The sequence below is a fragment of the Lepagella muris genome, from assembly GCF_004793975.1.
Classification (GTDB): Bacteria; Bacteroidota; Bacteroidia; order Bacteroidales; family Muribaculaceae; genus Lepagella; species Lepagella muris.
Genome location: NZ_SRYB01000041.1, coordinates 1 through 43432, shown reverse-complemented (window position 1 = coordinate 43432; position 43432 = coordinate 1). Strand labels below are relative to the sequence as shown.

The 43432-nt window shown below is 47.3% G+C and carries 33 protein-coding genes; 15 read left to right on the top strand and 18 right to left on the bottom strand.

Annotated elements, in window-relative coordinates:
- The 5 genes from E5331_RS18380 to E5331_RS18360 all read left to right on the top strand — a co-directional run.
- Nucleotides 1-705: GLPGLI family protein (locus tag E5331_RS18380; protein ID WP_135986125.1), on the top strand; the 705-nt coding region annotated here is incomplete at its 5' end.
- A gap of 44 nt (nt 706-749) precedes the next feature.
- Nucleotides 750-1592 carry a GLPGLI family protein gene (locus E5331_RS18375; protein WP_123480980.1) on the top strand — a complete coding sequence of 281 codons (843 nt, stop codon included), beginning with the start codon at nt 750-752 and terminating at the stop codon, nt 1590-1592.
- 56 nt (nt 1593-1648) lie between these two features.
- Nucleotides 1649-4243 carry a TonB-dependent receptor gene (locus E5331_RS18370; RefSeq protein ID WP_135986123.1) on the top strand — a complete coding sequence of 865 codons (2595 nt, stop codon included), beginning with the start codon at nt 1649-1651 and terminating at the stop codon, nt 4241-4243.
- 252 nt (nt 4244-4495) lie between these two features.
- Nucleotides 4496-4900, top strand: coding sequence for a BlaI/MecI/CopY family transcriptional regulator (locus E5331_RS18365; RefSeq protein WP_123481200.1), 405 nt, complete (start codon nt 4496-4498; stop codon nt 4898-4900).
- Nucleotides 4901-4923: 23 nt separating this feature from the next.
- Nucleotides 4924-6315: a M56 family metallopeptidase gene (locus E5331_RS18360; protein ID WP_123480982.1), complete on the top strand. Its 1392-nt coding sequence runs from the start codon at nt 4924-4926 to the stop codon at nt 6313-6315.
- 109 nt (nt 6316-6424) lie between these two features.
- Here E5331_RS18360 and E5331_RS18355 read toward each other — a convergent pair whose 3' ends face one another.
- The 4 genes from E5331_RS18355 to E5331_RS18345 all read right to left on the bottom strand — a co-directional run bounded on the left by E5331_RS18355 (nt 6425) and on the right by E5331_RS18345 (nt 10249).
- Nucleotides 6425-7375 carry a hypothetical protein gene (locus E5331_RS18355; RefSeq protein ID WP_123480983.1) on the bottom strand — a complete coding sequence of 317 codons (951 nt, stop codon included), beginning with the start codon at nt 7373-7375 and terminating at the stop codon, nt 6425-6427.
- A 68-nt stretch (nt 7376-7443) separates the two neighbouring features.
- The gene (locus tag E5331_RS18350) at nt 7444-8790 is read right to left on the bottom strand and encodes an ATP-binding protein (RefSeq protein ID WP_123480984.1); all 1347 of its coding nucleotides are present in this window, start codon (nt 8788-8790) and stop codon (nt 7444-7446) included.
- A gap of 312 nt (nt 8791-9102) precedes the next feature.
- The gene (locus tag E5331_RS20490) at nt 9103-9267 is read right to left on the bottom strand and encodes a type II toxin-antitoxin system antitoxin (protein WP_168355299.1); all 165 of its coding nucleotides are present in this window, start codon (nt 9265-9267) and stop codon (nt 9103-9105) included.
- 7 nt (nt 9268-9274) lie between these two features.
- On the bottom strand, nt 9275-10249 hold the full coding sequence (locus tag E5331_RS18345; RefSeq protein ID WP_275441297.1) for an SPFH domain-containing protein: 975 nt from the start codon (nt 10247-10249) through the stop codon (nt 9275-9277).
- Nucleotides 10250-10485: 236 nt separating this feature from the next.
- On the opposite strand from E5331_RS18345, the gene E5331_RS18340 reads away from it, so the two are divergent.
- Complete coding sequence (locus tag E5331_RS18340) at nt 10486-10755, top strand: helix-turn-helix domain-containing protein (protein ID WP_123480985.1); 270 nt, start codon at nt 10486-10488, stop codon at nt 10753-10755.
- Nucleotide 10756: 1 nt separating this feature from the next.
- Here E5331_RS18340 and E5331_RS18335 read toward each other — a convergent pair whose 3' ends face one another.
- A complete protein-coding gene (locus E5331_RS18335) occupies nt 10757-11014 on the bottom strand; it encodes a ribbon-helix-helix protein, CopG family (protein ID WP_123480986.1) in 258 nt (85 codons plus the stop codon).
- Nucleotides 11015-11212: 198 nt separating this feature from the next.
- On the opposite strand from E5331_RS18335, the gene E5331_RS18330 reads away from it, so the two are divergent.
- From E5331_RS18330 to E5331_RS18320, 3 genes are all read left to right on the top strand, one after another.
- Nucleotides 11213-12172, top strand: coding sequence for a glycoside hydrolase family 5 protein (locus tag E5331_RS18330; RefSeq protein ID WP_123480987.1), 960 nt, complete (start codon nt 11213-11215; stop codon nt 12170-12172).
- 62 nt (nt 12173-12234) lie between these two features.
- Nucleotides 12235-13482, top strand: a complete 1248-nt coding sequence (locus E5331_RS18325) for an acetylxylan esterase (RefSeq protein ID WP_168355298.1) — start codon at nt 12235-12237, stop codon at nt 13480-13482.
- 201 nt (nt 13483-13683) lie between these two features.
- Nucleotides 13684-14511 (top strand): M48 family metallopeptidase, encoded by an 828-nt coding sequence (locus E5331_RS18320; protein WP_420813857.1) that lies wholly within the window; start codon nt 13684-13686, stop codon nt 14509-14511.
- Between the two features lie 73 nt (nt 14512-14584).
- On the opposite strand, the gene E5331_RS18315 is transcribed toward E5331_RS18320, so the two are convergent.
- The 11 genes from E5331_RS18315 to E5331_RS18265 form a co-directional block, all read right to left on the bottom strand.
- Nucleotides 14585-15670, bottom strand: coding sequence for a phosphotransferase enzyme family protein (locus E5331_RS18315; RefSeq protein WP_135986120.1), 1086 nt, complete (start codon nt 15668-15670; stop codon nt 14585-14587).
- A gap of 67 nt (nt 15671-15737) precedes the next feature.
- Nucleotides 15738-17996, bottom strand: coding sequence for a S9 family peptidase (locus E5331_RS18310; RefSeq protein WP_420813856.1), 2259 nt, complete (start codon nt 17994-17996; stop codon nt 15738-15740).
- An 8-nt stretch (nt 17997-18004) separates the two neighbouring features.
- Complete coding sequence (locus E5331_RS18305; protein WP_123480991.1) at nt 18005-18907, bottom strand: DMT family transporter; 903 nt, start codon at nt 18905-18907, stop codon at nt 18005-18007.
- 138 nt (nt 18908-19045) lie between these two features.
- Nucleotides 19046-21190, bottom strand: coding sequence for a Tex family protein (locus E5331_RS18300; protein WP_135986117.1), 2145 nt, complete (start codon nt 21188-21190; stop codon nt 19046-19048).
- Between the two features lie 226 nt (nt 21191-21416).
- A complete protein-coding gene (locus tag E5331_RS18295) occupies nt 21417-22277 on the bottom strand; it encodes a GLPGLI family protein (RefSeq protein ID WP_123480993.1) in 861 nt (286 codons plus the stop codon).
- A 281-nt stretch (nt 22278-22558) separates the two neighbouring features.
- On the bottom strand, nt 22559-23773 hold the full coding sequence (locus E5331_RS18290; protein WP_275441298.1) for a glycoside hydrolase family 5 protein: 1215 nt from the start codon (nt 23771-23773) through the stop codon (nt 22559-22561).
- A gap of 200 nt (nt 23774-23973) precedes the next feature.
- Nucleotides 23974-25890, bottom strand: a complete 1917-nt coding sequence (locus tag E5331_RS18285; RefSeq protein WP_123480995.1) for a hypothetical protein — start codon at nt 25888-25890, stop codon at nt 23974-23976.
- An 18-nt stretch (nt 25891-25908) separates the two neighbouring features.
- Nucleotides 25909-27429 carry a RagB/SusD family nutrient uptake outer membrane protein gene (locus E5331_RS18280; protein WP_123480996.1) on the bottom strand — a complete coding sequence of 507 codons (1521 nt, stop codon included), beginning with the start codon at nt 27427-27429 and terminating at the stop codon, nt 25909-25911.
- A gap of 32 nt (nt 27430-27461) precedes the next feature.
- Nucleotides 27462-30644, bottom strand: coding sequence for a SusC/RagA family TonB-linked outer membrane protein (locus E5331_RS18275; protein WP_123480997.1), 3183 nt, complete (start codon nt 30642-30644; stop codon nt 27462-27464).
- Nucleotides 30645-30732: 88 nt separating this feature from the next.
- Entirely contained in the window at nt 30733-32124 is a 1392-nt protein-coding gene (locus tag E5331_RS18270; protein ID WP_168355297.1) for a BACON domain-containing protein, read from the bottom strand.
- Between the two features lie 330 nt (nt 32125-32454).
- Nucleotides 32455-35382: a helix-turn-helix and ligand-binding sensor domain-containing protein gene (locus tag E5331_RS18265; protein ID WP_123480999.1), complete on the bottom strand. Its 2928-nt coding sequence runs from the start codon at nt 35380-35382 to the stop codon at nt 32455-32457.
- A gap of 689 nt (nt 35383-36071) precedes the next feature.
- Between E5331_RS18265 and E5331_RS18260 the strand changes: the two genes are divergently transcribed.
- The 3 genes from E5331_RS18260 to E5331_RS18250 all read left to right on the top strand — a co-directional run bounded on the left by E5331_RS18260 (nt 36072) and on the right by E5331_RS18250 (nt 38679).
- On the top strand, nt 36072-37091 hold the full coding sequence (locus E5331_RS18260) for a homoserine O-acetyltransferase family protein (RefSeq protein WP_123481000.1): 1020 nt from the start codon (nt 36072-36074) through the stop codon (nt 37089-37091).
- 137 nt (nt 37092-37228) lie between these two features.
- Nucleotides 37229-38089 carry an OmpA/MotB family protein gene (locus E5331_RS18255; protein ID WP_123481001.1) on the top strand — a complete coding sequence of 287 codons (861 nt, stop codon included), beginning with the start codon at nt 37229-37231 and terminating at the stop codon, nt 38087-38089.
- Nucleotides 38090-38169: 80 nt separating this feature from the next.
- A complete protein-coding gene (locus tag E5331_RS18250) occupies nt 38170-38679 on the top strand; it encodes a TlpA family protein disulfide reductase (protein ID WP_168355296.1) in 510 nt (169 codons plus the stop codon).
- Here E5331_RS18250 and E5331_RS18245 read toward each other — a convergent pair.
- The gene (locus tag E5331_RS18245) at nt 38660-39553 is read right to left on the bottom strand and encodes a serine O-acetyltransferase (RefSeq protein WP_123481003.1); all 894 of its coding nucleotides are present in this window, start codon (nt 39551-39553) and stop codon (nt 38660-38662) included. The genes E5331_RS18250 and E5331_RS18245 overlap by 20 nt on opposite strands.
- Before the next feature lie 124 nt (nt 39554-39677).
- Between E5331_RS18245 and E5331_RS18240 the strand changes: the two genes are divergently transcribed.
- The 3 genes from E5331_RS18240 (at nt 39678) to E5331_RS18230 (ending at nt 42653) form a co-directional block, all read left to right on the top strand.
- Nucleotides 39678-40529, top strand: a complete 852-nt coding sequence (locus tag E5331_RS18240) for an SDR family NAD(P)-dependent oxidoreductase (RefSeq protein ID WP_135986116.1) — start codon at nt 39678-39680, stop codon at nt 40527-40529.
- A gap of 367 nt (nt 40530-40896) precedes the next feature.
- Entirely contained in the window at nt 40897-41355 is a 459-nt protein-coding gene (locus E5331_RS18235; RefSeq protein WP_123481005.1) for a DIP1984 family protein, read from the top strand.
- 329 nt (nt 41356-41684) lie between these two features.
- Nucleotides 41685-42653 carry a YitT family protein gene (locus tag E5331_RS18230; RefSeq protein ID WP_123481006.1) on the top strand — a complete coding sequence of 323 codons (969 nt, stop codon included), beginning with the start codon at nt 41685-41687 and terminating at the stop codon, nt 42651-42653.
- Nucleotides 42654-43239: 586 nt separating this feature from the next.
- Here E5331_RS18230 and E5331_RS20485 read toward each other — a convergent pair.
- On the bottom strand, nt 43240-43432 hold a 193-nt coding region (locus E5331_RS20485; RefSeq protein WP_168355295.1), incomplete at its 5' end, for a hypothetical protein.

The window sequence follows — 43432 nt, the reverse complement described above, 5'->3', positions numbered from 1 at the left end:
CATATTGCTGTGGATCCATATAAGAAGAATCCACGAGTCACATACGAGATGCTCTCCATAGGTAAACGTTTCCATAAATATGGAGGTTATGACGATTATCAGATGGATTCCACGTTTATGAGTGACCCGGATTTCAATCCTAATCATGAGGAGTATGTGGAATGGGGACGACAGTTTGAAGACACGCGTCAGGATGTCGTAATAAATCTTGAGACCAATACCATTGATTATTATTATAATAAATTTTGGTACTGCAACCGTTATTCTGAGCCGATTCCTGAATTTGCATGGGAACTGGAAGATGGCGAGGAGGATGTCATAGGCTATCGTTGCCGGAAGGCGAGGGTAAAATGGCGCGGACGGGAATGGACTGCATGGTATTCCGATATACCGGTTGATGCCGGACCATGGAAATTCCGCAGACTGCCGGGGCTGATACTGAAGATGGAGGATGCTACGGGTCAGCACAAGATAGAGGCAATCGGCACGAAGGATGACGTCTATCCGATGGGGTATGTAGATTCACTGTATAGCCGCCGAACGAGGGAGTTCGCGCAGAAGGCGGAGAAGGATTATTGTGAGAATTTCGGAAAGATCATTGCAGACTCCGGTATGCTTCTTGAACCGGCTGAAGAGCTGGAACGCCTGCGCAGGAGCAAGAAGAGGCGGTTCTATGCCCCTATCGAAATCGTGGGTGCAGAATAGCATCCGTACATCTGGCGTGTGCCAATATTTTCTATTTTTAATCCATGGGATATATGAAAAATCGGTTGTTCATATTGGTAATAATATTTTTCTCTGTATTAATATGCAGGGGAGAGTTACTTAAATTACACCATACAAGCATCAATGTGGTTGATACGGCATATAATGAGGTGGTGTATGTTCATATTGCTGTGGATCCATATAAGAAGAATCCACGAGTCACATACGAGATGCTCTCTATTGGCAGGCGCTTCCATAAGTATGGTGGCTATGACGATTATCAATGTGATTCCACATTTATGAGTAATCCGGATTTCAAGCCTAATCATGAGGAGTATGTGGAATGGGCACGGCAGTTTGAAGAAACACTTCAGGATGTCATAATAAATCTTGAAACAAATACCCTTGATTACTATTATAATAAATTTTGGTATTGCAACCGTTATTCAGAGCCTGTTCCGGAATTTGCATGGGAATTGGAGGATGGCGAGGAGGATGTCATAGGCTATCGTTGCCGGAAGGCAAGGGTAAAATGGCGCGGACGGGAATGGACTGCATGGTATTCCGATATACCTGTTGATGCCGGACCATGGAAATTCCGCGGATTGCCGGGGCTGATACTGAAAATGGAGGATGCGTCGGGTCAGCACAAGATAGAGGCAATCGGCACGAAGGATGATGTCTATCCGATGGGGTATGTAGATTCACTGTACAGCCGCCGAACGAGGGAGTTCGCGCAGAAGGCGGAGAAGGATTACTGTGAGAATTTCGGAAAAATCATTGCGGACTCCGGTATGCTTCTTGAGCCGGAGGAGGAACTGAAGCGATTGCGCAGGAGCAATAAGAGGCGTTTCTATGCCCCTATCGAAATCGTGGGGGCAGAATAATTAGGTATGCTTTTGCTATGCTTGTTGTCATAACCAATTATGCCTGTGTAAATATTATGAAGATACTAAGGAATATATTGTCGGCAATGGTGCTGCTGTTGGCGTTTCTGTTGCCGACGGTAAATGCCGGTGTGATTGTAAAAGGGAGAGTGACCGACACGGAGGGTAATCCGCTTGCCGGAATAATAATACGCCTTTATCAGGATACGAAGGTAAAGGGTTTTGCCAATTCCAAAAGAGATGGATCGTTCGCCGTAAAGGCGGACACGATCACACTGCCTGCTCTGCTGACTTTCGCTTCCAAAAGTTTCGGACATAAAGAGATCACAGTCGAGTCGCTGACGGATTCAATATATGCGGTGCTTACTCCGGAGCATTACCAGATAAAGGAGGTGGTGGTAAAGGCTCCGCGTGTCAGAGTAAAGGGTGACACCATCACATACGATGTGGCGGCACACACCGGTAAGGGTGACCGCAGCATTGAGGATGTCATAAAGAAGCTACCGGGCATTGAGGTGAGCGAGACCGGAGTCATTTCGTACGATGGGGAACCGATCAACAATTTCTATATAGAGGGTCTGAATCTGATGGGGGGCAACTACGCCGTGGCATCGCAGAACATAAAGCCGCAGGATGTGGCGGCAGTCAGCGTGTATGAGCGTCACCAGCCGAAGAAAGCCCTGAAGAACGTGGTGGAGTCAAAGAGTGCGGCATTGAACCTGAAACTGAAAAAAGGGAGTATGCTGAAGCCGGTCGGATATGTGTCTGCCACGGGCGGGTATGGCGATGAGACACTATGGGGCGCGAATCTCTACACCATGTTTATCTCTCCGAAAAATCAGACGATTGTGTCGGCAAAAGGGAATAATTGGGGTAATGACTATGTTGCCGACAAGAAGTCGGGCGACAATGCATTCACCTCATTCCCTGTGAAGCCTTTTGGTGCGCCTTCAATAAAAGGATCGCGCTACATACTTAACAAATCTGCTTACGCCACTACCAATACCCTCTTCAAATTGAGGGAAGAGCTGACACTGACCCTCAATGCGTCATACGGTCAGGATGACGACGGCTACGACAGCTATTCATCCACTGAATATCTTGCCACCGACATGGCCAACCCGATATATTCTGAGAGTGTAGACAATGGAATCAAGAAACATTCGGTCAATGCGGGCGTGAAGATAGAGAAGAATTCCAACGGTCTGTATCTGATGGATCATTTTACTTTCAAGGGGAGGTTTGACAACAATGACTATGACATAATCAATACATCCGGAATCAACCAGAGAATGAAGGGGGATAATTATGCGTTTAACAACAATCTGTCGGTCATAGCCAACCGCAACAGGAAAGTGTATAAACTGGATTCCCGGACGTCGTTCAGCAACACCCCGATGAATCATATCTCGGCGTATGATGCCGCGACCGGGGGGATGACGTTGCGTCAGGACGTGACAGGACGCAGTTTCCATAATATGGAGACAACAGGATTCTCTTGGGAGACGTCGCGCAGGTCGCAGGTGGGCACAGATGCCACATTCAATATCGATTACGACAGTTTCCTCTCCAATGCGGTCAATGGTAGGGAGTCTGCCGGCAGGAATGATATTTCCGGTCATAACCTATCGTTGGGGTTGGCTCCATATTACAAGTATGTGATACGCGGAAAGATTGTCTTACAGGCGACATTGCCGTTGGAATGGCGGAATATCAGATATACGGATATCGTGTCGGAGAAATCTCACAGATTCAATAAATTCTACCTGAATCTTGATCTTGACCTGTTTTATAAATTCTTAAGAAACAACGAAATCACGTTTAATGCCGGATGGCGGCACGACACAGGCGACATACGCAACTTCATTGAGAATCCCATCTACACCACGTTCCGCAACAGGACGACCCTCGGCACGGGCAGCCTCATAGAGTCGCTCAACAAGTCGGCAACGTTGAGATATTCGTATAAGGACCAGATGCGTGGATTTATCATGCGCGGGTCGGTGTCTTATTCCTACAAGACCGTCAATTCCACATCCGTGTATGATGTCAGTCAGGATGGCACATCGAGTTCATCAGTCAATCTTGACTCTCATTCCGATATGACTAATTTCATGGCGACTGCCATAAAGCATGTGTATTCATGGCACAGCCGTCTCTCGTTGAACGTCACCGGGATGTCGATAGGCAGGGAGAGTATGCGTTCGGGAAATGTAATCAAGACCCGTAATGACATATATACCACCTCATTGTCGGCGGAATCGGATCTGCTGAACGATATGCTGACGCTTACCGGTAATTTCTCATATTCCTACACACGTAATTCGTTCCATGGCTTCATGCCCGACAATAATCTTTCAGAGATTATGGTTAATGGTAAGGTGTCGGTGTTCCCGGTAAAAGGATTGGAGATATATGGCAATCTGTCGTTCAACAGGTCGCAGCTTGCAGAGGATAACTACAAGTCGAATCTCTTCGTGGATGCCGGGATAAAGTATAAACTTCGTAAGTTTGATTTCACCCTGTCGGGCAGGAATCTCACCAACCTCAGGAATTATGGCTACACCCTTTACAACACTCTCGACATAACGACATATTCCTACAGTCTTCGCCCGATAGAGTGTGTCGCCACCGTCAGATTCAATTTCTGATAACATTACTGAAGTTTCGCAAGCTGCACTTCAGAGGTTTACAGTTTATAGTTTAAGGTTTAAGATTCACGGAAATCTACGAATCTTTTAATTATAAATAATTTAATGACAATAAACCATAAACTTTAAACCTTAAACCATTTATGGTTAATTATTGTTAATTGAGGGTTTTCATATTGCAAAACTACAAGGATAGTTATTATCTTTGCAACATAAAACTACAAAAGTAGTTAACGCAAGGATATGACGATTATGAAGAATGACAATCAGAAGAAACGCCTCACGGATAAGGAGGAGGAATTGATGCAGTTGCTTTGGGAACATGGTCCGATGCCGGTCAGCCAACTCTTGGAACTGTATCCTGAGCCACGTCCGCATTTCAACACGGTCTCTACCGTGATACGGCGTCTTGAAGCTAAGGGATTCGTGAATCATGAGGTGGCGGGGGGCGCCTATAGATATTATGCCGTAGCGAAAATGGAGGATTTCCGCAAATCAAGTTTCAGCAGATTCATCAAAAGCTATTTCAAAGGGAGCTACTATGGCGCGGTATCAGCTTTAGTGGCGGATGACAAGATTTCTGCCGATGAACTGCGCGAACTTCTTGATCTGGTAGAGAGAAAGTCGTCTGTACGGAAAAACGGACAGACAGATTGAATCATCATGTAATCAGGACTATTATGGGAAGTTTCCTTACATATTCTTTGGTAAGCGGATTGATACTCGCAATTCTGTTATGCGCCTATCGGCTGTTTCTCGCAGGTGAGAAGCAGCTCGCTTTCAACCGGGGTGTGATATTGTCAATATATATCATATCTTTCTCTACCTATCCGTTGATGCAGCTTGCGGATAAGATGTCAAGCGTAGCGGTAACGACTACATTTACTGAAATCGCTAACCACCCCATCTCATTAACTAATTCGGGAAATTATCCCTCTCAACCGATATGGGGCACAATACTGATATGGATATTTGTCATCGGCATGTCGATATGTGCGCTACACTCAATCATTACTTGGACAAGAATCATCCACGTCATAGCGAAAGGGAGAAAATATCGCAAGGATGGGTTTATATTGGTATTGACCGATAACTTTTCGCTTGCTCCATTCAGCTGGATGCGGTATATGGTGATGAATCGTGCAGACTATGACGCTTGTCCCTCTGCAATCGCCACACATGAATTCCACCACATATCGTCCTTTCATTGGCTTGACCTGCTTTTGGCGCAAGCGGTAATCATAATCAACTGGTTTAATCCTGCCGCATGGTTCATGCGTGATGAACTGATGCTTGTGCATGAATATCAGGCTGACATGGCGGTGATTAATGCCGGTCATGACCCGCGTGAATATCAGATGTTGTTGATAAAAAAGGCTGTTGGCGCGAGATTCCCGTCACTTGCCAACAGCCTGAATCATAGTAAACTTAAAAAACGTATCACCATGATGTACAAATCAAAATCAAGCGGAGAGCAGCGTCTGAAGGCTCTTGCGCTCATGCCTGCCTTAGGGCTGGCTCTGATGGCGGCGGCATTGCCGCAAGCCAAGGCTGCAATAAGCACCATCGACAACAGCCGGATGCTTCCCGACAAAGTTACAAATTTTTCTTCGGATGTGAAAGACTGCGCGGAAAAACCGGGCTTTATGCTTCAAGTGAATGGTGAATATTCCATTACCGATTCAGTGATTAAGGCCGAAAATCCGATCTCCATTGTTATCCCGAAAGATAACCCCGATATCAAAAATGCCCCCAAATACTATATTGATGGAAAAGAGGTAAGCGAATCTGAGCTAAATTCGATAAAGCCGGAAGATATTGAGAGGATTTCCGTATTCCGGAATCCGGATAGAACCTGCGTGACATTAAAGGAAGAGGATTCTTTTGAAAATTCCCATATCCTCACACCTGATGGGAAACACAACTCTCCTGAGATCACGATTATGGTAGATGGGAAAAAGATCTCAAAGAAGGAGTTAAAAGCCATAAAATGTGAAAATATTGACTCAATCAGCATAGACAAGACCAAGGATATCATCTACTTCACGCTGAAAAAAACTACAGAGAAGTGATTTCTCCCGATTGGACTTATTGACTGATTGCAACGCAATAATGCTGATCTGCACCCCAAAAGCTAACTTGGACGGTTATCCTCCGTATGAGCCTTTGGGGTGCACTTCATTATTTCGCGTTGTATAATATATCTCTGTATTCAAATAGTTCCCTCTTATCAGGATTTACCGGTCGGTCGCGCGGTTCGCTGATAGAATTGACTTTCAGATGCGGCTTCAGTCCGAAGATGCTCATGTCATAGTCATTGACGAAGCGCAGAAGCTGAAGTTTGTTGACCACAAACACCCGTTTCGTCCTGTAACGTCCCCATCTATTGTGTGACGGTGTCATCCATGGTGGGATAGGTAGCATATAATAGTCTGCCCTACCTTTCATTTTGCTTAGGCTATCAGGGGGAAACTCCCCTGTGACGCAATATACATTCCTTGTATCCTCTTCTGGAAGTGCATACGCCACCACCACACGATAGAGCGTATCCAATGTCTGATTGTCGATATAGCTTCCGGTCAACCTTGTGCCGTTGCCCGCACACCATTCGTAGCTCGTCTGCGTCCTCACTCCCGACTCCCCTACCGCAATCGTAACCACATCGGGCAAGACCCATCTCAACAGACTGTTAGTACCCATCATTGCCATAGGGAACATCATAATCAGCCCAGCAATATACGCAATCCTTTCCTTCTTGACCTTTGTCACCTTACACCAGAATAGTGAAGACACTACAGTAGCCAACAGCATCAGAACAACAAACGTCCATCTCGCCCCATCATTCAACAGAGCAGCCTTAATAATGATTATATCCATCACTACTAACGATACAGCTCCTGCAACATCCAATACGCCATTTACGGTCTTTATCAGACCCTCCATGACTGACTTCGAATCCGAATTATCGGAATCTTGCAATTCAGGATTCTTAGCAGAAGCCGGCTTAGCATCCTTGGCAAGCCTCCCGCTACATCTGATGCTCCATAAAAAGAAACGATACCACAGATAAGCGAACAGCGGGACACAGATAATCACACTGACATATTCCAATTCCAACGGAGATAATACCATGACAAATAGATTTTTCCACAAATTAAACAATAATCCCGCTTACCTACAAATTTCCCTCGCAAAATCGCTTACACAAGTCCGGATAAATCCACTTTGTATATTCCTATGCCTTCAGTTTGCGGTTGGATAAACATAATCATATAGATGGGGGCATATACAATTTTACCAATATTCTCAAAATTCCCGTTACACAAAACCAACGCTTCTGTAAATTCATACGGTGAGTCATTGATCAAATTTGACAATGCGCTATGACGTTGATAATCTTTCCCGGATTTTACTTCTATTGGAAGCACTGATGATCCAATTGATATCACAAAGTCAATTTCTCCACGTTTCTTATTATTGTAATAATATGGCGTCAGTCCATGACACAGCAATTCCTGTGCAACCACATTCTCAAAAACCGATCCATAGTTGACAGAAGGATCACCGGTTATCACCTTCAATTGTATGCCGTCCACATATTGCGAAGCAAGTAGTCCAACATCGTTGGAAAATAGTTTAAACAGATTACGAGTCTCTGACAATTTTAATGGCATCTTCGGTTCCTCAACATTATACACCGGGATAACTACACCCGCATCTTTCAACCACAAGAAATTATCTTGATACCTCTCAAATTTAGCATGCTCGTTTAACCGTTTTAAAATAAACCTCTTATTCTTGGCATCAAGTTCTGAAGGCACCAAATCAAATATCTCTTTTATTTTAAGTTTATCTCTTTGTGCATATTTTGATATGTCCATCCGATAAAGAGTGACTATATCTCTCTGTACATTCAGCACATTATTCAAGTTACTTGTCGAAATGTATTCTGCAACCGCTGCCGGCATCCCTCCTACAACTACATATAATCTGAATAATTGCATCATTTTGGCATGAACGACAGAATCCACTTCCGAACGAGAATCCCAGAAATTCCTAAGTTTATCCAAAACTGATTGTGATATTCCCAAATTTATTACAAATTCCTCAAAGTCTAAAGGGAAAACCTCTTTTATCGACATATATCCCACCGGCACTGACCTGATATCTTTCAATTCCACTCCTAATAATGACCCACTAAGTATATAACGAAATCGTCCGTCATCCACTAAGAATTTTATTGCTGTCACGATATTTTCACAACACTGCACCTCATCAAAAAATATTAGCGTCTTACCCTCCTCAAGCGGGATATTTATAAGAGCTGACAACCGAAGTAGAATCTCATCAGCAGATGTAATATCTCTAAATATTTCAACTGCATCACTATTTTCTATGAAATTAATCTCTATAAAATTCTTGAAACTTTTCCCGAAACTTCTAATGGAGTAAGTTTTACCCGTTTGACGGGCACCGGTCAGCATTAGCGCATTGCCTGATGTCTCATAAAAATTTTCAATATATCCTTTAATCTTTCTATATAACATAATCTGTTTATTTTCAAATTAATAATCTAAAGCATGCCGCTTTTCCAATACAAAATTAGCTATTTATGCCGCTTTTCCAACAAGAATTTTGTTAATTTTGCCGTTTTTCCAACTTAAAATTTGTTAAATATGCCGTTTTTCCAATAAGGATTCCATTTTTTATTGTTTCCCCTACCAAAATAATTTACTTTACAAATATCAATACTTAGACTCATATCATTCCGGTTAAGACCAGATATAAACGACAGCTTCCGATTCATTTTCAGGATGAATCGGAAGCCGCATATTTGATTATGATTTCCGTAGATTTGATTACGGTTTTGGTTTGCGTCCGGCGCGTCGGAGCGCGTCGGCAACTATCCATTGAAGCTGACCGTTGACAGAACGGAACTCGTCGGCTGCCCAACGTTCGAGTGCATCCATGGTCGGTCGGTCAAGACGCAACAGGAAACTTTTCTGAGGCTGCTTTTCAGGCATATCCCTATTATTGATATAGTGTGCCTGTGTTGACTACCGGTTGGGCAGGCTCGTCGGCGCACAACACCACAAGCAGATTGCTCACCATGGCGGCACGACGCTCGGCATCAAGCGTAACAACATCCTGTTTCTCCAGATCGTCGAGTGCCATCTTGACCATGCTGACAGCTCCCTCCACGATCTTCTCACGCGCAGCTATCACAGCCGACGCCTGTTGGCGGCGAAGCATGACGGCGGCAATCTCCGGAGCGTAGGCAAGATAGTTGATACGCGCCTCCACCACCTCTATACCAGCCATTGACAGACGTTCGTTAAGTTTCTCCTCCAGACGCTCATTGATCTCATGTCCACCCGAACGCAATGTGATCTCTTCCGAAGCACTGTCGGCTGTCTCATTGTCGTAGGCATAATGACCCGTCACCTCACGAAGTGCGGCATCACTCTGAATCCTAACGAATGAATACAGAGCCTTGTCCTTGCCATTGACTATCTTTAGATCCTTACCCTTTTCCAGAACCTCATCATCGGGTGAATCAATATCGAATACGGCACGATACGTATCTTTCACCTTCCACACAAGTACCATACCGATCATGACAGGATTGCCTATCTTGTCGTTCACCTTTATCGGCTCAATGTCCATGTTGCGGATACGGAGCGACATCTTCCTGCGGCTCATGAATGGATTTACCCAATAGAAACCGGTCTCTCCGAATGTACCACGATACGTACCGAACCAGATCATGACGCGCGTCTGGTTTGGCTGCTGAGTGAAGAAGCCTATACACATTATGAGGGTGATGAGAGTACATGGGAGGGCTATTGCAACCGCGATACCGGGATTGCTCTCCGCCCATATCAGCAATGGTACGATTATCGACACAAGCAGAAACGTCAGGAGCAGCGTCAGCATAGCGAAACCGGGAAGCACCTTTCCGGCATACCGGTACTCATGACCGGGATTTGAAATTGAATTTGACATAGTTATATAGTTTTTTTGTTTTGATTTATGATATTATTTTGATATAATATCGATATGCAAAACTACATATTTTTTCCGTAATTTCCAAGTCAAAATCAAAAAATAAATCCCAACACCACTCTTTTCTCAAAAAACGATATCTAACTATTCTATTAAATAAAATAGCAGTAAAATAAATCTGTTATACATAATGCACAACAGATTTATTATCTTTGTCGTTGATAAAATTTTGAGATATGAAAACGATACAGCCATGGTTCAGGGAGGTCGTCTCTAATGTATCTCCTGAGATAAAGGAAGAAATCAGGCTCACAATGGGAGTGTCTGATAAACTTGATGCATTGATGCACGAAAAAGGTATAAGTAAGGTGGAACTTGCCAGAGCTCTTGACAAACGACCAAGCGAAATTACCCGTTGGCTAAGTGGTCAACACAATTTCACACTCCGTACAATTGCCATACTTTCAACATTCTTCGGGAAATCGCTGATCGAAGTTTCAGAATAATTCATAATCCCATAGATTTGAACATTGCTTCAACAGAGGATGTATCAACAGACGGTACATCCCGAAATTTGCCGCTACGCGCCTCCTCTATGGCTGCCTTTGTCACCTCATTCGGTTCATTATATGCGACATTAAGAAGTATGCACTCAACAAAATTATTGAGACTACGATGTTCTCGCCTCGCCATTTCTTTCAGACGGTCTACCAAGTCTACATTCAAACGGAACATAGTGGCTTTCTTTTGAATAGTTGCTTCCATAGTGCTATCATTTTGTTTGCAATTTATAACATTTATTCTTTACAAACAAACTTGTCTTCCCAAAATAAAACTCCACTGTAAAAATTTAGTCAAGATTAGCATGATTATGACACTATTTTATCTATTTATTGCCCTATCATGACTTGGATTTTGAAAACTCGTTGATTCTACGTAATTTCGCCGAAAAACCAAATAATCATGAAAACTGATACTCTCAGAAAAATCTTATTATGTCTCGTCCTTTCGGTGGTTTGCTCCGTATCGGCTTCCGTAGTAGACAAACATGGTTGGCTGAAAGTGGGAAACGGCAAATTGACCGATGAGTCGGGTAATCCTACCCAATTGAAAGGGGTAAGTTTCGGATGGCATTGCCTATGGCCTCAGTTCTATAATACCTCTGTTGTCGATAAGGTCGTCAATGAATGGGGTGCCGACATTGTGCGCTGCTCCATCGGGCTTGACCTTACCGACCGATCCTTTGAAAAAAATCCGGAACTTGCCTATGCCTGTGTCGACAGCATAGTTTCCGGCGCGGTGAAATCTGGCAGCTACGTCCTCATCGATTTCCATAGCCACGAAAACAACCTACCCTTAGCTAAGGAATTTTTCACCACAGTAGCTAAGAAATACGGCAATCTTCCTAACGTGATATATGAAGTATGGAACGAGCCACAGGAGGTGGAATGGAGTGAATGTAAGCAATATGGCGAGGAGATAATTCCTGTAATACGTAAATATGCCCCAAATTCAATCGTTATAATCCCGACACCTCGCTGGGATCAGGATGTAGACAAGGCTGCTGATAATCCTATCACAGACTATGACAATATCATGTATTCCTTACACTATTATGCCGCATTCCATAAGGATGACTACCGTAAAAAAGCAGAATACGCACTAAAACATAATTTGCCTATATTCATAACTGAATGTGCATCCATGATGCACACCGGCGATGGCGTAATCGACCCTGCTTCTTGGGAAGAATGGCTGAAAATGGCTGATGAAAACGGTCTGAGCTGGATAGCATGGTCTATCAGCAATAAGGATGAGACTTGCTCTATGCTACGTCCGTCAGCTTCTGCCAATGCCTCGGAATGGACTGACGCCGACTTGAAGCCATGGGCTATACTCGTGAAATATTATCTCAACAAATAAATCCGAACCACTCTGAGTTATCAAAATATCTCAGATTAAGTAATCTACACTTGCACTTCCGAATGAAAAAACTACTCTTATCTGTGTTCTCCATAGCATTAGCTATAGGAATGGATGCAGCCGACCTGAAGGTGAACGTTGACCTGAGCCACGACCTCTGGTGGAATGCTCCGGAAACCCCCACCGTAAAATTCTCTCTCGCCGACTCCCTCAGCAGAGCCAACGAATCCAAGATACGTTTCTTTGTCACTCCTGACACTGATGAGAATAGCGATATATTCTCCGAAGAAAGGGTTATAAATATCCCTAAGAACGACAGTATCAACCTCACCTTCACCCTACCTATCTCCCAACCAGGTTTCTACAAATGCTTCATCGAGGATGACGGCAACGTGATACACCGTTTCAACATAGGATACGAACCTACCAGCTGCATCTCCTTGCCTGACAGCCAACCCGACTTTGACACATTCTGGCAACGTGCGCTCAATGAACTCGCTGCCGTGGATGGTGAATACAAGGTAGTGCTTGATAAGAAGCAGTCAGGTAAGAAGCGTAAGGCTTACGACGTGGAGATGAAATCATGGGGAGGAGAAACCATCCGGGGGAAACTCTATGTGCCGGTTGCCGACGGGAAATATCCGGCTCTTATATATTACAACGGATATGGCGCACAGCCTTGGGATTTTGACGTTGACGGTCGTGACGATCTGATTGAGTTTGTGACAGGCGTGAGAGGTCAGATGTATAATCAGCCGTACAACACTTACGGCGACTGGATACGCTACAATCTTGACAAACCGGATTCCTACTATTATAAGGGTGCATTCATGGACGCGGTGCGTTTCATTGATTTCATATCCCAATATGAAAAGACCGACACCGACAGGATTTTTGCTGAAGGGGGAAGTCAGGGTGGCGCGTTGACGCTTGCAGCCGCATCTCTTGACGACCGGTTGGCGGCAATATGCCCCTACATCCCATTCCTATCAGACTACAAGGATTACTTCAAGATCGTGAATTGGCCTGCTGCTCCGGTAATGGAGGAGGCAAAGCTGAAAGGATTGGATGATGACACACTCTATCGCAATCTGTCATATTTCGACATCAAGAATCTTGCACGGAGGATAAAGTGCCCCGTCATGATGGGAATCGGTCTGCAAGACCCCACCTGTCCACCCCATACCAACATGTCGTCATACAATCTCATCACATCCCCGAAACAACTCATAATCTACCCTACCTGCGGACACACCGTCGACTATTCCGATTGGAATCCGCGTCGCGACAAATTCCTCCAAGACAAATAAATAAATCCGCTATATAATATGGGAACAGGACTCCGCACCGGAATCCTGTTTCTTTTTTTATCAAACCATGTCTTTCAACAGAATGGAGATTTAAACGTTGTATATATGAGTGACATCGGTAACTCAATTATTTGTATTTTTCTTAGAAATTGAAATTGCATAAACTTATTTATACAATTTCTCATAATCCTTTGGAACCGTATGAAATTATTAAATAAGATCTCTGTCAGACGCACTTTCCGCACGCTCTTTTTAGCTACCGCAATGGGTAGCACAGTGGCTCTGTCGGGCTGCTCTTCACTCAACATGGATTCCCTGATGAGTGGGGCATCAAAAGCCATAGAGGCCGCAACCATATCCGACGGTCAGATACAGAATTATGTGCATGAGTATATCGTATATTCCGACAAGCAAAATAAGGTGGCACCCCCTTCCAACCAATATGCGCAGCGACTCGCAAGACTCACCAACGGTCTTAATTCAGTCGATGGTGTACCGCTGAATTTCAAGGTGTATCTCACTAATGATGTCAACGCATTTGCCTGTGCCGACGGAAGCGTCAGGGTCTATTCCGGATTGATGGATCGTATGACTGACGACGAGGTGCTTGGAGTAATCGGGCATGAGATAGGTCATGTGGCTCATAAGGACACGAAAAATGCCTTCAAACAGGCTCTGATCAACTCCGCCATTCTTGACGGAATAGCCTCCACAAGCTCTCAGGCTGCCGCCTTGTCGCAATCGCAACTTGCCCAACTCGGTTCATCCCTCGTAAGTGCGAAATATTCACGCTCGCAGGAAAGCAACGCTGATGATTATGGCTACGATTTCCTTAAAGCCAACGGCAAGAATCCTTGGTCAATGGCAATGGCGTTCTCAAAACTCGAATCAATGGAGGCGGGAGCACAGACTAATGGAATGGCACAGATGTTCTCATCCCATCCATCTACGCCCGACCGGATACAGCACATCATCAACCGTTGCCACAAGGATAAGATAGCACCACCGGCAGGATGCAAACTAAAATAAGCACGATAACTCTATAAATTACAGGGGGCTTGCACAGTGTGCAAGCCCCCTGTAATTTATAGAGTCTAAAATATCATTCGGCAGCAATGCTTCTGATTATTGACTGCATCTCTTCGTAATGCTCTTCCATGCTACGCAACAATTTGTATTGGGCTCGTGCCCGAACCAGATTATGCGCCGGATAACGGGTCTTGTAGTAGGTATCGCCGTCTATATAATCCATGAGGAAACGGAGCACTTGTTCAAACGTGATGTAGAGTGCGGAGAATGCAAGGTTATCAATCTCTGCATCGGTCAGTGCCTCACGGCATTGCGACAGGTAGCCCTCCGCAAATCCTCGGAATATATCGAGCGAGATTTCAACGTTATCAAGATTACTGTCATCCTCCTTACCAGTGTTGGCATACGAACGGATTGCATCGCCGAAGTCATACAGCACCGGTGCCCTCATCACGGTGTCAAGGTCAATGACACACAACACATCCCTCTTCTTATCAAAAAGGATATTGTTGATCTTTGTGTCATTATGAGCCACACGCATCGGGATGGTGCCATCCTCTATCTTCCTCTTCAGCTCCATCATCCTCTCCTTGCGGCTCTCTATCCACTCTATCTCCTCTTTGACGGCGTCCTTTCTTCCGGCGGCATCGCGCGACAGGGATTCTTCCCATTGCTCAAAACGGAAACGCATATCGTGGAATCCGGGCAGCGTGTCATACAATTCTTCTTGGAAATCAGCAAGCTGACGCTGGAAACGTCCTATACCTATGCCACCTTTCCTCGCTATACCAGCATCCGACACGCGGTCTATCGCCAGCACATCAGGTATGAGTCTCGACATTGCCCAATAATTGCCCGACTCATCCTTGTAGCATAGCTCTCCGCTCTTTGTAGGCACCACATGCAGCACCTCAAACAACGGATTGCCACCCGCCTCCTTCACCTTGCGGCTGATATGCGCCGTCACCCGATCGATATTGCTCATCATCTCCGGTATATTCTTGAACACATTGCTATTCTTGCGCTGCAAGATATAACCCGGCACTGCACTCGACACTTTAACAAAATAAGTGTCGTTGATAAAGCCCTCGCCAACAGATTTGACAGACTCAACCCGTCCGTCAACCTTAAAATATTTTGCTATTTCTATTAGATCCATATATAAGCCCCCCGACCCCCTAAAAGGGGAATATAGGAATTTTAAACTATAAACCTTAAACTATAAACTAATACTCAATCTCATCCCACTTAGGGGGTTCCACCCCAAGAAGATGACGCACGAAGAAATCATATCTCTTGTGCTCTCCGAAGCTCTCTCCCAAAGTGTGGTGCACACCCGGAAGCACAACAAGCTCGAAATCCTTGTTAGCCTTGATCAGCGCGTCTGCCACCTGCATTGTAGATGCAGGGTCAACGTTGTCGTCCAATTCTCCCACAACAAGCATCAGTGGACGGCTGAGTAGATGTGCATTCTCCACGTTTGACGCCTTGATATAGCTCTCATCAATCGGATAACCGAGCCATTGCTCATTCCACCATATCTTGTCCATGCGGTTGTCATGACAGCCGCACGCTGAATATGCAGCCTTATAGAACTCCGGATAATGCAGTACAGCCGTAGTCGATTCCTGACCGCCGGCTGACGCTCCATATATTCCCACCCTGTCAATATCAAGATACGGGTATTTCTTACCTGCTGCCTTTATCCATGCGATATGGTCAGGCAATCCGGCATCCACAAGATTCTTATAGCAGACGTTCTCAAACTCACGGGTGCGGAAAGAGGTGCCCATGCCATCGACCATCACGACGACAAAACCGAGTTCTGCCAACGCACTCATATTGCGGTTATAGGCAATGAACGATTTCGGCACATACTGGTCGCCGGGTCCCTGATAGATGTATTCCACCACGGGATATTTCTTCGTATCATCGAAGTTTGACGGGCGATATATAAGCCCCCACATCGGGGTCTTGCCATCACGTCCCGGAGCCACAAACACCTCCGGAGCCTGCCATCCTGCTGCCATAAGCTGCGACAGGTCGGCTTCCGCCACCTTCATGATCTCCTTTCCGTCAGACGCATCCCTGATGACTGTCACAGGGGCATCTGACACGGTGGAATATGTATCTACAAGATACTTGTAATCCGAAGAGAATACCGCACGATGCGTGCCCTTCGCCGGAGTGAGGTCTGTCAGTCCGCTGCCATCGAAATTAATCGAGTAATAGCGGATGAAATATGGATCCTCATCCTTGTTGACACCGTTGGCGGAGAAATATATCTTACTGTTCGCCTCATCTACGTTGACCACATCACGCACGTACCAGTCACCCTTGGTAATCTGATGGGTAGGCTTACCGGTGGCACGGTCATACATATAGAGATGATTGTAATTGTCGCGCTCGCTGCTCCATATTATTCTCTTACCGTCTGCAAGTTTATGACGGAAAATGCGTATCCAGTTGACGTATTTATCATGACTCTCATCTACAAGAGGACGCACACTGCCATCCGTGGCAGAGAGTTCAAGGATACGGTAATTCTTATGCCCGCGCTCATTATATTCAAACGTCACTCCGCTGCTGTCGGCGTTCCATTCAAGTGCCGTAAGATCAAATTGGTTGGGGAATAAGTCGGTGGAGGGGGAAATGACACGTCCGCTCTCAACCTCCACAATGATAGGATGCTTGAAACGCAACTCATCACCCGGCTTGGCATATTCCTGCTTATGCAGTATCGGCTGGCTACCCTGTGCCGGAGACGACTCCACATAATAGACGTAACGTTTCTCTGCACTGCGTATCTTGTTGAGCGCGACGTTGCGACTGTCGGGCGACCAATAGATATAGGATGAATAATAATTGGCAAGCGTGCCATCCTTTGTCAGCTGACGCTCCTTCTTGTCTGCCAGATTCCTCACCCAAAGATTATTGTCGCGCACGAAAGCCTCATACTTGCCGTCGGGCGACACGACAGGCGCACCATCCTTCTCCTCATTCACCACCATCCAATGAGGCTGTTCGGGAGTCGGTGGTACAGTGCCACGGTCAGTCAGCACCCCTTTCTTGCGGTTGACGTATTGCCATACGTGTCCATCCCGTTCAAACCATAATGTATCGGCGGCACCGGTGGTCCTCAGACGTTCAAGTCTGAGATCTTCCGGCTTCACGTCAGCCACCCCGTTTGATGAAAGCGCGGCGGCAAGTGCCTTATGGTCAAACATCGGTCGGCTAACCTTACGGGAGGCATCGACAAGAGTATAGACCTTTGCCCCGTCGGAATCATCAGCCATATACCAGAAACATGAAGTACCGTCTATCCACCGGGGATAGATACGTCCGTTGGGCACCTGTCCGTAATTATATCTCTTCGACAGGCTGTATGCCCGGTTGTAATCCTCAAGAGTGCCCTGGGCAATGACAGTTGCCGATGATGACAGAGCTGCAGCCAGAGCCAATATTATGATATGTTTCATACCCATCTATAATTTCAGTTTAATGATTTAGCTGTCTTTCTTCCGGCAAAATACTGGTTGTAGACCAAACCGCCTACAATCAGACAGAGACCACCGTATGTGGTAGGCACTATTCTCTCACCAAGCACTATGGATATGAAGAAGAGCGACAGGAACGGGGCGAGATAGCACATCTGGTTGATGAGAGCGGGGTTATCAGTGTGGCGTATTGCAAGACCGAAGCAGATGAACGGCACGCCCATCTCGAATGCCCCGATGTAGGCACCCGACAGCAACGCCTCGGTCGACATCGGCTGCAACGGTGAGAACAATGTGCCTATCAGCAGATAGACCATGCCGAAAAGGAAGGTAAGGAAGAGTGATGTGCCCTCACTCACCTTATCCTTGAGCCCGTCGTTAAGAATCCAGTAGAGTGCCCACAGGAATGCGCTACCGAATGCCAGTACGATTCCGAATACCGACACACTGCCGTTGATCGCGCTTCCTCCCAATGATATGAGTGCCACACCGAGTAGCGACACAAACATCCCAAGATATTTGGAACGCGGTATCGGACGATGGGCAAACACGGCGAGCAGCACGGCAAGGACAATGGGCCAAAGATAGTTGATGGGCTGAGCCATCTGTGCCGGCAGATAATCGTAGGCAGTGAAGAGCACAAAGTAGTATGCCACTGGAGCCACAAGCCCCAGCACGGCAAAACGTCCCCACAAAGTGGGGGTAAGGCTTCGCAGCTCGCGCCATGAACCGGTGGCGAATATCCACAATGTGAATATCAGCAACGCGGTGGCACATGCTACTATAAGCATCTCGAATACAGTCATGTTGCGCAAGGCGACTTTGAAAGCGGTGGCGACAGTGGACCAGCTCAATACTGCCACTCCTCCGAGCACCACCGAACGTGCGGAAGTTTTCATTTTAAGGTAAGTTAGAAAAAGTTTTGCCAAAATTAATAATTTTCAATTGATTTGCAATCCTATTCTGGAGATTTTATGTTGCACCATGATAAATCATGATATAACATTATGCATCATGAAATATCATGTTATATCATGTCATAAAATCAGCGACAGCCCGATGCGCCGACGAGCGGAATCTACATCCAGCACTTTCACCTCAACACGCTGACCAAGTTTCAGCACATCTCCCACATTGTTGACGCGCTTACGCGACATCTGCGAGATATGGATGAGCCCATTCTCCTTTATACCTAAATTCACGAATGCTCCGAACGCCGTGATATTATTAACGATACCGGGAAGCACCATCCCCGGACGTAACTCTTCGAAATCATTGACGCCCGCTACGAATGCCTCATTGTCGCCGTCGATGCGCGGATCACGTCCCGGCTTGCGGAGTTCGGCTATTATATCCGTGATTGTCTCCTCACCAGCCAATCCGAGTGATGCCATCTTTTTCACGTCAATCTTATCCAGGAGTGCGGAATTGGCTGCCAGATCGCCAGGTTTCACTCCGAGCTGACGTGCTATGGCAGTCACTACCCCGTAGCTCTCCGGATGAATACCGGTATTGTCAAGAGGTTCCTTCCCTCCCGGCACTCTCAGGAAACCGGCGGCAAGTTCAAATGCCTTGTCACCAAGACGTGGCACCTTCTTCAGATCCTTACGGGTGGCGAAATCGCCGTTCTTTGCCCGATATGCCACGATGTTTGCAGCCAGTGCCGGACCGATACCCGACACGTATGACAGCAGTTTTTCCGAGGCTGTGTTGACATCCACCCCGACGGCATTCACGCAACTCATCACTGTGTAATCAAGTGCATTCTTAAGATTACCCTGATCCACGTCATGCTGATACTGCCCCACCCCTATCGACTTGGGATCAATCTTGACAAGTTCGGCAAGCGGATCAATCAGCCTACGCCCTATCGACACCGCCCCACGCACTGTCACGTCTTTGTCGGGAAATTCCTTACGTGCGATATCAGAGGCGGAATAGACGGATGCCCCGTTCTCACTGACGATATAGATAGCCTCCGGATTCATCAATCCACTTGCTTTGAGGAATCTTTCCGTCTCACGCGAAGCGGTGCCATTACCAAGTGCGACGGCATCCAGCCTATGAGTCTTGATGAGACGCGACAATATGCGTGTGGCTCCTTCTATATCCTCACGCGGTGGCGCGGCATAGATGACGGTATCCTCAAGAAGATTCCCCTGTGCATCGAGTGCCACAACCTTGCAGCCGGTGCGATAGCCAGGGTCAAGAGCAAGTATCCTCTTCCCTTTCAACGGGGCTGCGAGAAGAAGCTGACGGAGATTGTCGGAGAATATGTCAATGGCCACCTTATCCGCCTCCTCTTTCAAGTCGGATGAAATCTCTGTCTCAACGGATGGACGCAGCAATCTTCGCGAAGCATCCTCCACCGCCTCACTTATAACTCCGGTGCAATCCCTTGATGCTCCGTGCGGTATGAACGAACGGCATAATGACTCGTCAAGACGGTCATCCTCATCCCCTAACGTATATTTCACCCTTACCAATCCTTCTCTCTCCGCACGACGTAATGCAAGATACTGGTGTGAGGGCATACGCCTGACAGTCTGTGAGAAGTCGGCATATCCCGACAATGGAGAGTCGGACAGTTCCTTCTCCTTACCCTTCACTGTCTGGCATACGATGGATGCGTTGCGACGGTAGACGTTGCGGGTGATGTTGCGCAGACGTGGTGATTCCGACGCCCATTCCGCTATTATGTCGGCGGCTCCGGCTATGGCATCCTCGCAATCCTCCACACCATTCTTACCGACGAATCCATTAGCCGCAGATGTGCAATCGGAAGGTTTGCCCGACATTATCATCTTAGCCAATGGTTCAAGACCCTTTTCACGTGCCATCGTTGCGCGTGTGCGTCTCTTGGGTTTGAATGGAGCATATATATCCTCCACTCCGGTCATAGTGTCGGCAATCTCCAAAGCATTTTCCAAAGCCGGAGTCATAGCACCGGCATTCTCTATCGCCTCTTTCACAAACGCTTTCCGTGCTTCCAGTTCGCGCTCCGATTTCAAAGCGGACTCGATACCACGCACCGCCACCTCATCAAGCGACCCGGTGCGTTCCTTCCTATACCTGCTGATGAACGGCACAGTCGCCCCCTCATCAAGCAATTCAGCCGTAGCCTTTACGGCATTCTCCCTCAATCCAAGTTTCTCCGCAATTCTCTTATATATATTATTCATATCCAAAATATAATCTACAAAATGTAAACTCAAAAAAGAATAATATTCTTTGAAATCATATAAACTTCAAATTCTGAATCGCGAAGTGAACAAAAAAAATTGAAACCGACAAATTTTTACAGACCAATCTTCCTTTTCTCCATTAAAGTTGACAAGTTTCAATAAAAAATAAATGCAACCAAAAAAGGTTGCATTTAGTACAGCATTGCGCTTATTTACGGAAGATTCATTCGTGATAATCGGTTTCCATGAAATCGTCATTACCCTTATAGTCTGCATTCTTAGGATTGACCTTACCGTTGGTCATCGCACTTATCATTGCCCCCCTATTCCGTCTGCCATAATCCTTCATTTTAAGATAGGATTTTCTCTTGGATTTGAAAAGTTTATCCTTATTGATATAGGTTTGCTTAAACATCTCATTACAGGTTTCCAATCCTGTTATCTCAAAACCGAAAAGTCCGTCATCCGTCACCGCCTTCATTATAAGACCCGGAAGCCCGCAGAGCTGCCAGGGACCATCCTGCACCGGCACTTCCGGAGCAAACCAAGCCTTCCACTTGCGTCCGTGATAGTCAGCAGTCGCCATGTTGCACTCATAGCCCAACACTGTCATGGTGGAATCTGCCAATTCCCAATTCAGGTCAGACATATCCACGTTATACTCATAGAAATCCGGACTTATCCAATCATAAACGGTTATCTTACTCTCCGGAAAATCCTTTATTGCACGATAACGGCTCTTTCCGGACAATCCTAATTCATCCAATTTTTGGAATAAATTTCCAGAGTTATCTGCCAGGGATTCCTTAAGTAATTTGGAAAAAGTTTCATCATATATCCCTCTCCCGACGGGATCATTCATAAGGGAATCCACATAATACGTCTGCGGGTCATAATAATATGATGTTCCCTCACCAATCTGAAGTATGAATTTATCAGTCTTGGTGTACTCTTTTCCTGTACCGCTTCCCAGAATAGACCATTGTTCATACTGTGCCTTAAGAAATGCCTCATGTCGCTCTTCTGCCGAAATCATGTGGCAGATGGTTGTAAATAAAATTACAGCAGTGATAAATCTCTTCATACTTTTAAATTTAGTTAGAAAAACGGGTAATTTACTGAAGTTTCGCAAGCCCCACTTACCCAAAACAGATGATGCAAAGTTAAAACTAATTATTTAACGAAACAACGAAATACTTAATATAGATTGGTTAAAATTCATTAAATATCTCATACAAATTTGTTTATAAAACAAATTGCCGGAAGAGAAACATTTCCCTTCCGGCAACCGCATCTGAGTTATGTATGAAGTCGTCAGTAACCTTTCCTCAGACGCATATCATCTATCTTGATTCGCAACCGATATTATTTTGCCTGCGGCACTTTAAGTCCCATTGAAGTGATGTAACCCTCCTGTGGCACGCAGTTCTTCAACTTGCACTGTTCTATGAATTTGTCAAGAGCCACCTTTGCCTTAGCCCTGTCAGGCTTAGCCTCTCTTATCTCGGCAAACGTGTGGTGCGGACCCTCTGCAAAACGGACAACCTCTTCCCATTCCTCCGGCATCTGTATGCCCATCATGCAACTGTTCTCGCGCTTCTTGTAGGGCCAGAATGTATAACCGATATTATTGTCTTTCATCGTCTTTACAAACTCTGCCTGCCATTCATCAGTGTTGTGACCGATCTCGCCCATATACATTGGACGGTTGCTCTTGTCGCGGAAATCGATGTATGACTGTATTGCTGCCGGTGTCGGGTCGCCGCCGTAACGATGGCATGTGAACATGAGCTGCGGATCATAGTCAGTATCCTTCAACGGCTCGAAATTACTGTTCCATTGTGGTGCTCCTATCAATATAACGTGGTTGGGATCCACCTCCCTGATAGCTGCCACGCATCTCTTGTGAAGAGGTTCCAGCTTGGCATTAAGCTCATCCTGATTATCAAAATATGTGGCTATAGGTTCGTTGATAAGCTCATAACCGAGAATCACAGGCTCATTCTTGTAATAGTCGGCTATCGTGCGCCATATATCGCAGAACTGCTGCTGGCTCTTCTCGCTCTCCAGAAGCCACGGATAGCCGTAGGAGTCATCGATATTGTCACCTGTCTGTCCGCCGGGGGCATCATGCATATCGAGGATAAGATAGAGATTGGCATCACGGCACCAGCTGACAACGCTGTCAATACGTGCAAATCCATCCTGTGAGGATGTGAGACCCATGTAGTCCTCATCTGTGAAGAGTTTATAGTGGAATGGCAGACGGATGGTGTTCGCGCCCGTAGATGCGATATACTCTATATCGTCGCGGGTGATATAGTTATCCTTGAATTGCTGCCAGAACTCAGCTGCTGCATCCGGACCGACAAGATGGCTGAAGAGATCGTTGATTTGTCGTGGCGCGTTCATACGCTGGAATCCGAACATGTATCCCTCCGGATTAAGCCAGTTGCCGAGATTCGTGCCTACGATAAATAATTTCTCCCCGTCAGGCTTGATAAGATCATGACCCTTTACCTGAACAAACGTCACCTCCTCTGTGGTGGCATCGACATTCTGTGCGCAACTCCAAGCCATAGAAGCGAGCAACAATGCGGAAGCTCCGCATACGACTGATGTCTGTAACTTATTCATATAAATGACGTTCTGTAATTTTTTATTATTATTTATAAGAATGGCTCCCCTGTTCAAGGATGACAGAGGAGCCACTATTACCTAAAACTCAATCTGATTCCTTAGATTTTATAACTTTGCTTATCTATTGTGCAACCATATCATCAATCACGGTGTTCCTGCACGATTATATCCTTGACCGTCACCTTGGTGCCTGCCGGATTACCGCCGAAATCAAGAACGATATTCATCTTCTCAATGTCGATGCCCGGGAGGTTAACCCATTTATATGTGACCTCATCATACGCCTCCACTACAACGCGGTCTGCCATATAGAAGATATTGTCGTCTTCAGAAGACACGCACTTGAATGTCACGCCCGGAAGATCCTGATTGGAATTGAAGGTCACACGGAAGTCATAGTTCTTATCTGCGCTTGTGGTCATGTCGGAGTTGAACGCGAACTGTGCCTGCCATTGGTCGGTAGTAGCCTCAGGCAATGTGAGGGTCCAAGAGTTTGCCTCCTCCACGAGTTCCGGATTATCTATCTGTGCCCATCCCGGAGCATAATAGTAGGTATTCTCATAAGTGCAGCCATGGAAAATATTGTCATCGCTGTTGACATCAACCCAGCTTACCGGAGCTTCCGGCTCCTCCTCTCCCGGAGTCGGGAGGACTGTGCCGTCGTCATCGGAATGCTTCTTGAAGACTATACCGGAGACTACGAAGTCTGTATCAGGATAACCGCCGAAGTCGAACGCTATCTTCATTACGCCGTCAAATCCGGGGAGATCGGAGAAGTAGTAGCATGAGCCGCCGCTTTCAAATGGCTGCTGTGCCGCCGTGCCCTCAAACAGAACGTTGTCGTCACCAATCTGCTGTACCTTGACAGTCACCTTGCTATCTACGGGAGAATCAATGTAACATGAGAAGTCGTATGTCTCTGCTGCCGAAACCTCAATGTCAGTCTCGATATGCACCTGACCTTGCCATTGATCATTGCCCATGGCTGCCGGAGTGTGGAGCGTGATCTTATCGTTCGCTACTTCAAGCAGGTCCGGTTCAAGACCGCCTGACCAGTCGCCGGGAGAGAACCATGTGGATGCCAAAGAGATATTGGCGTTTTTCCACATATTAAATTCGCTGTCATACTTGAATCCCTTGAAAGAGGTGTCTTCCGCCCTCGGCGCGATGATATACTGCCATGCTATTCCCTCACACTCCTGAACAAGCGTGATCTCGCTCTTGCTGAAATTAGCTATGCGATATCTGGGATTAGCGAAAGCCGCCTCTGTCGGAACGTAGGGGAACGGGGTGTTGGCGGGAAGCACAAGATAGAGGTTGGCTCCTTCCGGAGAGAGTGTGAACGTAGTCTGCACCTCTCCGACAGTCACACGGAAGTCGTTATCGTCATTCGGATTGTTGACCTCAAGACCGGGAAGAGAATTTACCCCCTTATTTACGTAGATTGTGCCTGACGCTCCGGGATTGAAAGTGTAAGTGCCGGATGACTCGCCTCCGTTATCACCGAAAGTAAGGATATTCTCATACAGACCCTCTGCCTCTTTCGCACCCGGTCCGCCATTCCACCATCCGGTGGGATTGCTGCCGTCGGGACCGCAACCGATGTTGCCATCCTTTGTTCCGTCGACCGACCATTCCTTCGAGGAGTTGTCGGTCAACGCCTTCATATAGGGGGTGAAATCGAAGATTGTGTTGGCTATATGGATGGTGCCGTTGACGGTGCCTTCAGACACGCCGTTGGCATTTCCCACCTTCATCTCAACCGGATAATCTCCGGCGATTGTTATGAGATCGCGGTAAGTGAGGGATGTGGAGGGACGGGTGCTGCCGTTGACATACCATATCGGATATACGCCCTTAGCATTATTGCCATTGGCATCGAGGATATTGAGTTCCACATTATTGAGTTCGTCAACCGCAATGCCGATCTTATAGTCGGAGGCTTTCGGCAAGCCTGCCATCGACGGCTGGAAGACCGATTCCTGCGAGCATGCGCTGAACATGAGGATTGCTCCTGCCATGACGCTGCTCCTGAAGATGATATTTGATTTTTTCATTTTTTCAATTTCTAAGGATTACTGGAAATACTGGTCATTCTGCTTGAGAGTGCCATGACACATGTCAATCTCATCCTGCGGGAAGGGGAGATATTTCTTGTTGTCGGTGTAGTTGCCTGTGCGGTCGTCAGGAATCTCATTCCCTTTCACAAGGAGATCTTTTGCAAGACCGGTGCGGATGAGATCCCAATAGCGTTTCCCCTCACCGAGGAATTCCCATGCGCGTTCCTGAATGATGTTGTCGAGTGTGGCGGGCACAGATTCAAGTCCGGCACGTGAGCGCACCATATCAAGGTATCTCTGTGCGTTCGACGAGCCAAGCTCCGCAGCATTCAGAAGCACCTCGGAGAAGCGATACAGACGCAGGTTGTTGTTGTAGTTGAGGACTGCATCGGCAATCTGTCCGGAATTGCCTCCGATCTTGCCTGCATATTTCGCAAGGAAATAGCCGGTGTCCTGGAAGCCCTTCTGATAAGAACCCTCTTCAGGCTGCCATATACTTGCATCTCGACGCTTATCATTTGCATCGTAAGAATCAAACGTAGACTTACGCACTGTCGCAAAGCCCCAGCCTGTATTGTCGTGAATGCCATCTGCGCTTGAATAACCACGCGGCAGAATCATACAGGGCACCACAGTGCCGCCGCAGGTGCCGCCCCAGCTCCAGTTACGGTTGGCAAGATAGTCGGAGTAGTTGATTTCAAACACTGACTCTGAGCACCATTCTCCCGTCACGTCCCAAATAGCCGAGAAATCATTCATCAGCTGATACTTGCCGGAGTTGATGATCTCCTCCATGTAGCCCAATGCCTTGGATTTGCGGCTCTGGTCGTTCTGATACATCACAATTTCTGTGTAGAGCATATATACGAAGTGCTTGGTGACGCGTCCTAATTCCCCGCCTTCGCATTTCTCAGGAAGATAATTGTCGGCAATAACCTTCTCCAGGTCTTTAATTATGAACTCATACACCTCATCGGCGGTATATTGCGTGCCGAGGAAGTCGCCTGAGAGGTTCTTGTCGTAGTATACGATGTTGCCCCACCAGTGCCATAGCTGGTTGTAGTAGAACGCACGTAATGCCAGTGCCTCCGACTCGTAACGATTGCGGTGAGCGAGCTCCAGATCAGTGTTCGGTGTCCAGAAATCAAACATATAGTGGAGGGCATCGTTGCAACGTTTCACTCCGGAATATGCGTTGGAATAGTTGGTGCTGAGCACAGATGTGGATGTGGAGACGAAGTTGAACACCTTCTTCCACTGATCCATGTCGTTGACGTCGCCGCCACCGGGGAAACACTGGTCAGCAAGCACCTCCGGATATATATTCAATCCGGTATAGTTGTTGGCGTAGTCAAACCAGTGGAGAGGATCGTATGCTGCCACCACTGATTGCCAGATGTTGTCATCGGTAGTGTAGTAATCCTCCACAGTGTCCTGTGTATTGTTGGTTATGTCCAGCCAGTCGGAGCCACAAGATGTGATGCCGGTGCTCATGATTGCCAAGGAGCCAAGCAGAATATATTTCTTTATTTTCATTGCTTTGTCTGTTATTGATGATGTGATTCAGGTTAGATCGACACGTTGAAACCTATAGTGAAGGTGCGCGCCTCCGGATAGTTGCCATAGTCGATACCGATATTGGTGCCGTCGCCTACTTCCGGTGTGAAGCCGCGATATTTTGTGGCAGTGAAGAGGTTTTCGCCCATCACAAATACTTTGATATTGTCAAATCCGATTTTCTTCACAATGTTGAAAGGGAGTGTGTAGGAGAGTGTCAGGTTGGAACAACGCAGATATGCACCACTCTTCACGTAAAGGTCAGAACTTGCCCAGTTGCGTGAATCGCCGAGACGGTAGATAGGAATTGTGTTGGATGTGCCCTCGCCTGTCCAGCGGTTAAGCATCCAAGACGGCATATTCTTTGCAGGTGTGTCACCACGAAGTGATGCGTCATAGATCTGGTTGCCCCAAACGCCCTGGAAGTATGCAGTGAGCTGGAAGCCTTTCCAACCTGCACCGATATTGAAACCGTAGGTCCAGTCAGGAAGACCCTTACCGATCTTGGTACGGTCATCAGCATTGATTGTGCCGTCGTTGTTGGTGTCAAGGAACACGACATCGCCCGGATTTGCATACCATGAGGTCTGACCCGGTGTGAGTCCGTATTTCTCATTGTAAGCGTCCGCCTCAGCCTGATTCTGGAATATGCCATTGGTCTTATAGCCATAGAAGAAGGGGAACACCTCACCGTTCATCGAACGAGCGATATCTCCGGCTGTACCATTGGACACCTCTGATCTCCAACCATCGGAGTTACCGAGGTTGACAAGTTCATTCTTAACGTAGGAAAGGTTACCACCGAGATTTACCTCCCATTCCCCGAATGTATGTGCCCATCTGAGTTCCATCTCGACACCGGTATTGTCCATCGTGCCGACGTTGCCGATAGGTTTGGATTCTCCCACGTAGGTAGGGATCATCATAGTCATGAGCATACCGGTGGTACGTTTCTTATACCAGTCGATGGTGAACTGCAATGAATTGTCGAGAAATCCGAAGTCAAGACCTACGTCTGTCTGAGTTGACTCCTCCCATTTAAGGTCAGGATTTGCAAGACCGGATGCCTTTGAACCGTATGTCTGGCTTGAACCCTCAGGTCCAAAATAGTAGTTGTTGTTACCGTTGGTGAGTACTGTGTAAGCGAAATCACCGATTGCCTCGTTACCATTCTTACCCCATGAGAAGCGCACTTTCGTATTGCTCCACCATGTCGGGCGTCCCTCAAGGAATTTCTCGCTTGTCGGATTCCAACCCAATGAGAACGATGGGAATGTAGCCCACTTGTTGTTTGTACCGAATCTGGACGAACCATCACGTCTTACCGTAGCCTGCAACATGTAGCGTCCGCCGAAGTCGTATGAAACTCGTCCGAAATATGAGAGGAGTTTAGGCCATGCAGAATTTGGTCCGGCATCACCGGTGCGGTTGCCGCCATCCTCTTCACCGGGCTGTCCCTGTCCCACTGTTACCCAAGGTTTAGCGAAATTGTAGAGTTTATTGGCTGACGCGTTGATCCACCATCCTGTGCTCTGTTTTGCTGACTCACCAAGCACGATGTTGACGTGGTGGTCGCCAAATTCCTTGTCATAGAAGATGATATTCTCAAGCTGCCATGTCCAGCCTCGGTTGGATGAGGCGGAAGCCGTGGCATGAATTGCATCGGTGTTGTTAAGGTTGCTGTAATAGCTGGGTTCCGTATGGCTGTCGCTACCCCAGAAAGCGAGGTCGCCGCCAAAGCTTATGCGATATTTTATTGCATCCCAAATCTGGATCTCTCCCACGAAGTTGGTCACAATCTTATGGCTCCAGTTTTTGCCTGCGGGGAACGACCAGCCATAGAACGGGTTGGTAAGCTCCTGATAACCGCCGCCGAACGCTTCAGGCACAGTGTAAAGGTTTCCATTTGAATCATAACGGGGCACATATTTGTCGTTGCCGGCATAGAAATCCATCTGACGCTTATATTCCGGAGAACCCGGAACAAGTGTCGGGGTAAGAATCGGCGACATCCCGAGTGCGTTGGTGATAGCACCACCATAGTAGCCACCGCCACCACCGAAGCCTTTGGAATGGATACGTGCGTATGATACGTTAGTGGTCAGAACCACCTTATTCAGATAGTTACGTTTTGCAGACTCATCAAAGAGCGTGTAGGTATTGTTGGAACGCAATGTCAGACGATTGTAGTTCGACTGATTGTAGTTGCCTCCGATGATACCCTCCTGGTCAAAATATCCGAATGAAAGGAAATAGTTGACTTTTTCGCTTGCACCCGACACTGATACCTGATGATTCATGACCGGAGCATTGTCGTTGAATATGGCAGCCTGCCAGTCGTAGCCCTCGCCATAGCTATATGGGTCGTCGTATGGAGCCGGCTGACCGATATTGAGATAACCCTCGTTCTTCATGAGTGCATACTGAGAGGCGTTAAGCATGTCGATTGATTTGAGTTTCGACTGCCAGCCATAAGAGAAGTCGTAGGTGAGTTTTGCACGTCCCTGCACGCCGCTCTTGGTAGTCACAAGGATAACACCGTTAGCTGCACGTGCACCGTAAACCGCACCTGATGCTGCATCTTTCAGCACCTCAATTGACTTGATATCGGCAGGGTTAAGGTAATCAATGCCACCCTCGATAGGCATACCGTCGACGATATAGAGAGGATTGGAGTTGTTGATTGTGCCGACACCACGCACGCGGATCTGTGCCGCGCTACCGGGCTGTCCGTTGGCTGTAGTAGCGGTGACACCTGCAGTGACGCCTTTAAGTGCATTCTGCACATTGACCGGTGCCGTCTGCTCAAGAGTCTCCTCTCCCACTTTTGAGATTGCAGCTGTGACCACACTCTTCTTCTGTGTGCCGTAGCCCACCACAACCAAGTCATCGAGAATCTGAGAATCCTCTATGAGGTTGATTGTCAAACCGTTCATGACTCCGTTCACTTTTATCTCCTGCGGTGTGTAGCCGACATACGAGACTATAAGCGTAGAGCCCTTCTTCGCATTGACACTAAATTTGCCGTCAATGTCAGTGGCGGCTCCGGAAGTGGAACCCTTCACCATCACTGTCGCCCCTATAAGAGGCTCTCCGTCGGTAGCCGAGACTACCGTACCTGTCACTTTGATATCTTGGGCGTATATCCCCAGACACGTCATGACCGCAATGAGAAACATGGTAAGTTTTTTCATTTCTTCATAGGTTATAAGTTAGTACATAAGTTTATTTAGAATCGGTTGAATGATGTGTCAGATCTGAAAGAAAACCGGTAATGGCTTCTTACTGTTTCTGAAACACACGTATATAGTCCACTTTCATGGTGATTGGCAGCGCACTTTCATCAACGCCCTTGTAGCCACCCCAATCGCCACCCCATGCGAGGTTGAGTATCGGATAGAAGGCATAGTGGAAGGGCCAGCTGTCATGGTCGGAACCCATCTCTGCTTTGGTCACTTTGAGCTGGACCTTACCGTCAACGTATGTGGTGATTGCATCCTCTGTCCATTCGAGGGCATAAGTGTGGAAGCCACCCTCCGCTCCGGCGCATTTCATCTCATGGGTCTTCTGTGTTCCCTTTGTATGGTTATATTTCTCAGTATGCAACGATGATGACACCCTGTCGGCATCTGCGCCGACCTCCTCCATGATGTCAATCTCTCCACACTTAGGCCAGGGGTTGGTGCCCCAATCCACATTGCAAGGCATCATCCAGAATGCAGGCCATGTACCTTTTCCCGACGGGAGCATGATGCGAGCCTCAATATAGCCGTAAAGCCAGCCTGTGGACGGACGGGCGTTGATACGTCCGGAATAGATCTTTCCATCCTTCCCCTTGAAGCAGTTAATGTTGAGGAATCCATCCTTTATCTCTGTGGTGCGCTTGCCGTCGATCTCTTTGTCGGTATAAGTCTGAAGCTCATTATTGACGTGTCCTGCCGCCCAATTCTCATGCACCCAGTCCTTTCCCGGGACGCTACCCTCATTGAATTCATCGCTCCATACCAGCGAGTAGCCTTCGGGAGCAACAACCTCATCGCTAAGCTGCGATACCTCTATCTTGGAGGATGTCTCTCCACATGATAAGGTCAATGTGGCATTGCGGGTAGACTCTCCGTCATTGGCGGCGGCTTTCACTGTCACTTCCGTGTCGCCTTTCCCACCCTTTACAGGTGAGACCGTGAGCCAGCTCTCAGATGATTCCAATGTCCAATCGGCGTTAGACGTCACTGTGAATGTGCCTGTCGATTCTTGTGCCCCGAATGTAAACGAAGAGGCTGTCGATATTGCCTTCTTCACGAAACTCTGGGTCAATGCCACTGTCTTTACCGCTTTGCCCCCCGACACGATGTTGATGGCTGCCGTGCGCTCCTCCATTCCGGAATTGGTCTGAACAGTAACCTTGACAATGGTAGACTCATTCTTGATCCCTCCCGACGGACGCAACGATACCCAATCGGCATCGCTCTTTACCGCCCAATCGGCATCTGCTGTCACGGTCAATTCAAGAGTAGCTGATTCCGGACCTGATGACAGGATTTCGGGGGCAACCGAAACCACTACATTCCCGGATGACTGCGAAGGCGCATCATTGCCGTCATCACCACATGCGCCAAGCGTAGGGGTGATGAATAGCATCGATGCCATTATCGCTGATAGTACTGACTTTTTCATGTGTAGTTTTTGATTTTGGTTTTGTTTTCGTTTAACTTTAGGTGTAGTTTGATTCATGAGTATCCGAGCCTGCCCGGTGTTCATTTTCTCACCTGCATCAAGATTCCGGAATTGGAACCCGTGCAGGTTTTCGGTTGCAAATGTAAGGTGTAAGCTTGATTCGTTGCAACTTTTTGCATGCTTTTTTATTACGTCACACTTATTTTTTCAATACGTCAACAATACATCACAATAACTAAATATTTATCTCACAATATTTTAAGTATACGCTGTTAACAAATTTTTAAAGTCGTCATTAATGCCGGGAACCAGGTAATTTCGAATATGAAGTCAGAATTTATTTATGAAGTCGGTCAGGCTGTCATCCCGCTCAAGTCCGAATTTCTTCCTGATGCGGTAGCGCATTGTCTCCACTCCCCTCACCGATATGTTGAGAAGAGGGGCTATCTCTTTTGTTGAAAGGTTCATCTTGAGATAAGCACACATCAGCACTTCATTATTCGACAAATCGAGGAAACGCTGACGCAGTTTCTTTATGAAATCGTCATGCACAAGATCAAATTCCTCAACCACCCTATTGAACACCTGATCGCTCTTTATATCGACCGTCACCTTCCCCTGGAGTTCCTGTATCGCCCGTCGGGCATCCCCCTGGCTCTTGGGAAGCATCTGCTGGATATTCTGCAAATCGCGTTTCACGGTCTGCAATGTCTCATTCTTATGCGACAGACTCATCATCACATTCGCCATCTCCTGCGCCTTATGACGAAGCTCCTTGTCGAGTTTCTCCTTCTCCAGTTCGATTATCTTATGGTCTTTCAGCTTAGACTCCCATTCAAAATCTGCTTGCTGGCGTATAAGCTGCGCATCTTTCTCCCTGATAAGAGCCTGCTGCTTACGATGCACACGCATACGCTCAAGCATTATGCAACCGTAGACCATCGCAATAGCCAATATCACGTAGACCGACATTGCCCACCCGCTTCTCCACCACGGGGGCAACACCCGGAACTCTATGGAATCCACACTCTCCAACCCGTCGGGAGAGATTGCCTTTATATCGAAACGGAAGTCGCCATTTTTCAGATTAGTGTATTCCTTCACGTTGGAGGATGATGGTGAGCTCCATTTCTCATGGTTCAGACGGCAACTGTAGACCACTCCTTGTGCCGACTCAAGAGGATTGCCAAATTCTATCTTTATACTGTTTTCTGAATATCTGAGCACGATCGTCCCCTTCTCCGATATGAAATTTCCCCGGAATATGGTGGAATCCTTCATTGCCGTAACCGCCACCCTACCGATGCGCGACAAGGGTGCAATAGGGAGTACGGTATCTGGATGATTCTCATCTGCCGATGGGTCGGAAAAATCAAAAAACAGGAATCCGGTATGGGTAGGATAGGCAAGATAGTCGGATGAAACCGGGAAAAACAGATCCCCATCATGGATGGGACGGGTGTCGGATCCGAGCAGGAGAAGGCGGCGCACTCCGAGTATCCCCGCCGGATCCGCACATATAATCTCCTTATCGGTAAGGGCATACAGCTTGCCGTCGCGCTTCTTAAGCCGCCGCACATTCTTAGGTGATCCTATCAGTAGACCAAGTCTTTCATCTCGCACTATCGAGTTTGCCTTAGAATCATAACGCCATATACCGGATGGGGCGGCGAAATAGATGTCGTTGTCTATACGGCTTACCGACACATCGGAGGTCAGTGACTGCCCATCCGCTGTCGCTCTATAATTATAAGTGTCTTTCACTCTCATTGTGGCAGTGTCGATATCCAGACGGTATATGCCGCTCTCCCCATCATAACTCCATAGCTTTGTGGGAGATTCCTGCACGAAATTATAGCAGCTCCCCTTATAGCCGTCGATTGCCCCGATCAGTATCCATGTGTCACCTCTCTTCTCTATTATCTGGAACCCGAAATATGTGCCGACATACGCACGCCGGTGTGTCCCCCGCAGAAGTTTGAGATCCCACGTGCCATTGGTTCCCTCTATCCTCTTTGCCAATCCATCCTTGACAATAAACAGTCCACGGTCATGACAACAGAAGAGGTCGCCATCGATCTCCGTAAGCCCCCACACCTGTCCCGTCACTCCCGGAATCTGCCGGAATGTTACCCCGGATATATCCTCTCCGGGAGTATAATCAAAATAGAAGAGCCCACGGTTGGTGCCGAGATACATCTTACCTTTGTGAATGGCTACCGCCGAACCGGAACCGATGGGAAGATTGTTGTTGGAGAATGTCTCCACCGGTGTGGTGAGCATTATCTCCGCCACTCCTACGTCAAGTCCTGTCCACAGATTGCCCGAAGAGTCAAAGCCCAACGACAGGACAGTATTATTGGGGAGTCCGGATGACTCACTATATACGCTCTTTGATCCGGTTGACATATCGACAGTCACCACTCCATTACCGATACTGCCCAATGCAAGCGTCCCACCGAATATATCCGCGCTGAATATCTCCCCCACGGCAGCGGCAGATTCCGACACCACTTTAAGATACGTAAGTTCATTACGATCATAGCGGAACACTCCCCTGTCGGCAGTCACTATCAGCATCGACTTACCGTAAGGCAATATCCCCCTTATTCTACATCCTTTCAGCAAGTCTGCCCCCGGAGCATCCACCACTGTCCTCCCCATCAAAAATTTAAGTCCGTCTCCGGATCCCAGCCAGAGAACGTCGTCAATCATATTGGAGCAATCAAGCTTGAAACTACAATCTATACGGTAATGTTGGTTCTTATCCTGATCATACACTATTATATTCATGTCGCCCTGTGCGTACACCTCATTCTTACTGGGATATATGCCCCATATATTCCCTATATAACGGTCGTTTCCGACACTGTCGCTGAGGCATACATATTTCAATGATTCACTTGAAGAGGGAAGGAAATAGCCGAACTCATTTATACCCCCGACATACAGCCGATAGGATTCCTCATCCATCCTCACGCTGCGTGCGGCATAACGGTTGTTGAGTCTGAAGAGGTCAATCGCAGAGCCGTCATATTGAATCACACCGTCCTGTGTGGCGAAAAACGTCCATCTGTCGCCGTATGTGGCAACGCTCCAGGCTTTTGCCACTGACAACATCGTGTTGGGGTATGAACGTATTATCTTCAACCCAATGGCATTGGCAGATTGGCATTGAACCATCGCCATCATTATCAGGAATATGACGACTATAGTATCGGACAAGCTATTTATCTTGCAGAAGGCATATTGTCTCATGTTAGTAGTCTAAAGTTTTTCATTCCATTCGGTCATGATGAGGCGTGCATATCATTTCACCTCTCTCGTATTGATGACTTTTCCAACCATATCAACAAGGTCTGGCTGAACTTCCGGCAACCGAATTTGCCTCCAAAATTAAAAAACTTTTCCCATATTCACAAAAAATTGTCATAATTCCAGCGTCATAATTAAAATTACATTATCAAATTCATACCTTTTCTCTCTTTTTATCCTATTCTGCATATTTTTCTTCAATAATAATTTACAAAATTCTTGGAGTATAAATATTTTTATTAATTTTGCATCCACACACCGAAGCGACACAAGCACTTGATATGCTTGATAAGTCCGACTCCGATTCTGAGAAGATTCGAACGCGATTAACGCTTCACATCAACTACCATGCAACATCGGCTGAGAGAATCCGCAGGTGTTGCCATCGGCCAGAGTTCTGTTCTTTTAATTTTGTCACTACGGCCGATGTATGTTTGGTTGAATAATGGTACATTGGAATCCACCGGCTTTGCCGGAATGATCCTTTGGAGTCAGCGACATTTCTTTCAGTTTTTTCATGTCGTGGCTCTAAAAAATCAAAGGGCGGCTCCGTGAGGTGTCGCCCTTATTGTCGGAGTGAGATAAAATTTCTATCTTTGCACTTGGTTTTTAACCTCTCGTTCAATCTGACAATGAAACAATTCTTTCACTCTGATGCCCCTTTCTCTCTCGAATGTGGCGAAACGCTACCCTCTCTCTCCATCGCTTTCCACACTTACGGCTCCTTGAATGAGGACCGAAGCAATGTAATATGGGTCATGCATGGGTTGACCGCCAATTCCGACGTGGCTGACTGGTGGCCCGGCACGGTCGGAGAGGGTCTTTTCCTCGATCCATCAAAATATTTTATTGTCTGTGCCAACATGCTCGGTTCTTGCTACGGCACGACAGGTCCATCGTCAATAAATCCTGCCACAGGTGAACCCTGGTGTGACTCATTCCCCCGCGTGACAATACGCGATATGGTGCATGCACATCAGCTACTCGCGAAGCATCTCGGAATCACAAGGCTACATGAGATGATCGGCGTATCTCTCGGAGGGTTTCAGGCGATTGAATGGATGGTGACCGATCCGCAGATAGCGGAAAACGTGATGTTCTGTGCCACCGATTCCTCTTGCAGCCCTTGGCTTGCGGCTTTCAATCAGTCGATGTATATGGCGATAAAGACCGACCCGACCTGGGGGCTACACTCTCTCGATGCAGCCAAGAAAGGGCTTGCCACTGCCCGCTCAATCGCCCTAATAAGCTATCGTGGACCTTTCGCCTACAACATGAGCCAGCGTGATCCGGAAGAGAAACCCGACCCATTCTTCCATCGTGTGCAGACTTATCAGGAATATCAGGGGAAGAAGCTGTGTGACAGGTTCGACGTCTATTCCTACGTGCGTATATGCCAGAGCGGCGACTCCCACGACGTCGGAAGGGGAAGAGGCGGTCTCGAAAACGCGCTGAAGAGAATAAATGCCAACACTCTCGTGATCGGAATCAACTCCGACATCCTCTTCCCTCCAGCTTGCCTTGAGGAGCTGGCAAAGAGGATACCGGGATCAAGACTTGAGCTCATGGACTCGAAATTCGCACATGACGGCTTCCTCATCGAGCATGAGAAACTGAATGAGATAATGCTCCGTTGGAGGGAGTCAAGATAAACCATCCACTCGATTTTGGGTCATAATATTGATAATATGACGATACTGAGGATTATTTTTCAGTTTTCGGAATTTATTGATTAACTTTGCAGAAATTTATAGCGCGGCGTCTGCCGCCATTAACAAAAAAATCAATTATGAAATTCAAGCATTTATTCCTTGGATTCGCTCTCGTAGGCATAATGTCTACAAGCTGCGTCCCCAACAAAAAGTATGCAGAGCTCCAGACAAAGTATGACGAGCTCCAGACCACCTACGGCAGCACACGCGAAGATCTCATCAACTGCAATGCCAACACCCGCAATCTCGAGTCGCAGCTCCAGGCAGCAAAACAGGGCAACCTTGAGCTCAAGAAAGGGATGCAGGATCTCAAGAACACTCTCGACAAGAGTATGGATGCCAACGCTCAGGGCAGCGTCAACATCGCAAAGCTCGTAGACGAGATCAATGCTTCAAACCAATATATCAAACAGCTTGTAGAAGCCAAATCTAAGTCTGACTCGCTCAACATAGCCCTCACCAATAGACTGACCCGCTCGCTCACAACCGACGAGATGAAGGAAGTGGACGTAAAGGTGCTGAAAGGCGTGGTGTATATATCTCTCGCTGACAATATGCTCTTCAAGAGCGGCAGCTATGAGGTGAACAGCCGTGCGATGGAGACTCTTTCCAAAATAGCAAAGATTCTTAAGGATTATAAGGATTTTGACGTGCTTGTGGAAGGAAACACCGACAATGTGCCTATCTCCAAGACTAACATCCGCAACAACTGGGACCTCTCTGCCCTTCGTGCATCTTCAATCGTGCAAGTGCTTCAGAATAATTTCGGCATTGATCCCAAGCGTATGTCTGCTGCCGGACGCGGTGAGTTTAATCCTATCTCCGACAACGACTCCGAGCTCGGCAAACAGCGTAACCGGCGCACAGAGATCATCATCACTCCGAAGCTTGACGAGTTTATGGATCTCATCGACAAGGCTCCCGAGACTGAAGACTAATCTCATATTCACCAAAGGACGGGCGCAATTCCCTTGCGTCCGTCCTTTTTTTATTATGTCGCTGTTTTTATTCTATGGTCATGAAAACCCGATTGATTGCACCATTATTGGCAATACTTCTCTCCGGATGCATCACGGAGAAGGATGAGGAAAATATCGGAATTCAGCGTGGTGACGCGCTGCCGGACTTCTCCGTTGACCTTTCCGACGGCAGACGGATATCTGCCGTCGACATGAAGGGGAAGAGGGTGCTGATTGAATTTTTCAACACGTCATGCGGAGATTGCCGGCGGGGACTCCCGTCTGTGGATAGTGTATATCTTGAATATAAGGATAATCCGGATGTGCTGGTAATGGCTATCGCACGCGATGAAAGGGCCGCGGAGATTGAAAGCTATTGGGAAAGCAATGGTCTGTCAATCCCATATTCCGCACAAGACGACAGACGGATCTACAATCTCTTTGCAACCACGGGAATCCCTCGCACATTCATCTCGAATGAACAGGGAATGGTAGTAGCCACTTTCGGGGATGCCGACCTCCCCACATTCTCCATGCTGCGGGATACCCTCACGTCTCCTTCTGACTGAATGCCTTCTGCTGCACTATGCGCGACCATGGCTCAACGGAATGGGTAAGCCAGATATTACCTCCGATCACTGAGTCGTGACCTACCGTTATCCGCCCCAATATGGTGGAATTTGAGTAGATTGTCACGTTATCCTCTATGATGGGATGACGCGGTATGTTGAGCGGATGCCCGTTGCTGTCAAGCGAGAAGTTCTTCGCGCCGAGCGTGACGCCCTGATATAGCGTAACGTGATTTCCGATGATGCACGTCTCCCCTATCACCACGCCTGTGCCGTGGTCTATGGCGAAGTATTCACCTATGGTGGCACCGGGATTGATGTCGATGCCGGTGGTGGAATGAGCAAGCTCCGTGATGACGCGGGGAATAACAGGAATACCCAATTTCAGCAGGACATGTGCCGACCGGTAATGCACCATGGCGTTGACCACCGGATAGCTAAGTATGATCTCTGCATAGTTGTCGGCGGCAGGGTCATTGTCATACATTGCCTCCACATCCGTGAAAAGGAGCCGCTTGATCTCCGGAAGCTCATCTATAAACTGCAACGCAAGCAATGATGCCTCTTCCGACACTTCCTCCTCCTCATACGTATTGTCGAAACGCAGTGCCCTCCTTATCTCTGTATGAAGCAGGGAGTATAGTTTCTCAATATTCACTCCAAGATAACATGAACGGATCCTCTCATTATTGCGCCGGCAGTCAAAGAAATCAGGAAACACAATCGCCCTGACCAACGACACTATATCCCTAAGTCCGGCAACCGATGGGAACGCCCCATCCCCACGTGGCACCATGCGCATCTCCTGAGGCGAGGACTGCGACAGAATCCTTACATTTCTCAACAATCTCTCCTCTATTGGCAGTCTGTTCATCTATCTGTTTTTATTTCATTTAATTTTCATAATTCCTCACAAAATTACACATAAATCCTCATAAAATCATATCTTTTCTAAAAAATACACGAGAAAGGGTTAGTTTTGTAAAAAAAATCATGATATGGCAGACAATTATCTCGAAAGACGCATGGATGACCTGCGAAACGGTCGCCTGCAACAATCAAATAAGATTCAGGCATCCGTTTCCCAACGGAAAGGATATCTTTCTGTGAATTTCCCGATGCGCAGGGTGCTTGTAACGGGTGGCGCAAACGGCATCGGGCTCGCTGTGACGCGTGCTTTCCTGAAGGCGGGATGCAAGGTGGCGGTGATGGATATTGACCGCGAGAAGGGCGAGAAATTGGCACATGACGAGGGCGTGAGATTCTACAACGTGGATCTTGCCGATAAAGATGCTCTCGAAAAAGCTCTCGACAATCTTTTCTCCGCATGGAAAGACCTGGATATAGTGGTAAGCAATGCCGGGATATCCACTTTCCAACCCCTTACCGAGGGCGATCCGGAGATTTTTGACCGAATAATCGACACTAACCTTCGTCCCGCCTATCTAATCGCACGCGCATGGGCAATACATCGCAAGCAGTTCCCCATCCCAAATACGTTTGGAGGAAGAATGATCTGCATCTCATCCACTCGTCATATCCAAAGCGAAGAGGGTACAGAGGGCTACTCCGCCTCAAAAGGGGGTATAGCATCCCTTACCCACTCTCTGATGATGTCATTATCCCCATACGGAATCACCGTGAATTGCATCTCTCCCGGCTGGATCCATACCGGAGATCCCGAAGGATTATCCGAGATTGATCATCTCCAACACCCATCACGACGCGTCGGCACACCGCAAGATATTGCCCGCCTGTGCATCTTCCTGTCGCTCCCTGACAACGATTTCATCAATGGTGCCGACATACCCGTAGATGGCGGCATGACCCGAAAGATGATCTATCAATAAAAGCAATCTCCTCGTCAATTAAAAGCAATAATTTCCTAAATATTAAAATAATAGCATTTGTTAAGCATTTTAAGCATTTCTTTAATATAAACAATGCTTAAAATGCTTAATTAATTTAATTCGTAAAAAGCAAGCAAAAAAAATTCCCCATTCCAGCCGCATTCGGAAGTCCCTGCCCGTGCCCGGCAGTTTCTTTTGAGCCTCGCTCAAAACCAAGTCCATTTGAGTTCCACTCAAAATCAAAAAAATTCCCCTCCTATTTCTCCGGAATAAACAATTTCCCCTCTACCGAGCGTTATATACATAGCGGCATCTCCACTTCCCGACAAAAGAGGAGATGCCGCCAGGAATCTTAATTATTAATCGTATGAAATTAGCTGAAGCATTAAGCCGGCGTGCGGCTCTCACCGAGAAAGTGCAGCAACTCAAAGTGCGTCTCAACGATTGCATGAAAGTGCAGGAGGGGGACACTCCTCCTGAAACACCGGAAGAGGTGGTGGCGGCTCTTGACGACACACTGCGTGAACTCAGAAACCTCATCTATAAAATCAACATAACAAATTCCCGCACTTTCATCGACGGTGAATCCATCACATCCCTTCTCGCGCTGCGCGACGTGGAGAGCATGAAGGCCCGCACTCTCGCCGATGCCCTCCGCAACCTGACCGCACGCGAAGACCGCTACAACCGCAACGAGATAAAATACGTCCGCACTGTCGATGTCAACGATTTCCGTCGTATGACCGACCGATGCGCCGCTGAACTGCGTCAGCTCGACCTGAAGATACAGTCGCTGAGCTGGACCACAGATCTGATAGAGGAATAATCCCAATACCTACAAAAACCACTCCGTCCGACGGATGACGGTTGGCGGCGACGCAAACTTTTTTGCTTATGTTCACCGTTGAGACATGGTAATTCTTGCAACGCGCAGTCTCAGCATAGTGCACAAGAGCATAGCGCATGGCCTTGTCAGGCCGGCATAGAGCATCACCATGCATCGGCCGAACGCCACCCGCCGGACGGTTTCATATCCCTCATCCTCCACCCATAACCCTGCCGCGAAAAATTCGTCAGAATAATCTCATCTGAGAATAGACCTTATTTGGAAGTTTTTCTGTAATTTTGCCGAATCATTAAGACACGATTTTTCGCATGAACCACAGACTTCAACTATCAGGATTAAACCGGGCGCAATTGGTGAATGAGACAATTGATCTCATGTATATCATCATCGGAATTGCCATATATTCCCTCGGATTCACTATTTTCATCCTTCCACACCATATCGTCATAGGCGGCATGGCAGGTTTCAGCACACTCATCTACTACGCCAGCAGCCAAACAATACCCGTAGCCGTCACAATGTATGGCACAAACATACTCCTGCTGATATGCGGATATAAATTCTTAGGAAAAGGATTCGTGTTGCGCACAATATTCGGTGCCACTGTCCTCTCCCTCATAATCGGATGCATGGAAGGATACTTCACCTCGCATCCGCCACTCGTGACCGACCGCACGATGAGCGTCGCAATGGGTTCGATACTCCTCGGCATAGGCATCGGGGTATACTACAGCCACCACGGCACGACAGGTGGAACCGACATCGTGGCAGCCGTAATGTCGAAGATAAGCAACGTATCAATGGGGCGGGTAATGATGATTGTCGACATTTCAATCGTGGCGTGCTCATTCTTCCTCCCATTCGACGGCGACATGGAAGCGCGCATACAGTCACGCACGCAATCAATCATATACGGTTGGCTCGCAATATTCATCTATTCATATATCGCCGACAAATTCGTATATGAAGGACGACAGACAGTGCAATTCCTCATAATCTCCGACGCATGGAATAAGATAGCATACCGCATAACCCATGAGACCGGACGAGGCGTCACAACTTGGAACGGACAAGGCTACTGGACAGAACAGGAGCGTAAGATGATGATGGTATGGTGCAGGAAAGGAGACACACACGCCATCTACCGCATCGTGAAAGATGAAGACCAGACCGCATACATCACCACATCCTACGTAAAAAGCGTATATGGCAACGGTTTCGATGCACTTAAATTAAAGAAACGCAAACGTATCCAGACCCCGCCTTCAAAAGAATAAACGTTCACAATTCCCCTCAAATAATAAAAAAACGACCATCTTCCTAAAGATTTTAAGTGCAATATATTGCACGAATCAAATAGAATGATTAACTTTGCACTGACTTTGAGACCGCAAAGTGCCGGAATCCCACGATGACAGCACAGACGGTTTGAAGTTCTTAGGATTGTCTTATGGTGTAATGGTAGCACTACAGTTTTTGGTTCTGTCTGTCCAGGTTCGAATCCTGGTAAGACAACAATCCAAGCCCAAAGAAAAAAGGGAGTGAAAGAGACAAAATCTCATTCACTCCCCTATTCTTTTGCCATCCTCAGCCCCTTCAAAAGCCCTACCCCCTTAATAGCCCCCTTTCAAAAGACTGGAATTACAAGCCCAGAGCCCCGTATCCTCCTTTCAAAAGACTGGAGTCCCGTGCCCGAGCCCATGGGCGAGGGGTGCCGTCACCTCCCTCCTCCTCCCGTCCGGAGTCAGAAGAAAATACCGCTCCCACAGATCCGTAATCAGAATGCCATCCTCCCCCGCCTCCGAAATCCTCCGATAAATCCGCCCACTGCCGTCACCCCCATCCCGACAGCCACATCCAGCATCACAAGAACCATCCTTCCGATAGCCATCCTCCGGCAGAAACACCACATCCCCATACACCGGCACATTCACCAGCATCCATCCCCCGTGGCACCGCCTCCTGACGCGCAACATACCGTCCACCCCCGGCACCTCCAGATAATACCCCTTCCAGCACGACTCCGAGATCCCCTCCCGCGTCACAAACCAGAACT

Bases quoted from the DNA above. Each gene is read 5' to 3' on its own strand.
- E5331_RS18375 (WP_123480980.1), top strand. From the start codon at position 750: ATGGGATATATGAAAAATCGGTTGTTCATATTGGTAATAATATTTTTC.
- E5331_RS18370 (WP_135986123.1), top strand. From the start codon at position 1,649: ATGAAGATACTAAGGAATATATTGTCGGCAATGGTGCTGCTGTTGGCG.
- E5331_RS18365 (WP_123481200.1), top strand. From the start codon at position 4,496: ATGAAGAATGACAATCAGAAGAAACGCCTCACGGATAAGGAGGAGGAA.
- E5331_RS18360 (WP_123480982.1), top strand. From the start codon at position 4,924: ATGGGAAGTTTCCTTACATATTCTTTGGTAAGCGGATTGATACTCGCA.
- E5331_RS18355 (WP_123480983.1), bottom strand. From the start codon at position 7,375: ATGGTATTATCTCCGTTGGAATTGGAATATGTCAGTGTGATTATCTGT.
- E5331_RS18350 (WP_123480984.1), bottom strand. From the start codon at position 8,790: ATGTTATATAGAAAGATTAAAGGATATATTGAAAATTTTTATGAGACA.
- E5331_RS20490 (WP_168355299.1), bottom strand. From the start codon at position 9,267: ATGCCTGAAAAGCAGCCTCAGAAAAGTTTCCTGTTGCGTCTTGACCGA.
- E5331_RS18345 (WP_275441297.1), bottom strand. From the start codon at position 10,249: ATGTCAAATTCAATTTCAAATCCCGGTCATGAGTACCGGTATGCCGGA.
- E5331_RS18340 (WP_123480985.1), top strand. From the start codon at position 10,486: ATGAAAACGATACAGCCATGGTTCAGGGAGGTCGTCTCTAATGTATCT.
- E5331_RS18335 (WP_123480986.1), bottom strand. From the start codon at position 11,014: ATGGAAGCAACTATTCAAAAGAAAGCCACTATGTTCCGTTTGAATGTA.
- E5331_RS18330 (WP_123480987.1), top strand. From the start codon at position 11,213: ATGAAAACTGATACTCTCAGAAAAATCTTATTATGTCTCGTCCTTTCG.
- E5331_RS18325 (WP_168355298.1), top strand. From the start codon at position 12,235: ATGAAAAAACTACTCTTATCTGTGTTCTCCATAGCATTAGCTATAGGA.
- E5331_RS18320 (WP_420813857.1), top strand. From the start codon at position 13,684: ATGAAATTATTAAATAAGATCTCTGTCAGACGCACTTTCCGCACGCTC.
- E5331_RS18315 (WP_135986120.1), bottom strand. From the start codon at position 15,670: ATGGATCTAATAGAAATAGCAAAATATTTTAAGGTTGACGGACGGGTT.
- E5331_RS18310 (WP_420813856.1), bottom strand. From the start codon at position 17,996: ATGGGTATGAAACATATCATAATATTGGCTCTGGCTGCAGCTCTGTCA.
- E5331_RS18305 (WP_123480991.1), bottom strand. From the start codon at position 18,907: ATGAAAACTTCCGCACGTTCGGTGGTGCTCGGAGGAGTGGCAGTATTG.
- E5331_RS18300 (WP_135986117.1), bottom strand. From the start codon at position 21,190: ATGAATAATATATATAAGAGAATTGCGGAGAAACTTGGATTGAGGGAG.
- E5331_RS18295 (WP_123480993.1), bottom strand. From the start codon at position 22,277: ATGAAGAGATTTATCACTGCTGTAATTTTATTTACAACCATCTGCCAC.
- E5331_RS18290 (WP_275441298.1), bottom strand. From the start codon at position 23,773: ATGGCTTGGAGTTGCGCACAGAATGTCGATGCCACCACAGAGGAGGTG.
- E5331_RS18285 (WP_123480995.1), bottom strand. From the start codon at position 25,890: ATGAAAAAATCAAATATCATCTTCAGGAGCAGCGTCATGGCAGGAGCA.
- E5331_RS18280 (WP_123480996.1), bottom strand. From the start codon at position 27,429: ATGAAAATAAAGAAATATATTCTGCTTGGCTCCTTGGCAATCATGAGC.
- E5331_RS18275 (WP_123480997.1), bottom strand. From the start codon at position 30,644: ATGAAAAAACTTACCATGTTTCTCATTGCGGTCATGACGTGTCTGGGG.
- E5331_RS18270 (WP_168355297.1), bottom strand. From the start codon at position 32,124: ATGAAAAAGTCAGTACTATCAGCGATAATGGCATCGATGCTATTCATC.
- E5331_RS18265 (WP_123480999.1), bottom strand. From the start codon at position 35,382: ATGAGACAATATGCCTTCTGCAAGATAAATAGCTTGTCCGATACTATA.
- E5331_RS18260 (WP_123481000.1), top strand. From the start codon at position 36,072: ATGAAACAATTCTTTCACTCTGATGCCCCTTTCTCTCTCGAATGTGGC.
- E5331_RS18255 (WP_123481001.1), top strand. From the start codon at position 37,229: ATGAAATTCAAGCATTTATTCCTTGGATTCGCTCTCGTAGGCATAATG.
- E5331_RS18250 (WP_168355296.1), top strand. From the start codon at position 38,170: ATGAAAACCCGATTGATTGCACCATTATTGGCAATACTTCTCTCCGGA.
- E5331_RS18245 (WP_123481003.1), bottom strand. From the start codon at position 39,553: ATGAACAGACTGCCAATAGAGGAGAGATTGTTGAGAAATGTAAGGATT.
- E5331_RS18240 (WP_135986116.1), top strand. From the start codon at position 39,678: ATGGCAGACAATTATCTCGAAAGACGCATGGATGACCTGCGAAACGGT.
- E5331_RS18235 (WP_123481005.1), top strand. From the start codon at position 40,897: ATGAAATTAGCTGAAGCATTAAGCCGGCGTGCGGCTCTCACCGAGAAA.
- E5331_RS18230 (WP_123481006.1), top strand. From the start codon at position 41,685: ATGAACCACAGACTTCAACTATCAGGATTAAACCGGGCGCAATTGGTG.